Annotated in this window: 53 protein-coding genes, 2 tRNA genes and 1 pseudogene (1 of these 56 running past the window's edge); 24 read left to right on the top strand and 32 right to left on the bottom strand. The window is 68.1% G+C overall.

Annotated features, from left to right (window positions below; genetic code table 11):
* Positions 1-389 precede the first annotated feature (389 nt).
* Positions 390-1079 (top strand): lytic polysaccharide monooxygenase, encoded by a 690-nt coding sequence (locus ACIQD6_RS15190; protein WP_401882253.1) that lies wholly within the window; start codon positions 390-392, stop codon positions 1077-1079.
* Positions 1080-1194: 115 nt separating this feature from the next.
* Here ACIQD6_RS15190 and ACIQD6_RS15195 read toward each other — a convergent pair whose 3' ends face one another.
* From ACIQD6_RS15195 to ACIQD6_RS15210, 4 genes are all read right to left on the bottom strand, one after another.
* Entirely contained in the window at positions 1195-1989 is a 795-nt protein-coding gene (locus ACIQD6_RS15195) for an SDR family NAD(P)-dependent oxidoreductase (RefSeq protein ID WP_401882256.1), read from the bottom strand.
* Positions 1990-2222: 233 nt separating this feature from the next.
* Complete coding sequence (locus ACIQD6_RS15200) at positions 2223-3047, bottom strand: aldo/keto reductase (protein WP_401882259.1); 825 nt, start codon at positions 3045-3047, stop codon at positions 2223-2225.
* Between the two features lie 138 nt (positions 3048-3185).
* Entirely contained in the window at positions 3186-3602 is a 417-nt protein-coding gene (locus ACIQD6_RS15205) for a heme-binding protein (protein WP_401882262.1), read from the bottom strand.
* A gap of 53 nt (positions 3603-3655) precedes the next feature.
* The gene (locus ACIQD6_RS15210) at positions 3656-4876 is read right to left on the bottom strand and encodes an MFS transporter (protein WP_401882264.1); all 1221 of its coding nucleotides are present in this window, start codon (positions 4874-4876) and stop codon (positions 3656-3658) included.
* Between the two features lie 168 nt (positions 4877-5044).
* On the opposite strand from ACIQD6_RS15210, the gene ACIQD6_RS15215 reads away from it, so the two are divergent.
* The 8 genes from ACIQD6_RS15215 (at position 5045) to ACIQD6_RS15250 (ending at position 13362) form a co-directional block, all read left to right on the top strand.
* Positions 5045-5512 (top strand): MarR family winged helix-turn-helix transcriptional regulator, encoded by a 468-nt coding sequence (locus ACIQD6_RS15215; protein ID WP_401882267.1) that lies wholly within the window; start codon positions 5045-5047, stop codon positions 5510-5512.
* Between the two features lie 663 nt (positions 5513-6175).
* A complete protein-coding gene (locus tag ACIQD6_RS15220; RefSeq protein WP_401882270.1) occupies positions 6176-7372 on the top strand; it encodes a glycoside hydrolase family 105 protein in 1197 nt (398 codons plus the stop codon).
* Positions 7373-7430: 58 nt separating this feature from the next.
* Positions 7431-8219, top strand: a complete 789-nt coding sequence (locus ACIQD6_RS15225) for a heparin lyase I family protein (protein WP_401882272.1) — start codon at positions 7431-7433, stop codon at positions 8217-8219.
* Positions 8220-8688: 469 nt separating this feature from the next.
* Positions 8689-9366, top strand: coding sequence for a DUF3159 domain-containing protein (locus tag ACIQD6_RS15230; RefSeq protein WP_401882275.1), 678 nt, complete (start codon positions 8689-8691; stop codon positions 9364-9366).
* Positions 9367-9522: 156 nt separating this feature from the next.
* A complete protein-coding gene (locus tag ACIQD6_RS15235; RefSeq protein ID WP_401882277.1) occupies positions 9523-10146 on the top strand; it encodes a TetR/AcrR family transcriptional regulator in 624 nt (207 codons plus the stop codon).
* Positions 10034-10918, top strand: a complete 885-nt coding sequence (locus tag ACIQD6_RS15240; RefSeq protein ID WP_401882280.1) for a TetR/AcrR family transcriptional regulator — start codon at positions 10034-10036, stop codon at positions 10916-10918. Before ACIQD6_RS15235 ends, ACIQD6_RS15240 begins: the two co-directional genes overlap by 113 nt.
* A gap of 612 nt (positions 10919-11530) precedes the next feature.
* Complete coding sequence (locus ACIQD6_RS15245) at positions 11531-12586, top strand: S9 family peptidase (protein WP_401882283.1); 1056 nt, start codon at positions 11531-11533, stop codon at positions 12584-12586.
* Between the two features lie 122 nt (positions 12587-12708).
* Positions 12709-13362, top strand: coding sequence for a GPP34 family phosphoprotein (locus tag ACIQD6_RS15250; RefSeq protein ID WP_401882286.1), 654 nt, complete (start codon positions 12709-12711; stop codon positions 13360-13362).
* A 57-nt stretch (positions 13363-13419) separates the two neighbouring features.
* Here the strand turns inward: ACIQD6_RS15250 and ACIQD6_RS15255 are convergent, their stop codons facing one another.
* The 6 genes from ACIQD6_RS15255 to ACIQD6_RS15280 form a co-directional block, all read right to left on the bottom strand.
* The gene (locus ACIQD6_RS15255) at positions 13420-13755 is read right to left on the bottom strand and encodes a hypothetical protein (RefSeq protein ID WP_401882288.1); all 336 of its coding nucleotides are present in this window, start codon (positions 13753-13755) and stop codon (positions 13420-13422) included.
* Positions 13752-14183, bottom strand: a complete 432-nt coding sequence (locus ACIQD6_RS15260) for a hypothetical protein (RefSeq protein ID WP_401882291.1) — start codon at positions 14181-14183, stop codon at positions 13752-13754. Before ACIQD6_RS15260 ends, ACIQD6_RS15255 begins: the two co-directional genes overlap by 4 nt.
* A 177-nt stretch (positions 14184-14360) precedes the next feature.
* Positions 14361-14546 (bottom strand): hypothetical protein, encoded by a 186-nt coding sequence (locus ACIQD6_RS15265; RefSeq protein ID WP_401882293.1) that lies wholly within the window; start codon positions 14544-14546, stop codon positions 14361-14363.
* Positions 14543-15004 carry a hypothetical protein gene (locus ACIQD6_RS15270; protein ID WP_401882295.1) on the bottom strand — a complete coding sequence of 154 codons (462 nt, stop codon included), beginning with the start codon at positions 15002-15004 and terminating at the stop codon, positions 14543-14545. Before ACIQD6_RS15270 ends, ACIQD6_RS15265 begins: the two co-directional genes overlap by 4 nt.
* 134 nt (positions 15005-15138) lie before the next feature.
* Positions 15139-15663, bottom strand: coding sequence for an MBL fold metallo-hydrolase (locus ACIQD6_RS15275; RefSeq protein ID WP_401882886.1), 525 nt, complete (start codon positions 15661-15663; stop codon positions 15139-15141).
* 105 nt (positions 15664-15768) lie between these two features.
* On the bottom strand, positions 15769-16998 hold the full coding sequence (locus tag ACIQD6_RS15280) for a WD40 repeat domain-containing protein (protein WP_401882298.1): 1230 nt from the start codon (positions 16996-16998) through the stop codon (positions 15769-15771).
* A gap of 479 nt (positions 16999-17477) precedes the next feature.
* Here ACIQD6_RS15280 and ACIQD6_RS15285 point away from each other — a divergent pair, with 479 nt between their 5' ends.
* The 4 genes from ACIQD6_RS15285 (at position 17478) to ACIQD6_RS15300 (ending at position 20292) form a co-directional block, all read left to right on the top strand.
* Positions 17478-17903: a nuclear transport factor 2 family protein gene (locus ACIQD6_RS15285; RefSeq protein WP_401882300.1), complete on the top strand. Its 426-nt coding sequence runs from the start codon at positions 17478-17480 to the stop codon at positions 17901-17903.
* A 407-nt stretch (positions 17904-18310) separates the two neighbouring features.
* Complete coding sequence (locus tag ACIQD6_RS15290; RefSeq protein WP_401882918.1) at positions 18311-19180, top strand: hypothetical protein; 870 nt, start codon at positions 18311-18313, stop codon at positions 19178-19180.
* A 29-nt stretch (positions 19181-19209) separates the two neighbouring features.
* A complete protein-coding gene (locus ACIQD6_RS15295) occupies positions 19210-19647 on the top strand; it encodes a DUF4259 domain-containing protein (protein WP_401882303.1) in 438 nt (145 codons plus the stop codon).
* 192 nt (positions 19648-19839) lie between these two features.
* Positions 19840-20292 (top strand): hypothetical protein, encoded by a 453-nt coding sequence (locus tag ACIQD6_RS15300; protein WP_401882305.1) that lies wholly within the window; start codon positions 19840-19842, stop codon positions 20290-20292.
* A gap of 807 nt (positions 20293-21099) precedes the next feature.
* Here ACIQD6_RS15300 and ACIQD6_RS15305 read toward each other — a convergent pair.
* The 4 genes and pseudogenes from ACIQD6_RS15305 to ACIQD6_RS15320 all read right to left on the bottom strand — a co-directional run bounded on the left by ACIQD6_RS15305 (position 21100) and on the right by ACIQD6_RS15320 (position 23130).
* Complete coding sequence (locus tag ACIQD6_RS15305) at positions 21100-21819, bottom strand: hypothetical protein (RefSeq protein WP_401882921.1); 720 nt, start codon at positions 21817-21819, stop codon at positions 21100-21102.
* A gap of 109 nt (positions 21820-21928) precedes the next feature.
* A pseudogene (locus ACIQD6_RS15310) lies at positions 21929-22324 on the bottom strand (site-specific integrase); the annotation flags it as partial.
* A gap of 322 nt (positions 22325-22646) precedes the next feature.
* Positions 22647-22952, bottom strand: a complete 306-nt coding sequence (locus ACIQD6_RS15315) for a hypothetical protein (protein WP_401882307.1) — start codon at positions 22950-22952, stop codon at positions 22647-22649.
* Between the two features lie 105 nt (positions 22953-23057).
* Positions 23058-23130: transfer RNA gene (locus ACIQD6_RS15320), tRNA-Ala, on the bottom strand.
* A gap of 186 nt (positions 23131-23316) precedes the next feature.
* Here ACIQD6_RS15320 and ACIQD6_RS15325 point away from each other — a divergent pair.
* Positions 23317-23865, top strand: a complete 549-nt coding sequence (locus ACIQD6_RS15325; protein ID WP_401882310.1) for a helix-turn-helix domain-containing protein — start codon at positions 23317-23319, stop codon at positions 23863-23865.
* 159 nt (positions 23866-24024) lie between these two features.
* Positions 24025-25509: a protein kinase gene (locus ACIQD6_RS15330; protein ID WP_401882312.1), complete on the top strand. Its 1485-nt coding sequence runs from the start codon at positions 24025-24027 to the stop codon at positions 25507-25509.
* Between the two features lie 16 nt (positions 25510-25525).
* Here ACIQD6_RS15330 and ACIQD6_RS15335 read toward each other — a convergent pair whose 3' ends face one another.
* The 11 genes from ACIQD6_RS15335 to dnaA all read right to left on the bottom strand — a co-directional run bounded on the left by ACIQD6_RS15335 (position 25526) and on the right by dnaA (position 40718).
* Positions 25526-26974 (bottom strand): hypothetical protein, encoded by a 1449-nt coding sequence (locus ACIQD6_RS15335; protein ID WP_401882315.1) that lies wholly within the window; start codon positions 26972-26974, stop codon positions 25526-25528.
* Positions 26975-27274: 300 nt separating this feature from the next.
* Entirely contained in the window at positions 27275-27409 is a 135-nt protein-coding gene (locus tag ACIQD6_RS15340; protein ID WP_003958712.1) for a DLW-39 family protein, read from the bottom strand.
* Between the two features lie 265 nt (positions 27410-27674).
* A tRNA-Ile gene (locus ACIQD6_RS15345) sits at positions 27675-27748 on the bottom strand.
* A gap of 58 nt (positions 27749-27806) precedes the next feature.
* Entirely contained in the window at positions 27807-28478 is a 672-nt protein-coding gene (locus ACIQD6_RS15350; protein WP_401882318.1) for a DUF3566 domain-containing protein, read from the bottom strand.
* An 87-nt stretch (positions 28479-28565) separates the two neighbouring features.
* Positions 28566-31238 (bottom strand): DNA gyrase subunit A, encoded by a 2673-nt coding sequence (gyrA, locus tag ACIQD6_RS15355; RefSeq protein WP_401882320.1) that lies wholly within the window; start codon positions 31236-31238, stop codon positions 28566-28568.
* A 51-nt stretch (positions 31239-31289) separates the two neighbouring features.
* Complete coding sequence (gene gyrB / locus ACIQD6_RS15360; protein WP_401882322.1) at positions 31290-33368, bottom strand: DNA topoisomerase (ATP-hydrolyzing) subunit B; 2079 nt, start codon at positions 33366-33368, stop codon at positions 31290-31292.
* A 566-nt stretch (positions 33369-33934) separates the two neighbouring features.
* On the bottom strand, positions 33935-34591 hold the full coding sequence (locus ACIQD6_RS15365) for a DUF721 domain-containing protein (RefSeq protein ID WP_401882325.1): 657 nt from the start codon (positions 34589-34591) through the stop codon (positions 33935-33937).
* Positions 34588-35799: a DNA replication/repair protein RecF gene (gene recF, locus ACIQD6_RS15370; protein ID WP_401882328.1), complete on the bottom strand. Its 1212-nt coding sequence runs from the start codon at positions 35797-35799 to the stop codon at positions 34588-34590. The genes ACIQD6_RS15365 and recF overlap by 4 nt, the downstream gene beginning before the upstream one ends.
* 73 nt (positions 35800-35872) lie before the next feature.
* On the bottom strand, positions 35873-36760 hold the full coding sequence (gene gnd, locus ACIQD6_RS15375) for a phosphogluconate dehydrogenase (NAD(+)-dependent, decarboxylating) (RefSeq protein ID WP_401882331.1): 888 nt from the start codon (positions 36758-36760) through the stop codon (positions 35873-35875).
* A gap of 78 nt (positions 36761-36838) precedes the next feature.
* Positions 36839-37969 carry a DNA polymerase III subunit beta gene (dnaN, locus tag ACIQD6_RS15380; protein WP_401882334.1) on the bottom strand — a complete coding sequence of 377 codons (1131 nt, stop codon included), beginning with the start codon at positions 37967-37969 and terminating at the stop codon, positions 36839-36841.
* A 964-nt stretch (positions 37970-38933) separates the two neighbouring features.
* Positions 38934-40718 (bottom strand): chromosomal replication initiator protein DnaA, encoded by a 1785-nt coding sequence (gene dnaA / locus ACIQD6_RS15385; RefSeq protein WP_401882336.1) that lies wholly within the window; start codon positions 40716-40718, stop codon positions 38934-38936.
* A 361-nt stretch (positions 40719-41079) separates the two neighbouring features.
* Here dnaA and rpmH point away from each other — a divergent pair, with 361 nt between their 5' ends.
* The 9 genes from rpmH to ACIQD6_RS15430 all read left to right on the top strand — a co-directional run bounded on the left by rpmH (position 41080) and on the right by ACIQD6_RS15430 (position 47965).
* Positions 41080-41217, top strand: coding sequence for a 50S ribosomal protein L34 (gene rpmH / locus ACIQD6_RS15390; RefSeq protein ID WP_030354375.1), 138 nt, complete (start codon positions 41080-41082; stop codon positions 41215-41217).
* A 26-nt stretch (positions 41218-41243) separates the two neighbouring features.
* Positions 41244-41615 carry a ribonuclease P protein component gene (gene rnpA, locus ACIQD6_RS15395; protein WP_401882339.1) on the top strand — a complete coding sequence of 124 codons (372 nt, stop codon included), beginning with the start codon at positions 41244-41246 and terminating at the stop codon, positions 41613-41615.
* Positions 41612-41971: a membrane protein insertion efficiency factor YidD gene (gene yidD, locus ACIQD6_RS15400; protein WP_401882342.1), complete on the top strand. Its 360-nt coding sequence runs from the start codon at positions 41612-41614 to the stop codon at positions 41969-41971. Before rnpA ends, yidD begins: the two co-directional genes overlap by 4 nt.
* 3 nt (positions 41972-41974) lie before the next feature.
* Positions 41975-43255, top strand: a complete 1281-nt coding sequence (gene yidC, locus ACIQD6_RS15405; protein ID WP_401882344.1) for a membrane protein insertase YidC — start codon at positions 41975-41977, stop codon at positions 43253-43255.
* Positions 43256-43269: 14 nt separating this feature from the next.
* Positions 43270-43791, top strand: coding sequence for a protein jag (locus ACIQD6_RS15410; protein ID WP_401882347.1), 522 nt, complete (start codon positions 43270-43272; stop codon positions 43789-43791).
* 106 nt (positions 43792-43897) lie between these two features.
* Positions 43898-44605 carry a 16S rRNA (guanine(527)-N(7))-methyltransferase RsmG gene (gene rsmG, locus ACIQD6_RS15415; RefSeq protein WP_401882350.1) on the top strand — a complete coding sequence of 236 codons (708 nt, stop codon included), beginning with the start codon at positions 43898-43900 and terminating at the stop codon, positions 44603-44605.
* A 265-nt stretch (positions 44606-44870) separates the two neighbouring features.
* Complete coding sequence (locus ACIQD6_RS15420; protein WP_401882888.1) at positions 44871-45947, top strand: ParA family protein; 1077 nt, start codon at positions 44871-44873, stop codon at positions 45945-45947.
* Entirely contained in the window at positions 45944-47044 is a 1101-nt protein-coding gene (locus tag ACIQD6_RS15425; protein ID WP_401882352.1) for a ParB/RepB/Spo0J family partition protein, read from the top strand. The genes ACIQD6_RS15420 and ACIQD6_RS15425 overlap by 4 nt, the downstream gene beginning before the upstream one ends.
* Positions 47045-47347: 303 nt before the next feature.
* Positions 47348-47965 carry a GNAT family N-acetyltransferase gene (locus ACIQD6_RS15430; RefSeq protein WP_401882355.1) on the top strand — a complete coding sequence of 206 codons (618 nt, stop codon included), beginning with the start codon at positions 47348-47350 and terminating at the stop codon, positions 47963-47965.
* Positions 47966-48073: 108 nt separating this feature from the next.
* Here ACIQD6_RS15430 and trxA read toward each other — a convergent pair whose 3' ends face one another.
* From trxA to ACIQD6_RS15465, 7 genes are all read right to left on the bottom strand, one after another.
* Positions 48074-48406 carry a thioredoxin gene (gene trxA, locus ACIQD6_RS15435; RefSeq protein ID WP_401882357.1) on the bottom strand — a complete coding sequence of 111 codons (333 nt, stop codon included), beginning with the start codon at positions 48404-48406 and terminating at the stop codon, positions 48074-48076.
* A 43-nt stretch (positions 48407-48449) separates the two neighbouring features.
* Positions 48450-49424 (bottom strand): thioredoxin-disulfide reductase, encoded by a 975-nt coding sequence (gene trxB, locus ACIQD6_RS15440; RefSeq protein WP_401882360.1) that lies wholly within the window; start codon positions 49422-49424, stop codon positions 48450-48452.
* A 119-nt stretch (positions 49425-49543) separates the two neighbouring features.
* Positions 49544-50497, bottom strand: a complete 954-nt coding sequence (locus ACIQD6_RS15445) for a hypothetical protein (protein ID WP_401882362.1) — start codon at positions 50495-50497, stop codon at positions 49544-49546.
* Positions 50494-51198, bottom strand: coding sequence for an RNA polymerase sigma factor SigM (sigM, locus tag ACIQD6_RS15450; protein ID WP_401882365.1), 705 nt, complete (start codon positions 51196-51198; stop codon positions 50494-50496). The genes ACIQD6_RS15445 and sigM overlap by 4 nt, the downstream gene beginning before the upstream one ends.
* A gap of 25 nt (positions 51199-51223) precedes the next feature.
* Positions 51224-52936 (bottom strand): protein kinase family protein, encoded by a 1713-nt coding sequence (locus tag ACIQD6_RS15455; protein ID WP_401882367.1) that lies wholly within the window; start codon positions 52934-52936, stop codon positions 51224-51226.
* 119 nt (positions 52937-53055) lie between these two features.
* Positions 53056-55191 (bottom strand): murein biosynthesis integral membrane protein MurJ, encoded by a 2136-nt coding sequence (gene murJ, locus ACIQD6_RS15460; RefSeq protein ID WP_401882370.1) that lies wholly within the window; start codon positions 55189-55191, stop codon positions 53056-53058.
* Between the two features lie 45 nt (positions 55192-55236).
* A protein-coding gene (locus ACIQD6_RS15465) for a DUF6049 family protein (RefSeq protein WP_401882373.1) crosses the window boundary here: on the bottom strand, positions 55237-57272 show its 3' portion. It continues 355 nt past the right edge of the window; the window shows 2036 of its 2391 coding nt (coding positions 356-2391); its start codon lies off the right edge, out of view; it ends in the stop codon at positions 55237-55239.

The following is a 57272-nucleotide window of genomic DNA, read 5'->3' on the forward strand; positions in this document are numbered from 1 at the left end:
ACACACCCCCCGTCCCCCCCCCCCCCCCCCCCCTTACTGGGCCCCGCCCCCCCCCCCCCGGGGGGGGGGTGGGCGGGGGGGGGGGGGGCGGCGGCCCCCCCCCCCCCCCCCCCCCCCCCCTTCTCTGTGACACGGACTGCCGCCGCCCCGCGAAGCGCTTACGGAAACGCGAGACGTTCTTCGTAAGACGCACCGAACGGCAGTCCCTCAAGCGGCCCAGTTCGCCGGAACCGGCTCGTAACGGCGGGGCGGCCCATTACTCCAGGAGCCGCCCCGCGCTTCCCCCGCACCTTCGATGGCGCGTTTCAGACCTAGGCGGCCATGCAGCCCAATCATAATCTGGGAGCGCTCCCATACCGGACCCCACTACCGGAAGAAGGAGATCCCCCATGAATCCGTCCCGCACGTCCCGGAACGATCGTGCGCATCACAGACCGCCGTCACGGCTCCTGTGGGCCTTCGGTCTGCTCTCCGCCTTACTGATCTGTCTGATCCCGTCGGTCGGCACCGCCTCCGCCCACGGATCCGTCGTCGACCCCTCGTCCCGCAACTACGGCTGCTGGCTGCGCTGGGGCAGCGACTTCCAGAACCCCGCCATGGCACAGCTGGACCCGATGTGCTGGCAGGCCTGGCAGGACAACCCCAACGCCATGTGGAACTGGAACGGGCTCTACCGCGACGGCTCCGCGGGCAACTTCCAGGCGGTCATTCCGAACGGGCAGCTGTGCAGCGGAGGCCGGACCGAGAGCGGCCGCTACAACTCGATGGACACTCCCGGCGCGTGGAAGACCACGAACGTCGCCAAGAACTTCACGGTGAAGCTGTACGACCAGGCCGTCCACGGCGCGGACTACTTCCTCGTGTATGTCACCCGGCAGGGCTTCGACCCCACCAAGCAGGCGTTGACCTGGAACGATCTGCAACTGGTCAAACGGACCGACCGGTACGCGCCGAGCCAGAACTACGAAATCCCCGTCACCACCAGCGGCTACAGCGGCCGGCACGTCGTCTACACGATCTGGCAGGCCTCGCACATGGACCAGACGTACTTCCTGTGCAGTGACGTGAACTTCACCTGAGCCGCCGAGGCTCCCGAGTCGTCACCGCACACCGGGCCGCAGGCGCAGACGCGCCTGCGGCCCGGTCACGGTGCGTCAGACCGGCGGACCCGCGCCCGCCCGGCCGACGGTGGCATCAGGGCAGGATCGAGTCGATGTAGCCGCCGTCGACCCGCAGCGCGCCGCCGGTGGTCGCGGAGGCGTAGGGCGAGCTGAGGTAGACCACCATGTTCGCGATCTCTTCGGGCTCGATGAGGCGTTGGATCAGGGACTGGGGGCGGTGCTCGACCATGAACTGGTGCTGAGCCTCGTCCCAGGGCAGTTCGTCGCCGACGAGCTGGCGGACGAAGTCCTCCACCCCACCGGTGTGCGTGGGTCCGGCGATCACGGAGTTGACGGTGACCCCCGTACCGGCGGCCTCCTTGGCGAAACCGCGGCTGACCGCGAGCAGCGAGGTCTTCGTCATGCCGTAGTGGATCATCTCGGCAGGGACGACGACGGCGGAGTCGCTCGCGAGCGAGAGCACGCGGCCCCAGCCCCGCTCCTTCATACCGGGCAGGTAGGCGCGGATCAGTCGCACGGCGGAGAGCACGTTGACCTCGAAGTAGCGGCGCCACTCGGCGTCGTCGATCTCCAGCGGCGGGGTCGCGCCGAAGATGCCGAGGTTGTTGACGAGGATGTCCACCTGCGGAACGGCGTCCAGAACGGCTCGTGTGCCGCCCTCGTCCGCCAGGTCGCCGGGTGCGGCGACGATGTCGTCGCTGTCCGTCTCGGTGCGCAGCTTCCGCACGGCCTGTTCGACCGTCTCGGCGCGCCTGCCGTTGACGGCGACGCGCGCGCCGGCGCGGGCGAGACCGGCGGCGATGGCGTAACCGATGCCCTGGGTGGAACCGGTGACGAGCGCGGTCCGGCCGGAAAGGTCGATTTTCACGGTGCTATGCCCTCTCTGGAACGGTGAGCGCCCGGGCATGTGGCTGCCGCCGGAGCGCTCGACGGCGGCAGGTGCGTACGCAGCCGAGGCTCCCCCTGGCCCGCCGGTGGGCGGACGCGGTGACGGGGATTCCTCGGTGCGGCATTGCCTGCCGGGGGTAAAGGGGGATCGTGATCCGCGGACTGCCTGGTGAGTGCGTCCGCGTGATCAGCATGGCAGTTGATGTCGGTGAATCAGTTGAGGCTGTCGGGGTCCGGTCCCGTGCGCGTGCCGGTGTCGAGGCCGGCGATCGCGGCGATGGCGTCGTCGCTCAGCTCGAAGCCGAAGACGTCGAGGTTCTGTCGGATGCGCTCCGGGGTGACCGACTTGGGGATGACCACATTGCCGGTCTGGAGGTGCCAGCGCAGCACCACCTGGGCGGGGCTGACGCCGTGCTTGTCGGCGATGTCCACGATGACCTGGTCTCCGAGCACGGCGCCCTGGGCCAGCGGGCTCCATGCCTCGGTGGCGATGCCGTGCTCCGCGTGGAAGGCGCGCAGCTCGTTCTGCTGGAGGGCGGGGTGCAGCTCGACCTGGTTGACCACCGGGGTGATGCCGGTGTGCTCCAGCAGGCGCTGGAGGTGGGGCACCTGGAAGTTGGACACGCCGATGGCGCGGGTCCGGCCGTCGGCGAGCAGCTTTTCGAAGGCGCGCCAGGTGTCGAGGTACCGGTCACGGGCCGGAGTGGGCCAGTGGATCAGGTAGAGGTCGACGTGGTCCAGGCCGAGCTTCTCCAGGGAGGTGTCGAAGGCCGCGAGGGTCGCGTCGTAGCCCTGGTCGTCGTTCCACAGCTTGGTGGTGACGAACAGTTCCTCGCGGGGGATGCCGGAGTCGGCCAGCGCGCGGCCGACTCCGCGTTCGTTGCCGTAGATGGCGGCGGTGTCGATGCTGCGGTAGCCGGCCTCCAGGGCGCTGCTGACCGCGGCGGTGGTCTCGTCGTCGGGGACCTGGAAGACACCGAAGCCCAGCTGCGGCATGGTGACACCGTTGTTGAGCGTCACATTCGGAATCGACGTCATGATGGATGCCCTTTCTGGAATGTTCTTTCTCGCGCCGGGTGCGCGAGGCCCCTCAAGAGGGGCGGGAGAGCGGAGAGGAAGGTGAGGGGGTTCGCGGTGAGCGCGGCTCTCTCGCCTTCCTGAGTGGCCGAGCGTGGTTCAGAGCGCCTGGAGAGCGACCGTGGCGAAGCCGTGGTCCTGCTCGGGGGTGCCGCCGCCGAGCCCGAGCGCGCCGACCAGCCGTCCGTCCCGGTGGACCGGTACGCCGCCCGCGATGAACAGCAGGGGCCGGTCCAGAGCGGTGGGAAGGGAGTGGAAGGGGCCGTCGGGCTTGACCAGATCCACCAGGTCGGCTGTCGGGGCGTTGAGCTGGAGAGATGTGTACGCCTTACGGGTGCTGGTCTCGCCCGAGATCAGCACGGCGCTGTCGTCCCGGCGGAAGGCCAGCAGGTGGCCGCCCGCGTCCAGGACCGTGACGCTGACGGGCACGCCGGCCACCTCCGCGGCGCGGCGGGCGGCGAGGACGAGCACGTCCGCGTCCTCGGTGGTCAGTGGGGCGACTGAGGTGGTGCTCATGTAGGTCTTTCCTTGCGTAGGGGGCGCTCCGCCGCAGCGGCGCGCGCCGGGGGTCAGTGGTGGACGACTTCGGCGTCCGGCGTGTCGGCCCGCCCGGTGGCAGGCTGCCGCGACCGGGCGGCGACGGGCCCGGAGCGGTGCTCCAGGCGCTGCGATACGAACGCGAGGACGAGAGCGGCGGCGGCGAGCACGGCTCCGACGGCGTTGGGGGCGGTGTAGCCGTATCCGGCGGAGATCACGATGCCGCCGAGCCAGGCGGCGAGGGCGTTGCCCAGGTTGAAGGCGCCGATGTTGGCGGCCGACGCCAGAGTGGGGGCGTCGTGCGCGTAGTCCAGGACCCGCTTCTGGAGCGGGGGAACGGTGGCGAAGCCCAGCGCGCCGATGAGGAAGACGGCCACGGCCGCCGCGGCCTTGTTCGGCGCACCGACGGTGAACAGCGCCAGGACGACCGCGAGACCGCCCAGGGCCGTGAAGAGCATCGGCATGAGCCGGCGGTCGGCGAACCGTCCTCCGATGAGGTTCCCGGCCACCATGCCCAGCCCGAAGAGCACCATCAGCCAGGTGACGGAGGAGTCCGCGTAGCCGCTGACCTCGGTCATCATCGGCGCGATGTAGGTGATCGCGGCGAAGACACCGCCGAAGCCGAGCACGGTCATCGCCATGGCCAGCAGCACCTGGGGGTTGGTGAGCGCCGCCATCTCGTGCCGCAGCTGTACGCCCTCGGGCTTGGGGAGGTCCGGGACCAGCTTGGCGACACCGGCCAGGCCGACGACACCGAGGACCGCGACGATCAGGAAGGTGACGCGCCAGCCCGCGCTCTGGCCGACGAACGTGCCCAGCGGGACGCCGACCACGTTCGCCACGGTCAGCCCGGTGAACATCAGGGAGATGGCCCCGGCCTTCTTCTCCGGTGCCACCAGCTCGGCGGCGACCACGGAGCCGATACCGAAGAAGGCGCCATGGGCCAGCGAGGCCACGACCCGGCCGATGAGCATGACGGCGAAGACGGGAGCCACGGCGGAGATGACGTTCCCCACGATGAACAGGCCCATGAGCAGCATGAGCATGTTCTTGCGGGAGATCCTGGTACCGAGGACCGTCATGATCGGCGCCCCGATCATGACACCGAGCGCATAACCGGTGACGAGCAGGCCGGCCGTCGGCACGGAGACTCCGAGGTCTCCGGCGACCTGAGGCAGCAGCCCCATGATCACGAATTCGGTGGTACCGATCCCGAAGGCCCCGATGGCCAGGGCCAGCAGTGCGAGCGGCATGACGTATGTCCTTACAATGCAGACGAGGAAGTAATGCGCAAGCGCCTTACGAGCATGAACAATAATTGCACACGCGGCATATGGCAAACGCGGTATAGTGGCGTATGCGACTAAGGGGTGCCGTTGCGCGGTGCGCCCCAGTCGACCGCCCGGACCGAGGAAGCCGACATGACCGCTACAGACCCCGCGATGACCGCTCTCGCCCACAGCTGGTCTGCGCTCTCGCTGCTGCACGGGCGCATCGAGGGCAGCATCGAACGCGCGCTCCAGTCCGCACACGACCTGAGCGCACGCGAGTACTCCCTGCTCGATGTCCTCAGCCGGCAGCACGAGGGCGAGGGCGGCCACCTGCAGATGCGCCAGGTCGCCGAATCCGTCGTCCTCAGCCAGAGCGCGACCACCCGCCTGGTCACCCGGCTGGAGAACCGCGGCCTGCTCTCCCGCTACCTGTGCCCCACCGACCGGCGCGGCATCTACACCGACGTCACCGACAAGGGCAGGAGCCTGCTGGAGGAAGCCCGCCCCACCAACAACACGGCCCTGCGCGAGGCGCTCGACGCGGCAGCCGCCGCACCCGAACTCGCCCCCCTCGTCCACGCGGTCGAGCAGTTGCAGAGCCGTCCGGCCCCTATGTGACCTTCTGACCCAACCCCCGGATTCGGCATCAGCTCTGCCGAGTCCGGCTCGATCCGGCCCCCGTGTTGACGTGTCAACACGGGGGCCGGCATGCGTTGCTCAAGCAGCACGCACCGATCCCGGTGAGACCCGACGGGCGCACGGGACGGAAGTACAGCCCCTCCGGTCCTCCCTGGCGCTCCGCTCGATCGACGAGGCCGCATGCGGCGTCGTCGCCGTGGCCCCACGCCGAGGAGGCCGCATGCGGCGTCGTCGCCGTGGCCCCACGCCGAGATCGCCGTAGCCCCCACGCCGAGATCACGGCGACGGCCCCGCCGCCTTACGGCCCCACCCCCCGGCCGCCTTACGGCCCCACCCCCGGGCGCCGTCAATCCCCTTGCGCCGAGGGGAGATTGGCCGGAAACGGATCCGCCCGTATCGGTCCGGACCATTGACCACGCTTGGCCTGACCGGGACTCTGTTCCACACCCCTCAACCCGGTGCATGAACCTGGTGCATACATGTGAACGGTCGGCGTCCGCGTGGAGTCTCTCCGTACTCCACGCACCCCCACCTTCCAGGGAAGCGAGAACACCCCATGAGCGAGGAACCCTTCGGTACCCAACGTGCGGAACGAAGCATTCAGGAAGCATCGGAGGACCGAGTCCTGAAAGCAGGAGAATCATGAGCCGTCTCCGTGCCGCCCTGACGGCGGGAGCGCTCGCCACCGCGAGTCTGCTGACGGTCTCCGCCGCGACCCCGCCAACGGCCCCGCGGCACTCCTCGGTCACCCGCCCGGCCGCAGCCACGGACTGGTCCGTGGCCATGGTCGACTCGACCACGGCCCGCTTCACACCGAGCACCATCGGGGGCTGGTCGTATCCCGTGGGCCTGTATCTCTACGGCCAGTACCTCACCTACCTGCGCACACACGAGCCGCGGTACCTCTCGTACATCAAGAGCTACGTCGACCGCTTCGTGCACGACGACGGAACCATCGACCAGAACTTCGACAGCCTCGACAGCATGCAGGCCGGCCGGCTGCTGGTGATCCTGCACCACGAGACCGGCGAGGACCGCTACCGCAAGGCGGCCAAGAAGATCCGTGACCGGCTGAACAGCTACCCGCGGACCGCCGACGGCGGTTTCTGGCACGCCGACACCAGCAGCCGCGCCCACCAGCTCTGGTCGGACGGCGTCTACATGGTGAACCCGTTTCTCGTCGAGTACGGCAAGGAGTTCGGCGACTCGGCCTACGCGAACGACGAGGCGGCCAGGCAGCTCTACGTCTACGGGCGCCACCTCCAGGTGCCGAACGGGCTGCTGCGGCACGCCTACGACGAGTCGAAGACCGTGAGCTGGGCCGATCCGCGGACGGGACTCGCCCCCGAGCACTGGTGCCGGGCAGTCGGCTGGTACTCGATGGCGATCGTCAACGTGCTCGACGCCCTCCCCACGGGGCACGCACGCCGTCCCCAACTCGTCGGCATCCTCCGGGATCTGGCCGCCGGGCTGGAGCGGTACCAGGATCCGGGCACCGGGCGGTGGTTCCAGGTGATCGACAAGGGGAGCCGGAGCGACAGCTGGACCGAGACCTCCTGCTCCAGCATGTTCACCTACGCCCTCTCGCGCGGCGCCCAGCAGGGGTACGTCGACGCGCACTACCGGTCCGTCGCGCGGCGCGGCTACGAGGGCGTCCTCGCCAAGGTGTCGCTCGGCTCCGACGGCCGCACCAACCTCACCGACATCTCCATCGGCACCAACGTCGGCGACTACGACTTCTACATCGCACGGCCCAGGGAGACCAATGACTTCCACGGCCTCGGCGCTTTTCTGATCATGAACGAGCAGCTCAGGACGGAGCGGCCCGGCAGCGGATGACACCCGTCCGCTTCCCCAGCCGCGCGGCACCCCCCACGCAGAACGAGGTGAGTCAGTCATGAGCACATCCCGCAGGACCCTGCTCGGCGCCGCACTCGGCGGCGCCGCGGCGGCCACCGTCGGAACCCTGCCCGGCGTCGCGCACGCCGCCTCCTGGCAGCAGAGGTGGGCGCCGTCGGCGAGCGGCAACGGCCTCGGCGCCTTCGAGACCATCGAGGACGACCGCGCCGACTCGCACACGTCGGGTCAGCCGCACATCTTCGCCATCGGCAACAACTGGCGCTTCAACATGCACACGGTCGACCGGGACACGTCCACCGACCGCCAGCGCCAGGAGGTCACCGGTCTGCGCAACGGCAGCGGCGGCAACTACCTCACATGGACCTCGGGCCAGACCTGGCGGATCACGTACTCGATGTACATCCCCAGCTCCCTGAAGGCGACCACCACCTTCACCCACATCATGCAGATGAAGCAGCCGGGCACCGGCAGCTCGCCCATCGTCGTGCAGTCCCTGCGCCGGGTGAACGGGGCACAGACCATCGAGCTCAAGCTGTTCGAGAGCGACACTCTCGTGGGCCGCACCAGCCTCGACCCGCTGCACGACAAATGGACCGACGTCGACTTCCAGATCAAGGTCGGCGACGGCTCGGCCGGCTCGGTGCGCTGGATCCTCAAGAGCGGCTCGACCACCGTCATCGACGCGTCGAAGACCGGTGTCGACACCTTCCTCGCCGACCGGGTGCGCCCGAAGTGGGGCATCTACCGCTCTCTGGGCGACACTTCGGGGTCCCTGCAGGACTGCTATCTCCTCCTCACCAATCTGCGCGGCTACCAACTCGTCTGACCGGACAGTCCCGTGCGGCAGCACAAGCGATGGGGGGACTCCTGGAGCACCAACCTTCGTCCGGGTCCGGATCGGCACGTAGCCGACTCCGGCGGCGGACGGCGGTGGCGGACAGTGGTGGCGGCGTTGGAGCGGCCCTGGGCGCGGCGCTGACGAGTACGGTCGCGGCCCACGAGCGGTCCGCGAGGGGCATCCGACCACACCGCGGCTGGTCGGAGCCGAACCGTCGGCCCGGGACAGGTCGCCGGCGATCACGCGATCACCGAACCGCCGCACGGACCGTGATCGCCGATCCCGCCGCACGGACCGCGCCGCCGTACCTGACGACGGGCGACTCGCTGAGCAGCAACCCCGCCGATAAGTGACCCAGGTCATAGCGCGCGGGGTGGCCTCGTTCGTCACTTACTGCCAGACTGTCGTTCAGTGCCAAAGTGACTCGCCCCAGACGAACCCGGAAGAGCTGATCATCATGCAGACCACCAGTCCCCAGGAGGCGGCGACCGACATGCAGACGACAGACCGGCGGAAGCAGAAGTCGGCACTCGAGCAGGCGGGCGGCACCAAGGGGCTCATCTTCTCGGCGCTGCCCCCCGTGGTGTTCGTCGTCGGCAACAACGTCGGCGGACTCAAGGCGGGCGTCCTCGCCGCCCTGCTCGTCGCCTTGGGTATCGGGGTGCAGCGGCTGATGAGCAGGGAGTCGATCCAGCCCGCGCTCGGCGGCGTGTTCGGCGTGGCGATCGCCGCCGGCATCACCTGGTACACGGGATCCGCGAAGGACTTCTTCCTCATCGGCATCTGGCTGAGCCTGGTCGGCGCCGTCGCCTTCGTCCTCTCCGTGCTGCTGCGGTGGCCCCTGGCCGGCCTGATCTGGAACTCGGCGACCGGCAAGGGCACCGCCTGGCGGGCGGACAAGCGCTCGCGGATCTACTACGACATCGCCACCCTGGCGCTGGCCGCCATCTTCGGCGCCCGGTTCGTCGTCCAGCAGTACCTCTACCAGGCCGACGAGGTCGGCTCGCTGGGCTTCGCCAAGATCGCCATGGGCTACCCGCTCCTCGCCGTCGGCTTCCTGGCCGTCGCCTGGGCCGCCCGGGCCTCCGACAAGCGGCTGAAGGCCGTGGGCCTGCTGCCCGCCCAGCGCGCCTGACCGACGCCCTCCCCGCTCCTCGCCCGTGCCGGACCGGCCCTCCACGGCCCGTCCGGCACACGCCTCAGCACGGCGGGGTGACCACGGCCGTCCCCTTCTTTCGCGGATGTATGACGAGGTGAACCCGTGCAGGTGAACAATCGCGTCGGATCTGGGATGAGCGAGCAACGACGCCGCCGAATCCGGCTGGAGATCTCTCGAGAGGCCTCGCGTCTCTTCTGGGAGCAGGGCGTAGCTGCGACCAGCGGCGACCAGATCGCCGAGGCCGTGGGCCTGTCGACGCGCACCATCTGGCGCCACTTCCGCAGCAAGGAGAGCTGCGCCGAACCGATCGTCTCGCACGGCGTCGAATGGGAGATGGCCGCCCTGCGACGCTGGAAACCCGAACTCTCCCTTGAGCACCATCTCGCCGATGAGATGAGCAGGTACGCCCGCGACACCGACGGAGCGAAGCACGCCGACGACGCGCTCGCGGTGAAGATGATCGCGCTCACCAGCAGGGAGCCCGCACTCCGCACGGCCTGGCTGATGGCCTGCGACCAGGTGGAACGCGAACTGGCCGGGATCATCGCAGGCCGACTGAACCTGCCGGCCCACGACATCAGGGTGCAGGTGCACGCGGCGGCCGCCTCGGGCGCCCTACGGGTCGTCAACGAGGAGACCGGCGATGCCCTGCTCAACAGTGCCGACCCGCGCCAATTCGCCTACACGCACCAGCTCCTGGCCCGGGCGGTCCGCAACGCCACGGGAGGCGCCGTGGGAGACGCGGCCACGACCTGAGATCCGTACGCGCCTCAGATCCGTACGCGAGGACACCACCGGGGCGCAGCTGGATGTCTCACGGGAAGCATCCCGGCTCTTCTGGGCGCAAGGGGTCGACGCGACCAGCGGCGACCAGATCGCCGAGGCCGTGGGCCTGTCGACGCGCACCATCTGGCGCCACTTCCGCAGCAAGGAGAGCTGCGCCGAGCCCATCGTGACGCAGGGCGTGGAGTGGGAGATGTCCACGCTGCACAGCTGGCCTCCGCAACTCTCGCTGGAGGTGCACTTCGCCGCGGAAAGCAACAGGTTCGGCCGTGAGGCCAGTGACGTGGAGCGGATGGACACCGCGCTCGCGGTCAAGATGATCCGGCTGGCGGACACCGAGCCGGCCATCCGTACGGCCTGGCTGATGGCCTGCGACCAGGTGGAGCGCGAGATGGCCGAGATCATCGCGCAACGACTCCGGCTTCCGGCCGAGGACCTCGACGTACGCCTGCACGCCGCTGCGGCCTCGGCCGCCCTGCGGGTCCTCAACGAAAACATCGGGGCCGCCATCCTGGGGGGGCGCCGACCCCCGGGACTTCGCCGACGTCCCTGCCCGGATCGCGCAAGCGGTACGCAGGGCCACCGGCGGAGCCGTGGGGGATCCTGTCACCACCTGAGCGACGACAACAGGCCGCGGACGGGACGACGGGTCCGGGGGGACACCTGCCCTGACGGCAGGAGCCCTGACGACGGCGCTACGCCCTGTCCGGGGACAGGGCGTAGGAGACCTGCTCGTCGGACATGACCGGGCTCCGGACGTCAGGGGGCGGGTACGAGGCCGGCTCGCAGGATGTCGAGACAAGCCTCGGTCGCGGCCTCCCGCCGGTCCGCAGCGGTGCTGAACCGCTTCTGGACGTCCGCGCCCGGGTGACATCCGCACACCCGCCGACGGATCAGGGCCGAGGACACCACCGACGGGGTCCAGGCGGGTGGGGTACGTGACGGCCGGTTCGTTCTGGGGCGGCCGTACGGGCACGGGATCGGGGCGGCGCCGTGCCCGTACAGCCGTCCAGCACCCGGGGCCGCGGGGACAGACCTTCGGGTGGGCTTTCGGGATGGGGCTTTCGGGATGGGCCGGCTCAGGCGGCGACCGGTTCCCCACGGCCCCTCCCGTGGCCCTGCGGACGGCACGTGCCACGCGTTCCGAGGCGTCGGTGAACTGTGCGGGGTCGGCTCCGTCACCAGCCGCTCCACACCGATGGCCGGCGCGACGGCGAAGGCACCGGCCTGATGGCCGGACGTTTCATGAGTGCGCGCTTGCAGCTTTTGTCATTTAGTGACACTGTCATTAAGTGACAGGAAGGTTGTTGCCCTCGCCTCCCTGCGACACCGGGCGCCGACCCCAGGAAGGATCGACATGGCACTGCGGGAGACCATCTCCGTCAAGGAGTTCTTCGGGCCGCCGCCTCGCGCGAAGACCACCCTCTCGCCGGACGGCAAGAAGATCGCGTACCTGGCGCTGTGGAAGAACCGTATGAACGTCTGGATCGAGAGCGTCGACGCGCCGGATGACGCGCGGTGCGTGACCACCGAGGACCGCGGAGTCGTGAGCTACCACTGGACCCGTGACCCGAGGTGGCTGCTCTACTGCCGAGACCAGGGCGGCGACGAGAACGTGCATCTCTACCGTGTCGACCTGGAGAACCCGGACGCCGCCGCGGTGGACCTCACGCCCTGTCCCGGGGTGCGGACCATGGGACTGGACCTGCCCGCCGGGCGGCCCGGCAAGGTGATCACCCAGCTGAACCTGCGCGACCGGGCCCAGTTCGACCTGGTCGAACTGGACATCGCCACCGGCGACCTCGTGACCCTCGCCCAGAACCCCGGGGGCAATGGGGGCAATGGGGGCAATGTCGGGGAGTTCGCCGGCACGATGCACGACGACCTCATCGACGGCGTTCGATGGGCGGTCGACCAGGGATACGCCGACCCGGACCGCGTGGCCATCATGGGTGGCTCCTACGGCGGCTACGCGTCACTGGTCGGTGTCACCTTCACCCCGGACGTCTTCGCCGCCGCCGTCGACATCGTCGGCATCTCGGACCTGGCCAACTTCATGCGGAGCCAGTCCGACTTCGTCAAACCGATGCTCGCCTACAACTGGTTCACCTACGTCGGTGACCCGGCCGACCCCGAGCAGGAGGCCGACATGCTGGCCCGCTCCCCGATCAGCCGCGTCGACCGGATCCGCACACCGCTGATGGTGGTGCACGGCGCCAACGACGCCCGCGTCGCCCTCGCCGAGTCCGAGCAGCTCGTCGAAGCCCTCCGCGCACGAGGCGTCCCCGTCGAGTACACCGTCATGGAGGACGAAGGCCACGCCATCGAGAACCCGGAAAACGTGATCGCCCTCTACGCCGCAGCGGAACGTTTCCTGGCAGAACACCTGGGCTTCGAGGCCCACAAGGCATGAGGCCACTCGGCTCCGTGCCGTATGCCACCTGAGACCGAGCCGTCAACCGGTGGTGCTCCAGGGCGGACTTGCGCCCGGCACACGACCGTCCCGCCGACCCTCATCCTTTCCTGGGAGACACCATGATCCAGACGCTTCCGCAGCGGCTTTACCTGCTCTGCTACACCGTGGACAAGGGCAAGTTCCAGCTCGACAACCTGCAGGGCCGCGGCCAGCTGCTGCGCGCCGGCGCCCTGACCGAGCTGGCGCGCGACGGGCTGCTCGGCGCCACGGGAGGGAAGGTGGTCCGAAAGCCCGGGAAGGCGCCGGACGACTCCTTCACCGCCGCGGTGTGGGGCGACCTGCCCGACAGCAAGCCGAAGGGCTGGCTCCAGTTCGTGCACAACAAGGCCCACACCGCGGAGACACCGGTCCGCGACCAGCTCTCCACCGCGGGAGAGGTCGCCGTCTCCCGCGGCAAGGTGATGGGACTCATCCCGACCGACCGTGTCACCGTCGCCCACCCGGAGAAGGTGCGCGCCCTCCAGGAACGGGTACGCGACACCGTGCTGAGCGGAGCCGTCCCGGCGTCGATCCCGCTGGAGGAGCTGGCCATGGCCGTGTTCGCAGCCGAGCTCGAGGTGACCTGCGTGTGGAGCCGCGAAGACCTCCGCACCCACAAGCAGGCGCTCAAGGCGCTCGCCACGCGGTTCGACGAGATCGTCCCCGGCTTGCGCATGGCGCTGCGCGACTCGTACCTGTCGAGCCGGGCGGTCGGCGGCGGCTGGAGCGCCTGAGCGCGCGGCAGTGTGCCGTGGGCGGGGTCGTGGTACGAGCGGACGCGTCCGCGGTGTTCACCGAGCGGGTGCCGGGGGTGCCGGCCGGCTTCGCGTGAGCCCAGGGATCCTCCAGGGAGAAAAGGCGGTCCCTTGCCCGTAGACCGTTGCGGTGTCTCCTTCGCGCAGGACGACGGTCAGGCCGGTTCCCTGGATGTCGCAGGTGCCGGTGAACGAAGAACGGGAGTTCGGGATGCTCCCGCCGTTCGCCGAGGTCGATCTTCGCCACGTGGTGTCCGCGGCGACGGCGGTGGCGGGAGCGAGCAGTGCGCCTCCCCCGGAGACCGGTGCGGCTCCGGCAGCGACGCCGGTGAGCTGCTTGAGTACGGCGCGCCGCGAGAATTCGATGGTCATGAGGTTCCTTCGGGAATGTGTCGTGCCCGCCGGTACAGGAACACGGCGGCACAGATCAGGAGGACGGCAAGACCAGCCGGCACGTAGACGAACACGTTGATCGACATGGAAACGTGCTCCACCGTCGAGCCGTCGGAATAGATGCAGGCGTTGCGAAGGGGCCAGTAGTCCTGCTGCAGGCTTGCCAACTGAGCGCCGGACGCGTTCCTGTCCTCGCACAGCTCCGGGAACGGTCCCCCCAGGGTGACGGTGAACCAGCCGTAGCAGTACACGGCCGTGGCCGAGAAACCGAAGATCAGGGCGAGAATCGCACAGATCTTGGACAGCGAACGGGGTGGGTTCCTCAACATGAGAACGATCGCCAGGATGCACGTCGGCACAGCCACCACACTCATGAGCAGGAGCAGGCCCATCAAAGGCGTCGGCATTGCGTTCCCTCCCCCTGGTCCGGTTTCGCGGACACACAGAGCCGCATGGTTCTTCCTGTCTCCCGCGCCAAGCGTTTCCGCAGGGCTGGGCAAGCTAAAGAATGCGCATAACCTGGCGAAGTTCACTTCCGTGAGAATCTGGACAACGGGTACAGCCCGCCGACCGAGACACCCGCTTCAGCGGGTCACTTCCTGGCCGATGAGACGCTGCAGAACTTCGGCGAATCCCCGGTAGAACTCGTCCATCACGGAGTCGGACTCATTCCAGGGGTCCTTGAGGAACGGACAGTTCCTCTGGATCAACAGCGCACGCGTACGTGACAGCAGAGTGTCGTCGATCTGGTCCTCGAGAAACGCCTTCACCGGGACGCGACTTCCGTCTCCTTCGACTGGGGAAGCGGGCCCGGCCCATGGCCCGGTCGATCGTGATCTCGATGACGACGCGCTCGGGATTCGGGGTTCGGTGTCGGCGTACGCCCGTACTCGAGCATTCCCATCGCCCGGCCGCGGTCGCCGTCCCGGAAGAGATGAGTGGTGAGGGTCAGGGTCTGCGGGGTCAGCAACGCCGCTCCCAGGCCCTGCACCGCGCGGGCGGTGACCAGCGTCTCCACGCCGGTGGAGAGTCCGGCGCCCAGGGAGCCGCAGTGAACACGGCCAGCCCGGCGACGAAGACCCGCTTGGGGCCGTAGCGGTCGTCGAGCCGGCTGGTGAATGTCCACCACGATCATGAACAGTCCCAGCGACAGGGCGGCCAGCGCCGCCCACGGGCCGGCGGTATGTGATCCGGGCCCGCTCGCTGTCGTGTTCGTTGTGTCGCTCATGGTTGCTGCTCAGCCAGTCCTTCGGGTCGTTTCCGGGGGTGGGTCGTTTTCGGTGTGAGGTGTCACAAAGTACGCGTGCGGTGTGGGTCCAGGGGCGGGTCCTCGCGCCCGCCCCCGGGCCCTTGGCCGACCGGTCAGTAGCGGACGGCCCCGTAGTCGATGGGCTCTGCGGGGTAGGTCGCGGCGCGGCGGCCGAGGCCGCGCATCCGTTCCCGCATCTCATCGGCGGGGAGGTGGTGCAGATCGCCGTGGCCGGGCAGGACCCACTCGAAGGTCAGCTCCTCGGCCCCGCGGGCCACGGACGCGGCGAGCGTCTCGATCGAGTCGTAGACGACGCTGTGGGCCACTTCGAGGGTCTGCTGGCCGTTCGACCAGAAGAACGCGTCGCCGGTGAAGCAGAACTTCTCGTCCGCGATGAAGAGCGTGGAGCCCGGCGCGTGCCCGGGGAAGGGGTGGGCGATGGCGCCCGGCCCGATCTCGACGGGTTCCGTGCCCCGGATGATGTGGTCCGCATCGGGCAGGGAGTGCAGGTCCCCCTCGTGGATCCACAGCCGGGCCTTGAAGGCGTCGGCGTATTTACGGGCGTGCGCGACATGGTCGAGGTGGGTGATCAGAACGTCGGTGATCTTCCCGGCCTTCTGCTCGTAGCGGCGGGCCAGCGCGGGCCGCCCTCACTTGATCAATTGTCGATGAGTTCGGGAGTCACTGTCGCGGCCATGCGACGGTGGGGTCACCCATCTGCGGATGTGCGGAGCTGGGGCAGGTCAGTCGAGGGTGCCTTCGGCTTCGGTGGGCTCGTAGGCGGGCTTGCCGGGGTAGGTGACCTTGTAGGGGCCGGTCAGGTGGCTGGTGTCGATGCCGCGGGTGTCGGGGTCCAGGGGCAGGAGGAGTTCGGTGGTGTGGGTCACGCGGCCGTCGGTGTCGGTGGTGGCGGTGCCCAGGTCCAGGCCGCCGGCGGAGGTGAAGCGCAGCCGTGCGCCGCTGACCGGGGCGCCGCCGGTGGTGGTCAGGCGGGCGGTCAGGCCCTCGACTCGGAGGGGGACCAGGGTGCGGGCGGTGCCGGTCTCCAGGCGGGTGGATTGCGGGCGCAGGGGTGCGGCGGCGGTGATGGCCACGGCCTCACCCGGCAGTTCATCGGAGTGCGACTTGCTGTCCGTATCAATGCCGACGGTCACCGCCTTGCGGTGTGCGGTGCACACCACCGTGCCGTCCGGGGAGAGGGCCACCGGGAGCAGGTCCTCTCGTCCGGCGGGAGCCTGGGCGAAGTCGGCCACCCCTTCGCGTGACGCGGTGTCAACCACTCCTCCCCAGTCACCGTCCGAGCCCGGGTCCGTCACGAAGAGCCGTTTGCCGTCCGGGCTCAGCACTTCCTGCCCCCATTCGGGCCAGCCCTCCAGCGTGTGGGCCACCGTGAGCTCGGAGGCATCCAGCAGGTACAGCGCCTTGCCGGGGGCGGTCGCGTAGAGGCGGTTGCCGTCCGGGGAGACGAGCACAGCAGTGAGGCCGCGCAGCTCCGGGCCCGACTTCGACGTGCCGGTGGTGAGGTCGAAGCGGACCACACAATGGCGGCCGACGCCATAGAGGAAACGGCTGTCGGCGGAGAGCGCCAGCCCGTAGACCGCGGAATCGTCACCATTGGCCAGGGTGCGCTCCACAGTGCGGGTGGCCGTGTCGACCTCGGCCACGCCCTCATCGTGCGCGACGTACAGGCGTTTGCCGTCCGGGGCGACGGCGAGCGCGTGGCCACGGAGTTCGGGAACATCGATGGACCCCGTCACCGCGAGCGTGTCCAAGTCGATGATCCGGACCTCGGCCTGGTCGTCCACCAGCGCGTACAGCACCGACGCCCCGGGCGCGGCAACGAGCCCTCCCACCCCCGGCGCTCCCAGCGACACGGTCGCATGGATCTGCCCGGTGGCCGGATCGATGGCCGAGACCCCGTTCCCGTTCGTTCCCTTACCGGTGTGAGCGATGTAGAAGAAGTACGTGCTCATGTAGGCCCTGCCCTTCGTAGTCACGGTGCCGTCGGCAGGCTGCCCACGGCGTCCACACCCCGAACCTGCGAACCTTGATTTCACCTGGTAAAAAACCAGAAAGCGGGTCGAATCCCAGTAGGTCAGGCAACACGCCCACGAGCCCCGGGCGCACCGAGCGGAAGCACCACAGCAAAGTGGTAACCGCGCACCACACACGTCCACGGCGTGCGCCTCCCGTAGTCGTGAACGTCGACCTGACTGGCATCAGGACGACTCCCGAACTCATCGACAAACGACGTCACAACTCGGGTTCTGGCTCAACTTGTGTGGTGGGCCTTGGGGCCTACAGATTGTGCTCCAGAGGTAGACGACAGCCCGTGCACCCGTACCGAGCGCGGCGCGGACTACGCAAGGCGGGCGGGTCAGTCCCGAGGTCCCAGGGGGTGATGTCGGAGAACCGCCAGCCCCTTCGCCTTGGGCGACCTAGGGTCGCGGGCATGTCACAGCAGAGCCACGCAATCGTTGAGAACGCCTGGAAGGCGTTCGCCAGCCACGATGCCGACCGGATCTCCGCGGTCTTCACCGAGGACGCCGAGTGGCTGGCGCCCCCGGGGAACGCCACCGCCGTCGCGCTGGAGAGCCCCAGCCATCTGATCGGCAGGAAGGCGATCGTGCACTTCCTCGCCGAGGACTTCCCTCGCATGTTCGTGCAGGACGTCACCGTCACCTTTCACGGCTTCTACGCCGAGGGTGAGCGGGTGGTCGTGGAGGAGACCATGACCGCGACTCTGGCCGACGGCAGCCACTACGCCAACGACTACTGCTTCGTCTTCGAGCTCCGGGACGGACTGATCCACCGGGTTCGCGAGTACATGGACACTGCACGTGGGCACCGCATGATCTTCGGCGAGGTTCCGCAGTAGTCATCGTCGGCCTGGCCGCAGTGCGGTTGGCTTTATCGAGCAGTAGTGCTTCTGGCTCGGTTTGTGTGGTCCGAGCGCTGTGAGTGACGACTGAACTCCTTGTGGTACCTCGGGAAGTTGCCTCAAAACGAGCAGTGGCGCGAGTGACTGGGCTGACAGTCCGGTGCTGTGAATGAGATCTTGCTCCGGCTGGATGCGTTGTTGTTCCCGTCGATCGCAGACGTCGCGGTGCTGTCGGTAGACGTGAACATCGCGATAGTGCGTGTTGATGTGCGGTGTACGGCCGCGGGTGCCTCGTGTCCGGGTTGTGGAGCGTGGTCTTCCCGGGTTCACGGTTCCTACCTGCGGTTTCCTGCTGATGTTCCGAGTGCGGGACGAAGTGTCGCACTCCAGCTGCTGGAATCGAGGTGGTCTGCCGGGACCGTGCACCGTTCTTCGCCGGGGGAGCCAGCGCCGGTGCTCCGCAGGCCGTGCAGGTCGCGGACCGGTGGCACCTCTGGCACAACCTCAGCGAGGCCGCCGAGCGGAGCATCGCCCAGCACCGGCAATGTCTGCGAGTCCTGGTGCCCGAGACGCCTGAACCGACCGAGGCGGAAACCGACCCGACTGAGGAGTCGTCCGGCTCACCGTGGCCGACCGGCCACCGGTTCGCCGACCGCACCCGAACCGTCCACGCCACCATCCATGCCCTGGTCGAGGCAGGTCATAGCCGTCGCGCGATCCAGCGGCAGCTCGGCATGACGAGCCGAACCGTCAAACGGTACGCGGACGCCGCCCGGCCGGAAGACCTCTTCACCGGTCAGTGGCAGACCCGGGCCTCCGTCCTCGACGAGTACAAGCCCTACCTCGACGACTGCTGGAACGAGGGTCGCACCAACGCCTGGAAACTGTGGGAAGAGATCGTCCCGCTCGGCTATCAGTGCAGCTACCAGCGCGTTCGCGCCTACCTCCGCCAGAAGCGCACCTCGCCACGGCCCGTGACAGCCCGTCCGCCCTCGCCCCGGGCCGTCGCCGGGTGGGTCCTCCGCCGCCCGGAAACCCTCTCCGAGACCGAACACCTCCACCTGAAGAACGTACTGGCCAACTGCCCCGAAATCGACGCCCTCACCAGGCACGTCCGGTCCTTCGCGACCATTGGAGCTCGGGCGTCGTGGAAGGGCATGTCAACCGCATCAAGATGCTCAAGCGCCAGATGTTCGGCCGCGCAGGCTTCGCGCTTCTACGGAAACGTGTCCTGCTTGCCTCATGACAGCCAATGTCAGTGGCCGATGCGATGATCACCGCACTTTGACGCGAGGAGATCACAATGGGCACTTGGGATATCGGCCCGTTCGAGAATGACATGGCCGCGGACTTCGCCTACACCCTGGACGAGACACCCAAGGACAAGCGCGAGAGTCTCGTGCGGGCGACCCTGACCCGCACCATCCAGACTCGGAACTACCTCGAAAGCCCGGAAGGGGCAGAGGCCGTCGCTGCCGTCGCTCTGATCGCGGCACAGTGCCCGGGCGGTGAGCCGATCAGCACAAGCTACGGGCCCGACGAAGTCCTGCCGATCTTTGCCGACGATCTTCAGCCGCTTGCTGTCGAGGCGCTGGACCGGGTGGTTGCCGAGACGTCCGAGCTCGCCGAGCTCTGGGACGAGACACCGGATGGTCCGAGGTGGCGGCAGATCATTGGCGGCCTTCGCGCCGTCCTCGCACCCGAGCCCAAACTGCAGGAAGACTCGCTGTTCGATCTCTGACCCATTTACCCAGCGTCACCGATCACACAACCTGAGCCAGAACCACAACTCGTGTACAAAGCCAGAGGGGTACTGGCCGAGACCTCCTGTCACCGCCCTGATCGACGTCGCTTCGCCGGTTCGAGATGTCCGCGGACCTGTGCCTACGGTGCGCGCGATGAGCAGCGATTTCGAACAAGACTGGAGGCTCAGGTGAGCACGATTCCGGCAGGATCGGTGAGCGCGGGAGAGCTGCGGCGGCGGGTTCGTGCTGTCGAAGCGCTCCAGGCGAAGGTACGGGAGATGGCGGCGGCGAACGTCCTGACCACGCGCGAGGCCGCGGTGAAGGCGGCACGTGCGAAGGACGAAGCTGATATTGCGGCGCGGGAGGCCGCTGCGGTCGTCCTGCGGCTGTTCGACAACGACGCAGGCCTGGTCGCGGATCTGCTGGGTGTGCCGGCGGAGGAACTGGAACGTGAAGCGAAGCCTGTTACCGCCGCGCGCGCCAAGGAGGTGACCGAGTCCCTGCGCGCCCGAGCCGAACGCCCGCCACGCTCCCGTCGGGCCCCTCGGCCCCGGGCAGGGGCGTCGCCCCCGTCCCATCCGGCCTTCGACGCGCCGACCCCGGTCTCGCCACCGGACGACGGCCGTGCCGATGCCGCCTGAGAACGACTTCGGGCCCGGACTCTTCCCGCTCGCAGCGGTGAACGGATCCGGGCCCGCTCCCGTTGACGAACAACTTGCTCTCGTTGGTGAACCGACTCCCGTACGCATACCGGCGGTTGAGTGGGCTGATTGGTTGGCCAACGAGTCCGTTCGGGCCCGCTACTGGGCCAAGGTCTACCGCACCTCGTCAACCGAGGACTGCTGGTTCTTCCTCGGCGGGATCTCCAGCACCGGCCACGCCGGCTTCAGGGCCGCCTCGCGGCCGGGCAGGACGCGACGCGGCACTGTGCCGGGTCACCGGTACGGGTTCCAGCTGGCGCACGGCGTTATCCCTCGCCTCGGTTGGGGGACGGACAGCCCGACGGTCTGCCACACCTGCGACAACCACTCCTGCCAGCAGCCCGCTCACCTCCGACTGGGCACAGCGGCCGAGAACCGCGCCGAATGGCTGGCCCGCCGCCGCGATCCCGGCAGCCCCCTGGCCGACCTTCGCGGCCCAGCCGGCCGCTCCCGCGCCATCGGTGCCGCAACACGTGCCGGTCGCTCAGCGGGTGAGAACGAAGTTGGGATCAGCGTCACACCGAACTGGCTGCGGGGGATCGGCTCTGGGCCCGCGCCGGACCAAAGTATGTAGTGGAGCCCCCAATCATGGCTCCGATCATCCGGGCCACCACGGCGGCCCATGCGGCGTCCATATCCGTCCCCGGCCTCTGAGCCGACAGGCAGCCTTCCGCCTGCCCACCCGTGAGCACGACGGGTTGAACGGTATCGAATCCACCGCAGAGGCCATCCGCGTCTTGCAGAGCGCTACGAACCCACGCTATTCACCAGGTCGAGATACGGACTCTGCCCACATACGTCTCGGGCCTTCTCGCAGGCGCTCTCGAAAGCCAGTTGCACAGCCGCCTTATTGGTCCCTCGGGCGTACGCCTCCGTAGTGGCTGCCGGGCCCGGCCGGAACTCGGTGCGCATCTGTGCGGCCTTGTGGCTGTAGAGGTCGGTCTCGAACTCCCAGGCCCATCGGCTGGCCAAGGGCTGGGGCTCGTAGGACAGGCTGCCGTCCGGGCTGAAGGAGGCCACCTGGTGGTGGACGAACTGCCGGTCCGGCATCCGGGTCCAGACCTGTCCGCCGCCGGTCCACCGTTCGCGCACCTCCGGGCCGGCGGCTCTGATTCGGTTGGTGAGTTCTTCGGTCCAGCCCCGGGCTCGCAGTTCCGCGATCTTCCCTGCACGGTCGCCGTCCCATTGATCTGCGACGTCCTGGGCATGCCGGCGGTCGGCGAACGGTATCTCGCGGCCCGCCAGGGTGAGGACGAATACGGGGCCAACCGTCCCGCGAAGCTCCTCACCTTCGTCCATGTCCGTCCACGGGTCGGAGGCGACCGCGCTCCGCTGGTGCGGGACGGCGGTAGCGAGACCGGAGTGGAGCAGGAAGCCCGGCAGCGGTGCGGTCGGATCCATGGCCCATTCGACAGCGGCCATGACCTCGTCGTCCAGGGCGTCCAGGAGGTGACCGTACCGGTCCACGGTGGTGGTGATGGACTCGTGCCCCAGCCTGGCCTGGATGGCGGGCAGCGGCCTTCGCGGCGATCAGCCACGACGCGTGCGAGTGCCGGAGGTCGTGGATCCTGGGCCGCTTGATCAGGCCGTACTTCTCCGCCGCGAGTTCGATGGCGGGCTGCCATCGCAGGCGACGAAAGTTTCCTGCGTCCCATCGTCCGCCTTCGGGACTGGTGTAAAGAAGATCGTTCTGCTTGAGCCCCTTGGCCCGGCGCTGAAGCCTCTCCCACAGGCTCCACCTGATGACGACCGTCCGGCGGGACTTCTTGGACTTCGGGGCGCCCATGTACGGCTTCCCGTCCTCGCCCCGCTTCCACGCGCGCTGGACGCGGATCGCAGGGCGCCCGTTGCGACGTCGCATGTCACGGGGCTGGAGTGCAATGGCTTCGCCCCAGCGGAACCCGGTCTCCGTGATCAGTTCCGTCAGTTCTTGAGCCTCGGGGTCCACGCCGAGACACTCGTGGATCCACACCCACTCGTCCCGTTCGAGGAAGACTGCTTCTTCCTCGTCCTCCTCGCCATCCAGCCGGGGCAAGCGTGTCCTTGCGCACGGGTTGGATGCCCGGAGGGATGGCTCGGCATCGACGGCAGCCTGCAAGATAGCGGCCAGAAGCCCGTGCTGGTTGGCGATCGTCTTGGGCTTGTACGTGGTCCTCGCCTTCCGGCCAGGGGGTCCAGCGGCGCGGCACGGCCATTCTGAAGATCGTTGACCCAGTCCTGAACCATGTCCCGGATGATGCTGCCCTCGCCGTCCTCGACCGAGTACGGCTTGAACCAGGGCGACATGTTGTCGATCACAGCTTTTTGTACTTCGATCGAGTATCGCCCTGAATGCCGGTAAGCCGGTCGATGTGGGCCAGGGCGAAGGGCTCGAACATCGTGTCCGGCCTGCGCAGGTCGGACACGAACCCTCGCCCCCGCGCCCACCCGGGCGGCCACTGCTGACCGTGGCCGTTCACCAGGTCACGGAAGCGCTCGGCGGCCGTCTCGTCCTCGAAGACCTCGGACTCCTGCTTGCCACCACGGGCTCCGCCGGCCCTCCACATGACGGTGAAGCTCGCCGTTCCGTCGCGCTTGTCCCGTTTCCTGATGTACACCATGGGACGCACCGTAAATCAGACCGGTGCTGACACGGTGCTGACGTTTATGAACACAGAGAGGTCCCCTGACCTACGTTTCCGCAGGTCAGGGGACCTCTCAAGTCGTGGAGCCTAGGGGAGTCGAACCCCTGACATCTGCCATGCAAAGACAGCGCTCTACCAACTGAGCTAAGGCCCCGGGACGGGATGGGTACGGTCGAGCAGCGGAAAGCGGCTCGTCCATCACCGCGACCAGAGTACCGGGTGTACCCCGTGATCCCGCAAAACGATTGGGGCTCCCCGTGCGCGACCACTCTCCGTAAGATGCCCCACGAGGTTCGCAGCAGCGAAGCTGCCGCATTGGGGAAGCGATGGGGAGACGCGAATGGATGCAGTACAACAGGAATCGACCGCAAGAGCCAGAGAGCTTCAGCGGAGCTGGTACGGCGAGCCGCTGGGGGCGCTCTTCCGTCGTCTCATCGATGATCTGGGCCTGAACCAGGCCCGGCTCGCCGCGGTGCTGGGGCTCTCCGCACCGATGCTCTCTCAGCTGATGAGCGGTCAGCGTGCCAAGATCGGCAATCCCGCGGTGGTCCAGCGGGTCCAGGCCCTGCAGGATCTGGCGGGTCAGGTCGCCGACGGCAGTGTCAGCGCCGGGGAGGCCACGGACCGGATGACGGAGATCAAGAAGTCGCAGGGCGGCTCGGTTCTCACCGGCACCGCCCAGACGACGAACAGTTCGGGAGCGCCGACCGTGCGCAGGGTGGTTCGCGAGATCCAGTCCCTGCTGCGGTCGGTCGCCGGGGCCGGCGACATCATCGACGCGGCGGACACCCTCGCGGCGACCCAGCCCGAACTGGCAGAGTTCCTTAGGGTCTACGGCGCCGGGCGCACCGCGGAAGCGGTCGCGCATTACGAGGCCCACCAGAGCTAGTTCCTGTTTCCCGGATCATCGCGGACCCGCAGGGATCCGGGGCATCGGGATCTGCACGGGGGTTCTGGACGGGGGATCCGGAACAGCGGGGGCGCGGAAAGGCTGGGTACGGGGGCGGGCAGGCCTCCGTACGGGACGACTGGGAGCGAGCGCGGCGCAATGGGTGAGGTCTTCGCGGGGCGGTACGAGCTGATCGACCCGATCGGCCGCGGTGGTGCCGGCGCCGTCTGGCGCGCCTGGGACCACCGGCGCCGACGCTATGTGGCGGCGAAGGTCCTCCAACAGAGCGACGCGCACGCCTTGTTGCGGTTCGTCAGGGAACAGGCCCTGCGGATCGATCACCCGCATGTCCTCGCCCCGGCCAGCTGGGCCGCGGACGACGACAAGGTGCTGTTCACCATGGATCTGGTGAGCGGCGGATCGCTGGCGCATCTCATAGGCGACTACGGTCCACTGCCTCCCCGTTTCGTCTGCACCCTGCTCGACCAGCTGCTGTCCGGTCTGTCCGCGGTGCACGCGGAGGGGGTCGTGCACCGCGACATCAAACCGGCCAACATCCTGCTGGAGGCCACCGGAACGGCGCGTCCCCACCTCCGCCTGTCCGACTTCGGCATCTCGATGCGCAAGGGCGAGCCGCGTCTCACGGAGACCAACTACGTGGTGGGAACACCCGGTTACTTCGCGCCCGAGCAGATGATGGGCCACGAGCCCGACTTCCCCGCCGATCTCTTCGCGGTCGGTCTCGTCTCCCTCTATCTGCTCCAGGGCCAGAAGCCGGACGCCAAGGCCCTCGTCGAACACTTCGTCGCGCACGGCACCCCAGGAGCGCCTCAGGGCATCCCTGAGCCGCTGTGGCAGGTCCTGGCGGGCCTGTTGCAGCCCGACCCGCACGCTCGGTTCCGTACGGCCACAGGAGCCCGCAAGGCGCTCACGTCGGCCGTGGAGCTGCTTCCCGAGCCGGATATCGACGACGAGCCGGTCGAGGTCTTCGACCAGATCGGCCCGCTGCCTTCCGCGTTCGGCCCGTCCGGCCCCGCGACTCCCGCCGGCCCCGTGACTCCCCCAGGTTCCGCGACTCCCACCGACCCGGCCGGCCCCACCGGCCCCGTCGTGGATCCACAGCCGGTCCGCCACCCCTCCGCCCCGTACACCGACCCGCGCCTGGCACAGCGGACCGGTGGCGAGGCATCCGTGCAGGAACCCTCCGGCGCCTCCATGTCGGAGACCGGCAGCTTCCACCTCCCCCCACCTCCGAGCACGCAACCGGCCCCTCAGCAGCTGCCGGCCGCCGCCCTTCCGCACCCGCCGCGACCGGCACCCCCCGTCCAGACGTCCCCTGTCCAGACGTCCTCTGTCCAGACGTCCTCTGTCCAGACGTCCCCTGTCCAGACGTCCCCTGTCCAGACACCTCCCGTCCAGACGCCCACGCCCCTGTCGCAGGCCCAGACATCGGCCGTCCTCCACGAACAGGCCCTCACCCGTCCGTACACCGCACAGAGCCCGCAGCACGTTCCGGCCGCGCGGACACCGGCCCACCACGCCCCGCGCACACGTCCGGGACCGCCCCCGAAGGTGACGGTCCCGGTTCTGCTGCTCGCACTGGCCTGTTTCGCGGTGGGCTTCTGGGCGCTGACCCAGATCTGAGACCCGCCCGGCGCGACTACCGGGCGGGGGGCGGCCCGTACCCCTGCGCCTGCTGATTCTGCTGCGGCGGCCGCCCCGAAAAGCCTCCGGGGCCAGGGCCAGGGCCAGGACCGAACTCAGAACCAGGCGCAGGCCCAAGCCCCTGCCCCGCCCCCTGAGTGACCCCGCGCCGCCGCGCCAGCAGCGTCCACACCCCGAGCCCCACCACCAGCACCGTGCCCGCGCCGATCCCGCCCGCCGCGACCACCACCATCGTGTCGTTCTTCGGCCCGTCCGCGGCCACGTCCCGGTCGTCGTCCGTCACGGCGAAATCGCCGGCGGGCCCGTCGTACCCCGGACCGCTCGTCGCCTGCCCCTTGACGTCCACCCGCAGCGTCAGCCCGTACGGCTTCTCGCCGAACTTCTCGCCCACCTCGGGATTGAGAGCGACCTTCAGGTAGTACCAGCCCGCGAACCGCATGTCCTTGTCACCCGTGCGGGAGCCGAAACGGTTCTCGTACGCCACCGGTGGCAGCGGATCGAGCGCCGTCGTCTTCTGCTTCCCGTCGTACGCGGCCGAGTTGGCGCTGTCGACGAACCCCCGCGCCGGGTTGTACAGGGATACGGCGAGCGCCCCGCTCACAAAGCCCTCTCCCCCCGAACTGCCCAGGTCCGCGCTCGCGAAGAGCTGCCGCCCCCAGTCCACCGGCACCTTGTAGAAGAGCGACTCCCCCGGCTCGATCTTCGCCGTCCACTCGCCGTCGGTCACCGCCGCCGCGTCGTAGAAACTCGTGCCGCCCTCGCGCGCCCGCGGCTGGCCGCCGACCGGCGCGGGGGAGGCGCTGGGCCACTCCGACGGCGCCTCCGAGGGGCCGGATCCGGCCTTTTCGAGCCCCGGCTCGGAGACATGACGGATCTCCAGGTCCCAGGATTCGGAGTCGGCGGTTTCCTCGTCGGTCCGCTCGACGACGAGGAAGTACGGTCCCGCTTCCTGGCAGGAGTACGCGCCCTCCTCGATGGTCCGGTACGCATAGGCCGCGAGCGGCTGCGAGAACTTCCCGACCGTGCCGAACCGCGCGTCGTTGGAGCTGCAGTCACTGCCCTCGCGGTCCTGCAGGGAGACCGAGATCCGGTCCCCGTAGTCGGTCCCGGTGCCCAACTCGGGTACTGCCACCGCCGAAAGATAGGCGTTCGTCTTCGCGTCGAGATCCAGCCGGTAGATCCGTGTGCCGCCGGGCCGGATCGCGTCGCGGTAGGTGGCGCCGGCATCGAGCGGCCGCGCGTCGCTCGTGGTCGCCGCTCCGGTGACCGGCCGCGCCTCGGGATCGAAGACGTACGGGTTGGGCTCACCGGCCGCCCACGCCTGCCCAGGCAGCGCCGCCACCGCGCAGATCGCCGCCACGCACGCCGTCACCCGTCGCCTGCCACGTCGTACGTTGACGCGCCGTACGTTGACGTGCGGCGCTTTCACGCGCTGCCACTTCACGCGCTTCCCCTTGCCGTCTCGGCCGTCTCGGCCCTCGTGCGCCGCGGCGGTCGCGGTGCCGGTCCATCCTGCCCCGGCGGCACCGTCGCTGTCTGCGCCGTCCTCCGGATCCCCGCCACCCCGCCATGCCCCCTGCCCGTCGCGAACTCAGACATGGCCTGAATTACCCGCCGTCCATCGCTTTTGCTCCAGCAAGCCACCGCTTTGCGTAAGCGAATTCAAACGCTCCGCGACATCCCCGGACAGCACGAAGCCCCGGCCGCTCGGCGGCCGGGGCTCGCATTTCAGGGCTACTGGGACTCACACACCCGAACCTGCGGGCACGGAGTCGGTCGCCTCCGTCCACAGATCCTGCTCGGCGCGATCCGCCTGGATCTGGCGGTACACGAGGAGCCCGCCGATGGCGGCCAGTGCGACCAAGAGAAGCTTCTTCACCGCGCGACCTCGTCTTTCCTTGACGTAGGGGACTTCTGGGGCCCGACTATACACACCGACCGATACCGATCGGTGACCTCCCCGCGGCCCAACTGCCGTCGCGATCAAGGGAGAAAGAGCAGCTGATAGGAAGAGCCACTTAGATGACACTTAGGCGATCCGCTTGGACGATCCCTGAAACGCCGTCCTACCTATGCGCGTATGCGCGCGACCCCTCATGCAATCGGCCCGTACGGATGCACTCCGTACGGGCCGATCATCGCGGTGGGGCTAACAGGATTTGAACCTGTGGCCTCATCCTTATCAGGGATGCGCTCTAACCAACTGAGCTATAGCCCCGCGCTGCCCCTGAAGATTAGCGCACTTCAGGGCCAGTCCCAAAATCGATACCGCGCTCTCACTCGTCCTCGGCGAGCGTGAGCTCGACACCGCCCACGAAGCCCGCCGACAGGTTGTAGATGAAGGCTCCGAGCGTCGCCAGAGCCGTCGCCAGGACCACATCGATCACGGCGATGACCGACGTGAAGACGAGCACCCTCGGCAGCGACAGGAACGACTGGAGATCGAAGCCGTTGCTCTCGTTCGAGCCCGTGGCCTCACTGATCGTCCCGCCGACCGTCGAGAAGACACCCATCGCGTCCATGACCATCCACAGCACCGCGGACGCGACGATGGTGCACACGCCCAGCGCGATGGAGAGCAGGAAGCTGACCTTCATCACCGACCACGGATCGGCCTTCGCCACCCGCAGTCGCGCCTTGCGGGTACGCGGAGTCGTCCGCGCGCCCGTGCGCGGCAGACGTACCGCGGCGCCCGCCGGAGCCGGCTGGGCCGAGGCCTCGGCCGGCCCTGCTGTCCCCGGAGCCTTGGCCCCAGGAGCGGTGGTGGATCCGGCCGTTGTCACAGAAGCTCCCTTTTGACCCTGCTGTCCGCCCCGCGTTCCGCCACCCTGAGGCGTGGGATACGCCTGCGGCGGGTGGTACGGCTGCGCGGCCGGCTGTGGCTGTGCCTGCGGCTGTTCAGCGCCGTACTTCTTGTAGGGGGGCTGCTGCCCCCGGGTATCGGTCACCGTTACCCCCTGGGAGTCCGTGGCAGGGCCACGGGCACCGTTCGCTCCGGAAGCGGCCGATCCGGCGCCCGTGGCTCCACTCACGATCTACTCCTCGTGCTCCCCTGCCGAGGGCTGAGTGCCCTCGGCAACCTCGGCCGTACCGGCCTCGTCGATCGCCGGGTCATCGGTCCCGTCGACCTCTTCCGCCTCACGGCCCGCCTCGGCGTTACGAGCGATACCGACCACGGCATCGCGCTTGCCCAGGTTGATCAGTTGGACGCCCATGGTGTCACGCCCGGTCTCCCTGACTTCGTTGACTCGCGTGCGAATCACACCACCGCCGAGGGTGATGGCCAGAATCTCATCCGTCTCCTCGACCACCAACGCGCCGACGAGGGAACCGCGGTCCTCCACGATCTTCGCCGCCTTGATACCGAGGCCTCCACGACCCTGGACGCGATAATCATCGACCGCGGTTCGCTTCGCGTATCCACCATCTGTGGCGGTGAAGACGAACGTACCGGGCCGGACGACATTCATCGAGAGCAGTTCGTCTCCCTCTCGGAAACTCATGCCCTTGACACCCGAGGTGGCCCGCCCCATCGGACGCAGCGCGTCGTCCGTCGCGGTGAACCGGATCGACTGCGCCTTCCTGCTGATGAGCAGCAGGTCGTCCTCGGACGACACCAGCTCGGCGCCGATCAGCTCGTCGTCGGCGCCCGCGTCCGTCTCCCGGAGGTTGATCGCGATGACACCGCCCGAACGCGGCGAGTCGTAGTCCTTGAGCGGGGTCTTCTTCACCAGACCGGCCTTGGTCGCCAGGACCAGGTACGGCACGGCGTCGTAATCCCGGATCGCCAGGATCTCGGCGATCTGCTCATCCGGCTGGAAGGCGAGCAGGTTGGCCACGTGCTGACCACGCGCCTCGCGGCCCACGTCCGGCAGCTCGTACGCCTTCGCCCGGTAGACCCGGCCCTTGTTCGTGAAGAACAGCAGCCAGTGGTGCGTCGTCGAGACGAAGAAGTGGTCGACGATGTCGTCTTCCTTGAGCTTCGTGCCCCGTACGCCCTTGCCGCCGCGCTTCTGCGAGCGGTAGTCGTCCGTCTTCGTACGCTTCACATAGCCGCCACGGGTGATCGTGACGACGATGTCCTCCTCGGCGATCAAGTCCTCCATGGACATGTCACCGTCGAAGGGGACCAGCTTCGAACGCCGGTCGTCCCCGAACTTGTCGACGAGAACGGCCAGTTCCTCGCTGACGATCTGACGCTGCTTCTCGGGCGAGGCCAGGATCGCGTTGTACTCGTTGATCTTCTGCTGGAGATCGTCGTGCTCCGCGACGATCTTCTGCCGCTCCAGGGCCGCCAGCCGGCGCAGCTGCATCTCCAGGATCGCGTTCGCCTGGATCTCGTCGATCGAGAGCAGCCCCATCAGGCCCTCGCGCGCGGTCTCGACCGTGTCGCTGCGCCGGATCAGCGCGATGACCTCGTCGATCGCGTCGAGCGCCTTGAGCAGACCGCGCAGGATGTGCGCCCGCTCCTCGGCCTTGCGCAGCCGGAACTTCGTGCGCCGGACGATGACCTCGATCTGGTGCGTCACCCAGTGCCGGATGAACGCGTCCAGCGACAGCGTGCGCGGCACGCCGTCGACCAGCGCCAGCATGTTCGCGCCGAAGTTGGACTGGAGGTCGGTGTGCTTGTACAGGTTGTTCAGTACGACCTTGGCGACCGCGTCCCGCTTCAGGACGACCACCAGCCGCTGGCCCGTACGGGAGGACGTCTCGTCGCGGACATCCGCGATGCCGCCGACCCTTCCGTCCTTGACCAGATCCGCGATCTTCTGAGCGAGGTTGTCCGGGTTGGTCTGGTACGGAAGCTCCGTGACCACCAGGCACTGGCGGTTCTGGATCTCCTCGACCTCGACCACCGCGCGCATCGTGATCGAGCCACGGCCCGTGCGGTACGCCTCCTCGATGCCCTTACGGCCCACGACCAGCGCGCCGCTCGGGAAGTCGGGACCCTTGATCCGCTCGATCAGCGCGTCGAGCAGCTCGTCGTGGCTGGCCTCCGGGTGGTCCAGCGCCCACTGGGCACCGGCCGCCACCTCGCGCAGGTTGTGCGGGGGGATGTTGGTGGCCATACCGACGGCGATACCCGCCGAGCCGTTGATCAGAAGATTCGGGAAGCGCGCCGGCAGGACCGTCGGCTCCTGGTTACGGCCGTCGTAGTTGTCCGCGAAGTCGACGGTCTCCTCGTCGATGTCCCGGAGCATCTCCATCGACAGCGGCATCATCTTGCACTCGGTGTACCGCATGGCCGCGGCCGGGTCGTTGCCCGGAGAACCGAAGTTGCCGTTGGAGTCCACCAGCGGCATCCGCATCGACCACGGCTGCGCGAGGCGGACCAGGGCGTCGTAGATCGAGGAGTCGCCGTGCGGGTGGTACGTACCCATGACGTCACCGACGACGCGGGCGCACTTGTAGAAGCCCTTCTCGGGCCGGTATCCGCCGTCGTACATCGCGTACAGCACGCGCCGGTGGACGGGCTTGAGCCCGTCCCGTACGTCCGGCAGCGCACGCGACACGATGACGGACATCGCGTAGTCGAGGTACGAGCGCTGCATCTCCGTCTCGAGCCCGACCGGCTCGACACGCATCGCCAGGCCCTCCACGCCCTCGACGGTCTCCTCCACGACGGGCGAGCCAGGAGTGCCGGGGACGCCGGAGTTCTCGGGGATGCTGGGGTTGTCGGGTGTGTCAGGGGTGTTCTCGTCGGCCATTGCTGGTCAGTGTTCCTTTCGGCCTTTTCGAATCCGTCAGCTGAGACCGACTCAGATGTCGAGGAAGCGGACGTCCTTGGCATTGCGCTGGATGAAGGACCGCCGTGCCTCGACGTCCTCGCCCATCAGCACCGAGAACAGGTCGTCGGCCTGGGCGGCGTCGTCCAGGGTGACCTGGCCGAGCACCCGGTGGTCGACGTCCATCGTGGTGACCCGCAGCTCCTCGGCGTTCATCTCGCCCAGACCCTTGAAGCGCTGGATCGAGTCCTCACGGATGCGCTTGCCGTTCTGCTTGCCCAGCTCGACCAGGGCGTCGCGCTCCGCGTCGGAGTACGCGTACTCGAAGTCGTCGCGGCCCCACTTGATCTTGTAGAGCGGCGGGCGGGACAGGTAGACGTGTCCGGCCTCGACCAGCGGGCGCATGAAGCGGAACAGGAACGTCAGCAGCAGGGTGTTGATGTGCTGGCCGTCGACGTCGGCGTCCGCCATCAGAATGATCTTGTGATAGCGGAGCTTCTCGATGTCGAAGTCCTCGTGCACGCCGGTGCCGAACGCCGAGATCAGCGCCTGCACCTCGGTGTTCTGGAGGATCTTGTCGATCCGCGCCTTCTCGACGTTCAGGATCTTGCCCCGGATCGGCAGGATGGCCTGGTACATCGGGTTACGTCCCGACTTCGCGGAACCGCCGGCGGAGTCACCCTCGACGATGAAGATCTCGCACTTCGAGGGGTCGTTCGACTGGCAGTCGCTCAGCTTGCCCGGCAGGGACGCGCTCTCCAGCAGCCCCTTGCGGCGGGTGAGGTCGCGCGCCTTACGGGCCGCGACCCGGGCCGTGGCGGCCTGGATCGCCTTGCGGATGATGTCCGCGGCCTCGTTCGGATTGCGGTCGAACCAGTCCGTCAGGTGCTCGTGGACGATCTTCTGTACGAAGGTCTTCGCCTCGGTGTTGCCCAGCTTCGTCTTCGTCTGGCCCTCGAACTGCGGCTCGCCCAGCTTCACCGAGATGATCGCGGTCAGACCCTCGCGGATGTCCTCGCCGGCGAGGTTGTCGTCCTTCTCCCGCAGGAACTTCTTCTCGCGCGCGTAGCGGTTGACCAGCCCGGTCATCGCCGCGCGGAAACCCTCCTCGTGCGTACCGCCCTCATGCGTGTGGATCGTGTTCGCGAACGAGTACACGCCCTCGCTGTACTGCGAGTTCCACTGCATCGCGATCTCGACCGAGAGCATCCGCTCCTTGTCCTCGGCCTCGATGTCGATGACCGTGGGGTGGATCAGCTCGCCCTTGCGGGAGTTGAGGTACTTCACGAAGTCGACGATGCCGCCCTCGTAGAAGTACGTCACCGTACGGGCCGGCGCCTCGGCCAGGCTCTCGGTGGTGTCCGTACCCGCGACATCGGCGCCGACGACGGCCTTCGCCGACTCGCGCTCGTCGGTCAGCGTCAGGGTCAGGCCCTTGTTGAGGAAGGCCATCTCCTGGAAACGCCGGGACAGCGTCTCGAAGGAGTACTCGGTCGTCTCGAAGATGTCGGAGTCGGCCCAGAACGTCACGGTCGTGCCGGAGTCGTCCGTCTCCTCGTTGCGGAGGAGCGGCGCTGTCGGCACGCCGAGCTTGTAGTCCTGCGTCCAGCGGTAGCCGTCACACTTGACCTCGACCGCGACCTTCGACGACAGCGCGTTGACGACGGATACGCCCACGCCGTGCAGACCGCCGGAGACGGCGTACCCGCCGCCGCCGAACTTGCCGCCCGCGTGCAGCACGGTCATCACGACCTCGACGGCCGGCTTGTTCTCGGAGGGAACGATGCCCACCGGGATACCGCGGCCGTTGTCGACCACACGGACCCCGCCGTCGGCGAGGATCGTGACGTCGATGGTGTCCGCGTGCCCGGCCAGAGCCTCGTCGACCGAGTTGTCGACGACCTCGTACACCAAGTGATGCAGGCCGCGCTCACCTGTGGAGCCGATGTACATGCCGGGCCGCTTGCGGACCGCGTCCAGGCCCTCGAGCACAGTGATGGCACTGGCGTCGTACGAGGCGGTCACCTCGCCGTGCTCACCAGTGGCGATGGACGGAGTCTTCTCATTGGGGTTGCCGGAATCGGCCACGAAGCGCCCTTTCTGGCACAGCACAGGCCGTTCTCCGAGCAAGCGGGACCGGCTGCGTCGTTCGGCTATGTGTCAGCATCTGTTGACGGTTCCCGCAAGCACAGCGGGATTTGCCACCAGTCTACCGGTAGCGCCGACCCGAATGGGGGTTTGCCGGTACCTGAGTCCGCATGTGCCGCCCTGAATGAGCGCCTGCCGACTCCCCATATTCGGGAAGGGGCTCCAAGAGGCTCACACCGGCATTGAGCGCTTCGGGCTGTCAACCTGCCGCTACGGTGAGGGACGCTTCACTCTTCCCCGGTATCGCCGCAGGTCACAGCGCTGTCGATGAGGCTCGGGACAAGGGGTCGGGGAGCGGCTCGGTCAGGGCCGAGGGGGAGGTTGCGATGCCTCGGTCGCGGGGCCCGGATCCAGGGGCGAGGCCGCGGTCCGGGGCACGAGTCGGGAATCGGTCTTCGTCGAGGCTGCCGGCCAGGACGGCGGCCTCAACGAAGGCCAGGACGGCGGCCTCGAACCCGTTTGCCGAGGGGGCGCCGAGCCGTGCACCGGAGGGGCGCGTCCACAGGGGCGTCAAGGGGAGCATCGCCCCCTCATCCGTACGTGTCGCCGGGCCCCTTGCTGCCGGGCGCCCGCAGCCGGCCGAACCGCTGCGGTGGCCCACCGGGCCCCAGCACCTTGATCATCCGTACGGTGCCGTGCCCGAGGTCCTCGTTCAGCCGGGCCACCAGCCGGGGGGCCAGCAGCCGCAGCTGTGTCGCCCACGCCGTCGAATCGCACTGCACCGTCAGAACACGCTCGTCGTTCCCGTCGTCGTACCGCTGCGGCACACAGTGCTTCGCCACGTCCTCGCCGACGATCTGCGGCCACCGGCCCATCACTCCGCCCACGGCGGCCGGCGTCTCCCAGCCCCGCTCCGTGATCAGCCGGTTGATCGCAGCCCCCAGCGGCAACGGATCGCGTCCGTCCACCCCGGATCCCGAGCGCAGGCCGCCACCGCGCCTGGCCTGCTTCTTCTGCTGGGCGGCCGCGCCACGCGCCCGCGCCTGCTCCTTCGCCGCGCGCAACGCGACCCGTGCCAGGTCCACACCCGACGACTCGGGGGGCTTCGGCGCCTCGGGACCCTCGGACGCGCCGGAGGCCCGGGACACCCCGGGAAGTTCGGCGGGCGGCTGCGCGGCCGACGCGCGTACGCCGGACCGGTCGGACCGCGCCGACTGTCCTGTCTCCGGCCCTCCCCGGCCGCTCATACGCGCTCCACAGCGCCGTCGGCCACCAGGAACCGCGCCCCCGCCAGCACAGTCGGTACATCGTCGTCCACCGCCGCCGTCACCAGCACCTGCTCGCCCGGAGCCACCAGCTCCGCGAGCCGCTGCCGCCGCCGCGTGTCCAGCTCGGCGAAGACGTCGTCCAGTACGAGCACCGGCTCATTGCCCTCGGCGCGGAGCAGGTCGTACGAGGCGAGCCGCAGCGCCAGCGCGTAGGACCAGGACTCGCCGTGGCTGGCGTACCCCTTCGCGGGCAGCCGGCCCAGATTGAGCACCAGGTCGTCGCGGTGCGGACCGACCAGCGTGACGCCCCGCTCGATCTCCTGCTTGCGTACACCGGCGAGGGCCGCCAGCAGCCGCTCGTACAGCTCGTCGCGAGGACGAGCGGCCACGGCGGCCGGCGCCGAGTCGGGGCCGGGGCCGGGACCAGCGGAAGTCCCGGCTGCGGAAAGGTCGACTACGGAGTCGGGGGAGGCGGAGTCGAGGGCGGCGGAACGGTACTCCAGTGCCACCGGACCGCCACCGGGCGCCAGTTGCTCGTACGCCTTGTCCGTCAGCGGCTGCAAGGTCGCGATCAGATCGATCCGCTGCGCCAGCAGCTCCGACCCCGCGCGCGCCAGATGCTGATCCCAGACATCCAACGTCGACAGGTCCATGCCGCGCCCGCCGTGCCGCCGTGCCATCGCCGCCGACTTCAGCAGGGTGTTGCGCTGCCTGAGCACCCGGTCGTAGTCCGACCGCACCCCCGCCATACGGGGCGACCGCGCCGTGATCAGCTCGTCGAGAAAGCGCCGGCGCTCGCCCGGATCGCCCTTCACCAGCGCCAGGTCCTCCGGCGCGAACAGCACGGTTCGTACGATGCCCAGCACGTCACGCGGTTTGACCTGCGAGGACCGGTTGATCCGCGCCCGGTTCGCCCGGCCCGGGTTGAGTTCGAGCTCGACCAGCTGGGAGCGCTCGCCCTGAGTGACCGCCGCCCGGATCACCGCGCGCTCCGCGCCCATCCGCACCAGCGGCGCGTCCGACGACACCCGGTGACTGCCGAGGGTTGCCAGATAACCGACCGCCTCGACCAGATTGGTCTTCCCCTGCCCGTTCGCCCCCACGAACGCGGTGACGCCCGGTTCGAGCGGGACCTCGATCCGGGCGTAGGACCGGAAGTCGGCCAGCGACAGATGCGTGACATGCATGGGTGACGCCGGCCTTCCCCGGTTGAACGTTCCGCCTCCCGCGCGCGTGCGGGAGCCTTCCTACTGCTGGGGCCTACTTCATGGGCTTGTTCGACTCGACCGCGTGGCCGCCGAACTGATTGCGCAGCGCGGAGACCATCTTCATCTGCGGCGAGTCGTCCTGCCGGGACGCGAAGCGCGCGAACAGGGACGCGGTGATCGCGGGCAGCGGCACCGCGTGGTTGACGGCCGCCTCGACCGTCCAGCGGCCCTCGCCGGAGTCCTCCGCGTAGCCCCGCAGCTGCTCCAGGTGCTCGTCACCGTCCAGCGCGTTGACCGCCAGGTCCAGCAGCCAGGAGCGGATGACCGTGCCCTCCTGCCAGGAGCGGAAGACCTCGCGGACGTCGGTGACCGAGTCGACCTTCTCCAGCAGCTCCCAGCCCTCGGCATAGGCCTGCATCATGGCGTACTCGATGCCGTTGTGGACCATCTTGGCGAAGTGGCCCGCGCCGACCTTGCCCGCGTGTACGGAGCCGAACTCGCCCTCGGGCTTGAGCGCGTCGAAGATCGGCTGTGCCTTCTCGACATGCTCCGGCGTGCCGCCGTACATCAGCGCATAGCCGTTCTCGAGGCCCCAGACACCGCCGGAGACGCCGCAGTCGACAAAGCCGATGCCCTTGATGCCCAGCTCCACCGCGTGCTTCTCGTCGTCCGTCCAGCGGGAGTTCCCGCCGTCCACCACCACATCGCCCGGGGAGAGCAGCTCCGCCAGCTCGTCGATGGTGGCCTGCGTCGCGGCACCGGCCGGAACCATCACCCAGACCACGCGCGGGCCCTTGAGCTTGCCCACCAGCTCCTGAAGGCTGTGCACATCGGCGAGGTCGGGATTGCGGTCGTAACCGATGACGGTGTGGCCCGCGCGGCGGATGCGCTCGCGCATGTTGCCGCCCATCTTGCCGAGACCGATGAGACCGAGCTCCATCAGGCGTTTCCTTAAGCGTTGTGGCGATTCGTACCCAGGCCCGAGCCTACGCCCGGACCTGGACACTCACCTGTGGGGTCAGCCGCTCAGGCGTACCGGCATGATCAGGTACTTGTACGCCTCGTCCGCCTCCGCGTCGACGGCCGGCCGGCCGCTGAGCAGCGCCGGCTTCGTGGACGTCGTGAAGGAGAGCTGAGCGACCGGCGAGTCGATCGCGCTCAGGCCGTCCAGCAGGAAGGTCGGGTTGAAGGCGATCGAGATGTCGTCGCCGTCGAGCTGCGCGTCGACCCGCTCCACAGCCTGTGCGTCGTCGCTGGAGCCCGCCTCCAGGATCAGCACGCCCTGCTCGAAGCTGAGCCGCACCGGGGTGTTCCGCTCGGCGACCAGGGCCACACGCTTGACGGCCTCGACGAACGGGGCGGTCTCGATGACCGCTACCGAGTTGAACTCGGTGGGGAACAGCGTGCGGTACTTCGGCAGATCGCCTTCGAGCAGCCGCGTGGTGGTGCGCCGTCCCGCGCCCTCGAAACCGATCAGCCCCTCGCCGGCACCCGCGCCGGAGAGCGCCAGGGTGACCGTGTCCCCACTGGTGAGCGCCTTGGCGGTGTCCAGCAGCGTCTTGGCCGGGACCAGAGCGACCGCGGAGATGTCAGGGGCTTCCGGCTTCCAGAGGAACTCACGGACCGCGAAGCGGTAACGGTCGGTCGAGGCCAGGGTGACCGTGTCGCCCTCGATCTCGATCCGTACGCCGGTGAGCACCGGCAGCGTGTCGTCGCGGCCTGCGGCGATGGCGACCTGGGAGGCGGCCGAGGCGAAGACCTCACCGGGGACCGTGCCCGTCGCCGTCGGCATCTGCGGCAGCGCGGGGTACTCGTCCACGGGAAGGGTGTGGAGCGTGAACCGCGAGGAACCGCAGACCACGGTCGCCCGTACACCGTCTGTGGAAATCTCGACAGGGCGGTTGGGCAGAGCCCGGCAGATGTCGGCGAGGAGCCGGCCGGAGACGAGGACGGTGCCGTCCTCCTCCACCTCCGCGTCCACCGAGACGCGCGCCGACACCTCGTAGTCGAAGCTGGAGAAACTGAGTGCGCCGTCCTCCGCCTTCAGCAGAAGGCCCGCAAGCACGGGCGCGGGCGGACGGGCCGGGAGGCTACGGGCCACCCAGGCCACCGCCTCCGCGAGTACATCGCGCTCCACCCGGATCTTCACCGGAACCGCCTCCTGCTGTTGCTGGCTCGCCCTGCTGGCCTTCGTCGTCGGCTGTGATGCCGGGGACCAGTCTGACGCACGGCACCGACAGTCGGTGCGGCTGCGGGTCAAGTCGCTGTCACAGGTGCTGAAGGCTCCGGGGCCGAGTTGTGCACAGGGCCTTCTTCGAAGCGGATTCCTCGTTAACTCTGAGTGGGAGTAGTAGTAGGGCCTGTGGAAACCGTGGATAACGCCATCCATGCAGGTCAGACCCGTTTTTTTGTCCACCGACCCTGTGGGCGGCAGCCGTGGACAACCGGGTCGTTCTGTGGACGGGCGAAAGTTCTGCACACCCGATGCACAGGACACAGGTACTTCTCCCCAGCGCTGTCCCCAGCTTTACCCACGTTCCCCACAGCCCAACCGACCTCCTTGGTGTGACGCCTTTCACTCGACTCAGCGACGCCGGGCGTTTCGTTGCCGAACAGTGGACAGGGCTGTGGAGAAGCTGTGGGCAAGGGAGGCCTGCCTGTGGGCCGCCGGTGGACAACGAAGCGGGCTGCCTGTGGAAGACTTTTTCGTCCACAGGCTGTGGAGCGGCGTCAGCCACAATTCCACAGGGACCTGACCTGGTTGGATGATCTTCCGGAGGGGTCGGCTGTGGACACGATCTGGACAACTTCCCCATCCCCAGGCTGTGGACGGAAGTTTTCTCCCCGATCTGTGGAGAAGCCCTCCGCATGGCGCCGTATTCGAACAGCGGGGGCGGGAAGCGACACGCCGACGCGATCGCGCGGGGGCCCGTGGACCACCCGTAGACCACCCGCGGACCACCCTCAGAGCGCCGAACCGGACGTGCGGACCGTCGGTTCGAGGCCTCCGGCAGGATCGTCCGGAGGGTCGCGGGACGGCAAAGGGCGCCCCGGGACCGTGAGTCGGACGGTGGTCCCGGAGCGCCCTCGGCAGAGGCCGTGCGCAGGCTGTGTCAGCCGTTCTTGATGCGGTTGGTCAGCTCGGTGACCTGGTTGTAGATGGAGCGCCGCTCGGCCATCAGCGCGCGGATCTTCCGGTCCGCGTGCATCACGGTCGTATGGTCGCGGCCGCCGAACTGCGCACCGATCTTGGGCAGGGAGAGATCGGTCAGCTCGCGGCACAGGTACATCGCGATCTGCCGCGCAGTCACCAGCACCCGGCTCCGCGAAGAGCCGCAGAGGTCCTCCACCGTCAGACCGAAGTAGTCGGCGGTCGCCGCCATGATGGCGCTCGCGGTGATCTCGGGGGCGGCGTCCTCACCGCCCGGGATCAGATCCTTGAGCACGATCTCGGTGAGACCGAGATCCACCGGCTGCCGGTTCAGGCTCGCGAACGCGGTGACCCGGATCAGCGCGCCCTCCAGCTCGCGGATGTTGCGGGAGATCCGCGAGGCGATGAACTCCAGCACCTCGGGCGGGGCGTTCAGCTGCTCCTGTACCGCCTTCTTACGGAGGATCGCGATACGGGTCTCCAGCTCCGGCGGCTGGACATCGGTGGTCAGTCCCCACTCGAAGCGGTTGCGCAGCCGGTCCTCCAGGGTGATCAGCTGCTTGGGCGGCCGGTCCGAGGACAGCACGATCTGCTTGTTGGCGTTGTGGAGCGTATTGAAGGTGTGGAAGAACTCCTCCTGGGTCGACTCCTTGCTCGCCAGGAACTGGATGTCGTCGACCAGGAGGATGTCGACATCGCGGTAACGCTTGCGGAAGGTGTCGCCCTTGCCGTCCCGGATCGAGTTGATGAACTCGTTCGTGAACTCCTCCGAGCTCACGTACCGCACCCGCGTACCCGGGTAGAGGCTGCGCGCGTAGTGCCCGATGGCATGGAGCAGGTGCGTCTTGCCGAGCCCGGACTCCCCGTAGATGAAGAGCGGGTTGTACGCCTTGGCCGGCGCCTCGGCGACGGCGACCGCTGCCGCGTGCGCGAACCGGTTGGACGCGCCGATGACAAAGGTGTCGAAGAGGTACTTGGGGTTGAGCCGGGCATGCGGCTCGCCGGGGCCCGGCGCGGGGGCGGGCTGGGCACCCAGCGGCCCCGGGGCCCCGCCGCGCGTCCCGGTGCGGCCGACGCTGTGCGCCCCGCCGTGCCGGGGTGGCTGGGGGGCCTGGAGATCATGCCGGTCATGCCGGTCGGGATGCTGATCGTACGGGGAGTGCTCGGGGCCCTGGGGCTGCCGGTAGTCGTGCTGAGGCTGTTGCGGGCGGGCGGTGGCGTACGGGTCGCGCTCCTGGTAACCGCCGAGCCGGTGCTGCTGCCAGGACAGGTCCTCCTGGGTGCGCGGCCAGGCGCCGGGGTCGGGGCGCTGCTGCTGGTAGTCCGGGTAGGCGGGCCGTACCGACGGCATGCCGTCGTCCGACGGCCGGCGGCCGTAGCCGTCGTATGTATCGCTCTGCCGCGGTTCGTCGTGCTGCGGGCCCTGGTAGCGGTGCTGCTGGGGCAGCGGCGGGGCCGGCGGCGTGGGTTCGCCGGCGGAGTCGTCGACGGTGATGGCGATCCGGATGGGCCGGCCGCATTCATGGCTCAGGGTCTCGCTGATGAGTGGGGCGAGGCGGCCTTCGAGAACCCGCTTGCCCCACTCGTTCGGGACGGCCAGCAGTGCGGTGTCGGCGACCAGGGCGAGCGGCTGGCAGCGTTCGATCCACTGCTTGTCCTTGGGCTCTACGCCCTGCTGGCCCTCCCTGAGGAGCTGCTCCAGCACTCGTGGCCACACTGCGGCAAGATCGGCAGGTACATCAGCCACAAGGCACGCTCTCTCGCAGGTCCCACGAATGTGTGGTTCTCGGGACGGGGTGGGAAGACCGGCAGGAAATGAGCCGGAGTCCGGCCACGGTAGTCAGGCGGCCCACGCGGTTCAAGTTGTTGTCCACAGCCTGTGCACAATGGAGTCCGGCACAGAGCTGGTTTGACCGGATGGCGTAGCCGCGCGTACCGTGACCAGGTCGAGTTGTCGATGGCTGCTGCCGCCTGCCTCCGATGGGCAAAGATCACGATCTGTGGTTGTGAAGCGGTGCGCTCGGGCGTGATCGCGAGCTTCTCGTGGGCGCACGGTGACAGCCAGGCGATGTCCCGCCATCACACACATCATTTTCTGGAGCCCCCGAGTGAGCAAGCGCACCTTCCAGCCGAACAACCGTCGTCGCGCCAAGACCCACGGGTTCAGGCTGCGCATGCGTACCCGTGCCGGCCGCGCGATTCTCGCGACCCGCCGTGGCAAGGGTCGCGCCCGTCTGTCCGCCTGATCGCCTGAACGCCAACAGGTCATGACGTGCTGCCTACCGAGAATCGGCTGAGGCGGCGCGAAGATTTCGCGACCGCGGTACGCCGAGGACGCCGGGCCGGACGCCCGCTTCTCGTCGTCCATCTACGCAGCGGTGCAACGGACCCGCACGCGCCTGGGGAGAGCGCTTCCCCGACGCGTGCGGGTTTCGTCGTAAGCAAAGCCGTGGGTGGAGCTGTCGTACGCAACCTGGTGAAGCGCCGACTTCGCCACCTGATACGCGAACGACTGTCCTCGCTGCCCCCCGGTAGCCTGGTTGTCGTACGGGCGCTGCCCGGAGCGGGCGACGCCGACCATGCACAGCTGGCCCGAGACCTGGACGCCGCTCTTCGGCGGCTGCTGGGAGGGGGCGTGCGATGAAATATCCGCTGCTTGCCCTGATCAAGTTGTACCAGTGGACGATCAGCCCGCTTCTCGGGCCTGTCTGCCGGTACTACCCGTCGTGTTCGCACTACGGATATACGGCCATCGACCGGCATGGCGCGGTGAAAGGCACGGCGCTGACCGCTTGGCGCATTCTGCGCTGCAATCCGTGGTCGCCGGGCGGCGTGGACCATGTCCCGCCGCGCAGACGTCCTCGCTGGCATGAACTGCTGCGCAATGCGTGGCGCGGCAGAAAGGGCGGGCACTCCGCTGCCGGCGTGCCTTCCGGGGGACCGGCCCCCGACACCCCCAGCTCGGCCGCAGAGACCTCGCCCAATGCTCAAGGAGCCTGATTAGTGGACACGATTGCCAGTTTCTTCAGTTTTATCACCACACCTGTTTCATGGGTCATCGTCCAGTTCCACTCGCTGTACGGGATGATTTTCGGCCCCGACACGGGCTGGGCCTGGGGACTGTCCATCGTGTCCCTGGTGGTGCTGATCCGGATCTGCCTGATCCCGCTTTTCGTGAAGCAGATCAAGTCGACCCGGAACATGCAGGTGCTCCAGCCCAAGATGAAGGCGATCCAGGAGCGCTACAAGAACGACAAGCAGCGACAGTCCGAAGAGATGATGAAGCTGTACAAGGAGACGGGCACCAACCCGCTCTCCTCGTGTCTTCCCATCCTGGCGCAGTCGCCGTTCTTCTTCGCCCTGTACCACGTGCTCTCCAGCATCGCCAGCGGCAACACCATCGGCGTCATCAACCAGGGGCTGCTCGACAGCGCGCGGCAGGCGCACATCTTCGGTGCCCCGCTGGCCGCGAAGTTCCTGGACAGCAGTGACAAGGTGGCGTCCCTGAACGCCACGCTGACCGACGTGCGCATCGTCACCGCGATCATGATCGTCATGATGTCGGCGTCGCAGTTCTACACGCAGCGCCAGCTGATGACCAAGAACGTCGACCTGACGGTCAAGACGCCGTACATGCAGCAGCAGAAGATGCTGATGTACATCTTCCCGCTGATCTTCGCCGTCACGGGTGTCAACTTCCCCGTGGGTGTGCTCGTCTACTGGCTGACCACCAACGTGTGGACCATGGGCCAGCAGATGTACGTGATCAGCCAGAACCCCACGCCGGGCAGCAAGGCGCAGGACCAGTACCTCCAGCGTCTGCTGAAGAGCATCACCTCGCACACCGAGGTGCGGTCCCGTCGCAAGCGCGGCATCGTCCAGGCGATCGTGGCCAAGGGGCCCGACCGTAATGACAACGAGCGCAAGTTCATCACGGGCCTGGCGAAGGTGGGCCTGGCCGCGCAGGCCGACGGCACGGTGCTCAAGAGCGACACCGCGGCCGCCGAGGCCGAGTCCGGCAACGCGGCGAAGCGGCAGCAGCCGAAGCGCCAGACCAAGGCGAAGCGGCAGGCCGCCGCTACCCACCCGGGAGCGGACAAGCCGGCGCAGGCCCAGGACTCCGAGGCCGCCGGTGAGGTGGCGAAGACCTCGTTGCAGAAGAAGGACGAGTCGGAGGACACCCCGTCCAACCCGTCGGGCAAGCCCGCCGCCGGTTCCGCACGCCAAGCCAAGTCGGGGCAGCGTAAGGGCCAGCAGCGGCCCAAGCACCCGTCCAAGAAGTAAGAAGGAGTCCATCCGTGACGGAAGGCACCATCTCCGCCGCCGAGTCCGCCGTTGAGGGGAGCGACACCCTGACCCGCCTGGAGCAGGAAGGGGAGATCGCGGCCGACTACCTCGAGGGCCTGCTCGATATCGCTGATCTCGACGGTGATATCGACATGGACGTCGAGGCCGACCGGGCCGCGGTCTCGATCATCAGTGACTCGAGCGGCCGGGATCTGCAGAAGCTTGTGGGACATGACGGTGAGGTGCTGGAGGCGCTTCAGGAGCTGACACGGCTCGCTGTGCACCGGGAGACCGGGGACCGTAGTCGGCTGATGCTGGACATCGGGGGCTTCCGCGCCAAGAAGCGCACCGAGCTGGCCGAGTTGGGTGCCAAGGCCGCGGACGAGGTGAAGTCCACCGGTGAGCCGGTGAAGCTGAACCCCATGACACCCTTCGAGCGCAAGGTCGTGCATGACGCGGTCGCGGCCGCCGGTCTGCGCAGTGAGTCCGAGGGCGAAGAGCCGCAGCGCTTCGTCGTGGTGCTCCCTGCCTGAGTGGTCCTTTGCTTTTCGGCCCCGTCTGTTACGCAGGCGGGGCCGAACTTTGTCAGCCTGATAGTTCAGCCACCAGTCGGTGGATCGGTATGGAAGGACGGTTCCCGTGACGGAGGCAGCAGAGCTTCCCCCCGCACCGGAAGAGGCACACACTGTTTTCGGTGAGTTCTTTCCGGAAGCTGTCCGCTACGGGGAGCTGTTGGCGGACGCTGGGGTCAAGCGTGGACTGATCGGCCCACGTGAGGTGCCGCGGCTGTGGGAGCGGCACCTGCTGAACTGCGCGGTACTCTCCGAGGTCGTGCCCGAGGGCGTCATGGTCTGCGATGTGGGCTCGGGTGCGGGGCTTCCCGGAATCCCGCTGGCGCTGGTACGGCCGGACCTGAAGATCACGCTGCTGGAGCCCCTGCTGCGACGCACGAACTTTCTCCAGGAAGTGGTCGAGCTGCTGGGCCTGGACCATGTGACGGTCGTGCGTGGCCGGGCCGAGGAGGTCCTCGGCACCTTGCAACCGGTACATGTGGTGACAGCCCGCGCGGTGGCTCCGCTGGATCGCCTGGCCGGCTGGGGGGTGCCGCTGTTGCGCCCGTACGGCGAGATGCTGGCACTCAAGGGCGACACCGCCGAGGAGGAGATCCAGGGCGCCCGTGCGGCGCTCGGCAAGCTCGGTGTGGTGGACACCTCGGTGCTGCATGTCGGGGAAGGCATCGTCGACCCGTTGGCCACTGTGGTGCGGGTGGAGGTCGGGGAGAGCCCCGGCGGTGTGAGGTTCGCTACGAAGAAGGCCAAGGCCGCCCGTGTGAGGCGTCGCCGTTGAGCCGTACAGTTCACACTGCCTATCAGTGATGCTCCATACAAGCTGCCATACCCATGCATTGCGGAGTGTCGTGACGGTCTAGCTCTGCGGCGAGTGCATCGTGTTTCACGTGAAACGTCGCTCACTGCTGCAGGGAATCATCAGCCGTGGCCGCGCGGCTTCCACGCCGCGCGGCCGGAAGCCCCTCGAAAGAGGGACGGGGTTGTCCACAGAGGTGGATTCCTCCACAGAACCACGGGCCTCGCTGGTTCACGACCCCGAAAGCATGGCAGGCTCTGTTCATTGCGAGTCTGAAGTCGAGGAGAGTGAATCCTTGCGGTCCGACGCCAACATCGCGGGACCGATGACCGATCCGGTCCCCGGTCCCCGCACCGAATCGGCGGGGGAGGATGTTTCACGTGAAACACCGCCCCCGATGGACGACACCCCCATTGGTCGAGCTGCCCAGTTGGCGGTGGAGGCACTGGGCCGCGCCGGCGAGGGCCTGCCCCGCCCAGAGCAGACGCGTGTCATGGTCGTCGCCAATCAGAAGGGCGGCGTGGGGAAGACAACGACAACGGTCAACCTCGCCGCTTCGCTCGCGCTCCATGGCGCGCGCGTTCTGGTGATCGATCTCGATCCACAGGGCAACGCCTCCACGGCGCTCGGGATCGACCATCACGCCGAAGTCCCCTCGATCTATGACGTCCTGGTGGAGAGCAAGCCACTCTCGGAAGTGGTCCAGCCTGTCCCGGACGTCGAAGGCCTCTTCTGTGCCCCGGCCACCATCGATCTCGCCGGTGCGGAGATCGAGTTGGTGTCGCTGGTGGCACGGGAGAGCCGACTGCAGCGGGCGATCGAGGCGTATGAGCAGCCGTTGGACTACATCCTCATCGACTGCCCGCCCTCGCTCGGCCTGCTGACCGTCAACGCGATGGTCGCCGGTGCCGAGGTGCTGATCCCCATTCAGTGCGAGTACTACGCGCTGGAAGGTCTGGGGCAGCTGCTGCGGAACGTCGATCTGGTGCGTGGACATCTCAATCCCGCGCTGCATGTGTCGACGATCCTGCTCACCATGTACGACGGCAGGACGCGACTTGCCTCGCAGGTGGCGGACGAAGTGCGCAGCCACTTCGGCAAGGAGGTGCTGCGGACGAGCATCCCTCGGTCCGTACGTATCTCGGAGGCGCCGAGCTATGGCCAGACGGTGCTGACGTACGACCCGGGGTCCAGCGGGTCTCTGTCGTATCTCGAAGCCGCCCGTGAGATCGCTCTAAGGGGGGTTGGGGTGCACTACGACGCCCAGCAGGTCCATATGGGCAGCCAGAACAGCCAGCAGAGTTTGTCGGAGGGGATCCAGTGAGCGACCGACGTAGAGGATTGGGGCGTGGGCTCGGTGCGCTGATCCCTACCGCTCCGCAGGAGAAGCAGGTGCCCTCCGCCGGAGTGGCCTCGGCTCCTCCGGGAGCGGCTTCGACGGTGATCACGGAGCGGGGCGTGGCCGCCGCGAAGGTGACATCGCTGCCGCAGGCCGCTGTGCCGCCGGACACGGAGACGGTGGTTCCGGACCAGGAGGCGGCGCCCGCGCCGACGGCCGGGGCGCACTTCGCTGAAGTACCGATCGGATTCATCACACCGAACCCCCGGCAGCCCCGTGAGGTGTTCGACGACGACGCACTCGCCGAGCTGGTCACATCCATCAAGGAGGTAGGGCTCCTCCAGCCGGTTGTCGTACGGCAGGTAGGGCCGGAGCGCTATGAGCTCATCATGGGTGAGCGGCGCTGGCGGGCGTGCCGGGAAGCCGGGCTGGAACGCATTCCAGCGATCGTCCGCGCCACGGACGACGAGAAGCTGCTGCTTGACGCGCTGCTGGAGAACCTGCACCGTGCCCAGCTGAACCCGCTGGAAGAGGCTGCGGCCTACGACCAGTTGCTGAAGGATTTCAACTGCACGCATGACCAGTTGGCCGACCGGATCGGGCGCTCGCGTCCGCAGGTCTCCAACACGCTCCGTCTGCTGCGGCTTTCACCCCCTGTGCAACGCAGGGTTGCCGCCGGTGTGCTGTCGGCCGGTCATGCGAGGGCTCTTCTCTCGGTGGAGGACTCAGAGGAACAGGACCGGCTGGCGCATCGGATCGTGGCCGAAGGGCTCTCGGTTCGAGCGGTCGAGGAGATCGTGACCCTGATGGGGTCGCGTCCTCAGAGCACTCCGAAGTCGAAGGGGCCGCGAGCCGGCGCCCGGCTGTCACCGGCGCTGACCGATCTGGCATCGCGTCTTTCGGACCGCTTCGAAACCCGGGTGAAGGTCGACCTGGGACAGAAGAAGGGAAAGATCGTCGTCGAGTTCGCCTCGGTAGACGATCTGGACCGGATTCTTGGCACGCTCGCACCGGGCGAGGGACGTGTCCTGGAGAAGAGCCTTTCCGAGGAAGAGGGCGCTGGGGAGGACGACGAGAGCTGACGCTCTCATGCAGCCACCGGGCGGGCCGTGTTCCATGCTGACTGGAAAACGGTCCGCCCTTTGCTGTCCCTCGGTGTGCCGGAAACCTCTGGGTGGATACGATGCGTTCTGGTAGGGCGCATCCACGTTGATCCACCTCAGAAGGAGAGCGGAGGCCATGCGACCGGTGAGCCGCAACCAATTGGTGTCAGCTGGACTGGGTCTCGGTGTGCTCGGCGGCTTCGTCGGCAGCCTGCTTCGGGAACGGAGTGCGCTGACAGCCGCCCGAGACGCGGCAGGCGAGGGAAGTGAGGAACTGCCTCCATGGGGCGTCGGCTGGTACCGCTCACGCTGGACAACCTTCCGGACCTCCCCAAGCGCTGCCGTGCGTGTGTCTACTGGGAGCTTGACCCGGTCAGCGGGGAAGCCGCAGTAAGGACGGGCAGGGCCGAGGCGGAGAAAGAGGCATGGATCTCGGCCGTTCTGCTGGAGTGGGGGTCCTGCGGCCGGGTCGTCTATATCGACGATGTGCCGGTCGGCTTCGTTCTGTACGCGCCGCCGGCGTACGTGCCGCGGTCCACGGCCTTCCCGACGAGCCCGGTCTCTCCGGACGCGGTCCAGCTCATGACCGCGTGGATCAGGCCCGGTTACCAAGGGCAGGGACTCGGCCGGGTGATAGTGCAGACCGTGGCCAAAGATCTGCTGCGGCGTGAATTCAAGGCCATTGAGGCCTTCGGTAACGCCCGCTGGGAGGAACCGGCCTGTGTGCTGCCCGCCGATCATCTGCTGGCGGTGGGCTTCAAGACCGTGCGCCCACATCCGAGGTATCCACGGTTGAGACTGGAGCTGCGGACCACGCTTTCCTGGAAGGAAGATGTGGAACTGGCGCTGGACCGGTTGCTGGGCGCGGTGAAGAAGGAACCGGCGCTGAGGCCGCTCTGAGTCGGACGAAGGAAGACGAGACATAAAACGGGCCCGATCCCCCGGCTGGAGGAACGGGCCCGTTTCACGTGAAACATCGAAGGCCGCTCGTGCTGACCGTCGACTGTCCTACTCGCTGATGAAGCCTTCCAGCTCCTTCACGAGCGCGGACTTGGGCTTGGCACCGACGATGGTCTTGGCGACCTCACCGTTCTGGTAGACGTTCAGCGTCGGGATGGACATGACGCCGTACTTCGCTGCGGTGGCCGGGTTCTCGTCGATGTTGAGCTTGACGATCTGGATCTTGTCGCCGTGCTCGGCCGCGATGGCCTCGAGCGACGGAGCGATCTGGCGGCACGGTCCGCACCAGGCAGCCCAGAAGTCCACCAGTACGGGCTTGTCGCTCTTCAGGACGTCCTCTTCGAAGGAGTCGTCGGTCACATGCTTCAGGTCGCCGGCCACGGCGGCCTCCTTAAAATCGTGGGTGTGTGTCGAGGATGGACGATCAGACGGTGGCGGTCTTCTCCGGCTCGGCGGTCGACTCGCTGTCGCCCAGCGCGGCGAGATGGCGCTCGGCGTCGAGAGCGGCAGAGCACCCGGTGCCCGCAGCGGTGATCGCCTGACGGTAGGTGTGGTCGACGACATCGCCGGCGCCGAAGACCCCGGACAGGTTGGTCCGCGTCGACGGGGCAGCGACGGTGAGGTATCCCTCGTCGTCCAGATCGAGCTGACCCTTGAAGAGCTCGGTCCGCGGGTCGTGGCCCACCGCGATGAACAGGCCGGTCACGGAGAGCGGTGAGGTCTCGCCGGTCTTGGTGTTGCGCAGAGTCAGACCGGAGAGCTTCTGATCGCCGTGGATCTCCGCGACCTCGCTGTCCCAGGCGAACTTGATCTTGGGGTCGGCAAAGGCACGGTCCTGCATGGCCTTGGAGGCACGCAGCGTGTCCCTGCGGTGGACGATCGTGACGGACTTGGCGAAGCGCGAAAGGAAGGTGGCTTCCTCCATCGCAGTGTCGCCGCCACCGACGACGGCGATGTCCTGGTCCTTGAAGAAGAAGCCGTCACAGGTGGCACACCAGGAGACACCGCGCCCGGACAGGGTGTCCTCATTGGGCAGACCGAGCTTGCGGTGCTGGGAACCGGTTGTGACGATCACTGCCTTGGCGCGGTGCACCGTGCCGGCCGTGTCGGTGACGGTCTTGATGTCGCCGGTGAGGTCGGCTGCGATGACATCGTCCGGGACGAGCTCGGCGCCAAAACGCTCCGCCTGTGCCCGCATGCTGTCCATCAGGTCCGGGCCCATGATGCCGTCGCGGAACCCCGGGAAGTTCTCCACCTCGGTGGTGTTCATCAGCGCACCACCGGCGGTGACGGCGCCCTCGAAGACCAGCGGCTTCAGCGATGCGCGCGCGGTGTACAGCGCAGCCGTATAGCCGGCGGGCCCGGAGCCGATGATGATCACATTACGGACGTCGCTCACGGGTTTCTTCCTCGTCTCTGCAGACTGCCTACTGGGGCCGGATCAACGACTTTCACCCCATCCAACGGATCCTACGGGTCTTGCATTCCCGAGGTGTCCCGGCGGCACGCAGGGTGTCGTCAGCGGCGGGGGTAGGAGTGCGTCAGCAGGAGTTTCCCCTTGGACGAGGGGGCGCTGTCAACACAGGTCGCATCGATCACATACGCCTCGACCCGGGTGCTGTCGGCAGGGTGGGGCAGGACGACGAGGTAGGCACGGCTGCCCCGGTACATGCCTTGCTCGGCCGCGAGCGCGGCCTCGGTGCGGCCGGTGCCCTGCTGAACGCAGGAAGGCACCTCGGGTTCGGGCTCCAGCAGTGGTGCATTCGACATGCTGCGGTCGCTGCTCGAGCCATCCTCCCGTTGAGTCTTGGACTCTCCGGCTGGACGATCGGATGCCAGCAGCGCGTCTACGCGTCCTTGGAGGCGTGCCTTGGAGAACTCCTCCCCGGCGCCCGCAGTGGAATTCACCCCCGAGGCGGCCTGCTTGTTGGTACTGCTCTCGTTCGAGGCCTGGAACGACTGGAGCACCAGAAGACTGACCCCCACTGCGGCGGTTCCGAAGACGGCACCCAGTACCGCGATACGGCGCCGACGGCGCGTGTATCCGGCCCTGCCGGGGCCGGTAGCGGCCCTCGGACGGCCGGCGGGGCGGTCGGCTCGTACAGATTCTGCCGTGGCGGTCGGCGCTGACGTCTGAGGAACAGGCGTTGTTTCACGTGAAACATGCCCGGTCTTCCCGAGCGCCGTGTCGACGGGTGCGGTTTCGCCGGACGCGGCCGAGTCCAGGAGCGCCTCAGCAGCCAGCGCGGCATCGATACGTCCCGCGATCTCGGCCGGCATCCGTGGGGGCCCGGGCAGGGTGCCGAGCAGTCCCCTGATCTCTGCGAGGGAGTCGTGGACATCTGCGCACAGTGAGCAGCCGTCGAGATGGCGCCGTATATCGGCCGTGCGGGACGGCGAGAGCAGCCCCTCCGCCAGTTCGGAGATCTCCGAGACATCCGGGTGCTGAGCCGTGTCGGTCGTCGATGTCACGTGCGCCCACCTCCGCCCTTCACTGCAGCAGGATCGCTTGGTCCTGAATCCCTTGGCCCTGATGCCGGTGGGACGGATGCCCCCGGCGTCCGGTTCCTTCCCCTGCCGGGACCGCTGTTATCCCCGGCGTCCCCCCGTAGGTGAGTGAGCATGGGGAGAAGTCTGGCCCGACCGCGTGCGCAGCGGCTCTTCACCGTTCCGACAGGCACGTCCAGAACTGCCGCCGCCTCGGCCACGGGATAGCCCTGCATGTCGACGAGTACCAGGGCAGCCCGCTGGTCGGCGGGGAGCTTGGCCAGAGCCGCCAGGAGTTGCCGGTTGAGATCCTGGCGCTCGGCAGGAGCCTCGGCCGACTCATGGGGCTCAAGGAGCTGTTCCAGCCGCTCGGTGTCGTCCATGGGAGAGGTTTTGCGGGAGGCGGCCTTACGAGCCCGGTCCAGGCAGGCATTGACCGTGATGCGGTGCAGCCACGTGGTCACGGCGGACTGACCACGGAAGGTGTGGGCCGCTCGGAAGGCGGAGACCAGCGCGTCCTGAACCGCGTCGGCCGCTTCTTCGCGGTCGCCCAGCGTACGAAGGGCAACGGCCCAGAGCCGGTCGCGGTGGCGCCGTACCAGCTCACCGAATGCATGAGGGTGGCCATCAACATGAGCGCTCAGGAGGTCCTGGTCGCTTGTTTCGCCGAGTGCGGCGTCGTCCAACGGTGAGCCCCCTCCCCTGGTCCGGTCAGCCGGTGATCTCGATCTCCGAGATTCCGCCTCGGAAATCGCTGGACGATCCGTCTGTCGGCAGTTCGGTGATGTGGATCAATACGTACCGGGTCCGCACGGGCTTGTCGAGGGTGTCGCTGAGAGTGCTGCCCACCGTCTCCAGCTTGGTGAGGCGCTGGGAGAAGTCGGAGAGGGCGGTCGGGTTCGACGCACTCTCCCCGGCAGCCAGTGCTTGGGCCTTCTGACCGCCTCGGTACATGTCCACGTTCACGCCGGACACATCCCGCACGCTGCCGAGGTCAACGATTATGCCGCTGCCCTCTTTGCGATTCGGGAGATTCCCGAAGTTGGCGAAGCCCCGGTACTGCGGTGTGATCCAGGCGGTACCCGGATTGCCGTCGATGGCGTTGGGTACCTGCTCCTGCTGTATCCCGGACCCGCTGGGCATGAATTCGGTCGCACTGGAGATGTTGATGGGCTTGCCGGGCTTGACGGCCTTGTCGTCGTTTCCGGGAGTCGTTTGCGTGGGAGAGGGTTCTTCCGCCTCGTTGCGGTTGAGGAGCTGGTCGGCGACCTGCCAGCTGCCGAGCCCCAGGGCTGCGATGAGGAGTGCTGCGACGGTCCACTTCAGCGCCTTGCCGGTGCGGCTCTGGAGCGGGGGCGGCGGCACTACCACCGGGGCGGTGGCAGCGACCCCGGGAGCGGACTGCGGACGCCCGTAGGTGCCCTGCTGGTAGGTGGTGCGCTGGTACTCGGGCGGGGCGGCGAAAGTGGGTTCCGGCGGCCGGATGCGCGGCATGTCCGCGACCGCGGCCGCCAACTCGTCCGGGGTGGTGCAAGGCGGTTCCTGGCGGGAGGCGGTGGCGCCGTCATTGACCAAGGCCCGCATGGCGAGTTCTGAGAGACCGCGGTGTATCCCGGCGCGCACTTGGTCGGGGGCGATCAGTCCGATGTCCTTGGGCAGGCCGGAGAGGCCGTAGGCATCGGTCTCGTAGGGCCAGCGCTGTGTCAGCGCGGCATAGAGAAGTGCGCCGATCGCCTCGGTGTCCGTGCGCTGCGGCCGCTCGGCGCTGATCCCACGCAGAGCGGCGTTCACGGCGAGGCCGCGAATCCGGTACTGACCGCTGGACGTCCGCAGGACGGCTCCGGGCGTCAGCCGCAGATGGGCGAGACCTTCACGATGGGCCGCGGCCATGGCCTGGGAGATCTGACTGACCAGCTGATAGGCGTCGTGGGCTTCCATCGGCCCCGAGGCGAGGAGAGCGGTGAGTTCGACGGCGTCCGGCAGCCACTCGTGGACGACATAGACGAGGTCGTTCTCCTCGACGGCGTCCAGTACCTGAACGAAGCGCGGATCACCGAGCAGAGCGGCGGACCGGGCCGCGGCCAGCACAGAGCGGGCCCGGGGATGGCCGGCGGGAAGCAGATGTACGCCGACCGCACGGCGCAGTTTCTCGTCGACCGCACGCCAGCTGCTGAAACCGTCCAGACGGGTGACGCACTCCTCCAGGCGGTAACGTCTGGCGAGCTTGTGGCCGCTGTGCAGTTCCGGCGCCTCGACGGACGATTCGGAGCTCTGCCGCTCACTGCCCGTGTCCGGTGCGGATCGCTCCGCCGTGTCCTGGGCTTTCGCCAACCCGTCGGTCGTGGCCTTGTCCGCCTTGGCGGTCAGCGGTTCATCACCGCTGTTGTCGGCCACGTCGACGGCAGCCGTGCTACGTTCCGCCACCGTCGCTCCTGCCTCCCCATCCGTTGCGCACTATCCAACAACCAAGCCAATTGTGCCCACAGTCGGACGCTATGCACGACACACGGCAGCCGACGATGGTTGTGCTCGGCCCCGTCGTCCTAGCGTCCGAGACGTCCGCGCACCATGCCGACCATGGCGTTCAGCTCTTCGATCCGCATCTTCTTCGCCGAGACGAAGAAGACACCCAACAGGACGATGCCACCACCGATCAGTGCCGCCACCGCGCCGAGAGCGCCACTCCCGAGACGGTCCAGGACGGCGTAGGCGACCGCGCCGGCCGCGAGGGCCCCAGGGACGGACGCCAGACAGAGCCGGGCGTACGTACGCAGGACGCGGCCGCCATCCAGATCGCCACCCAGCCGGTTCTTCAGCCTGCGCCAGGCGACACCGACGCCGACCGCGTAGGCCAGCCCGTACGAGGCGGCCATGCCGACTACGGCCCAGCGCGAGGGCAGGACCACGTAGCAGACGGTGGAAGCGGCGGCATTGACCGCGGCGACGATGACCGTGTTGTAGAAGGGCGTCCGAGTGTCCTCGTAGGCGTAGAAACCGCGCAGCACGACGTACTGGATGGAGTACGGAATCAGTCCGAGAGCGAACGCCATCAGGATGAAGCCCATGGACCGCGCCGATTCCAGCCCACTCGACGAGAACATCAGGATGGACAGCGGGACGCCGAGCGCCAGGAAGGTGAAGGCGATCGGGACGATCGCGACCGCGGAATTGCGCAGTCCCTGGGAGATGTCGTCGCGCACCGCGCCGGGGTCGCCGTCGGCGGCGGACCGGGAGATCCGGGGCAGCAGCGCGGCCATGACCGAGACGGTGATGATGGCCTGCGGCATGCCCCAGATCAGCTGGGCGTTGCTGTAGGCGAGGATGCCGGTACCGTCCTTGCCGGACGCTTCGCCGGCGGCGGTGGCCAGCTGGGTGACGACCAGCACACCGGCCTGGTTGGCGAGGACGAAGAGGACGGTCCACTTGGCCAGCTTGACCGTCTTGCCGAGGCCGTGGCCCTTCCAGTCGAACCGCGGGCGGAACCGGAATCCGGTCTCCCGGAGGTACGGGACCATCGCGAGAGCCTGGACCACCAGGCCGAGCAGCGTGCCGATGCCCAGGAGCCGTACGCCGTCCGGGGGGATCGTCTGCACGGTCATGCTCGAGTCGGCGGCGGTTCCGTAGACCCAGATGAAGAGACCGAACGTGGTGATCATGACGATGTTGTTGAGGACCGGAGTCCACATCATCGCGCCGAACTTCCCGCGTGCGTTGAGGATCTGGCCCATCACCACGTGCACGCCCATGAAGAAGATCGTGGGCAGGCAGTAGCGGGCGAAGGTGACAGCGACGTTGTTGGCGGACGGATCTCCGGCGATCGTGTCCGACATCAGACGCACCAGCAGTGGCGCCCCGAACACGGCGAGGGCCACGATCGCACCGAGAGCCACCATGACGAGGGTCAGCAGCCGGTTGGCATAGGCCACGCCGCCGTCGTCATCGTTCTTCATCGCCCGCACGAGTTGCGGTACGAACACGGAGTTGAGGCCGCCTCCGACGGTGAGGATGTAGATCATCGTCGGCAGGGTGTAGGCCACGGTGAAGGAGTCACCGAGCAGCGCCGCGCCCAGGGCCGCGGTGATCACCAGGCTCCGTACGAAGCCGGTGAGCCGGGAGACCAGCGTGCCCGCGGCCATCACCGCGCTCGACTTGAGCAGTCCCGCGGCCTTGCCGGGCTTCTTGGCGGGGGGCGGGGGAGCCGCCTCGGGCTCCGGCGCGGTCAGTACGTGCCCCGACCCCTGCTGGTCGCGGTAGAGGTGTGCGAACGCGTCCGGTGGCGGAGTCTCGTCACCGGCCCGTGAGACCAGGTCGTCGATGCCCGTGAACTGGGTGGTTCTGGGGTCGTCCCCGTACGGGAGACGGCGCGACGGTCCGGCAGGCTCGGGAGGCGGGGTCTGGGCCCAGATGCGGGGATCGGGGGCGGGCTGCTCCGCGGAAGGCCGCTGGTACAGCTCCATGGTCTCCTGATAGGTGCCCGGAGGCGGCGGCGGGTGCGAGGCGCGGTCGTACAGCGCCTCGGTCACCGGGTCCTGCGTGGAGAGATCCTGTGCCCAGTAGGGATCCTGGGTGTAGGCGTCCTGGACATAGGGATCCGGGGCAGGCGGCGGAGAAGGCGGAACCTGGCCTGCCGGATCGCCGCCAGCGCCCTGCCCACGGTCACCGTCGTACGGCGCGTTCATGGTTACCCCACCTCATCGTCCCCGGCCGACCGGCCACGACATCGCTCAACGGTCCACTTTCTCACCCGTGCCCGACGCGTCCGCGCTTTCCGGTCCGGTGTCCGGTGTCAGGTCACTCGGCTGCTCAGGATCTGTGGCCTTCGGGGCCTGCCGACCGCCCGAGTCCTTCGTGTCGCGCGTGTTCTCCTCGCCGTCGGCGTTCTCGCCGTTGTCGGTGTCGTCGGCTGCGTCGGCACCGTCGTCGTCCGTAGGATCGGCGGCTTCCTTGCGGGCCACCGCCCGCTTGCGCTGGCTGTACATCTTGATCCCGGCCAGCACCAGCAGCAGTACGCCGCCTGCGATGACGAGCATCACGGTGGGCGTGATCTCGGAGACCTTGACCTGGAAGGTCATGGGGCCGCCGTAGGGCTTGCCGTCAACCGTGTAGAGCTGCGCGGTCACCTGCACCGGACCGTTGGCGTTGCCGGCGCCGGTGAACTTCACCGACTGGCTGTGCCCGCCGTCGATCTTGATCGGCTGCTCGGTAACCGCCTGGTTACCGTCGAGCTTGAGGCGGGTCGGGTTGTCGGACTTGAGGCGGAGCACCAGATTCTGGACACCCTGCACCAGCTTGTTCTGGACCGTCACCGGGATCGTCGCGCTGCGTCCGGACAAGGTGAGGACCGACTTCGGGATGAGCTGCACCTCACTGGTGAGGCTCAGCAGGTAGGTCTCCACCGTGGTGCGGTACTGCTGGGCATCGGTGGGTTCGCCCCGCCAGGAGGTGGACATCGCCCGGTTGATCGCGTTGCTGAAGGGAGCGGCCACGCGATCCGGTGAGCTCAGGATGGCCTTGAAGTTGTCGAGCCGTTCCTGCGTCTTCTTGATCTCCAGGAACGTCCCGGTCGACAGCTCCTGACCACGCAGGTTCTTCGGGTACTGGGCAGAGCTGGGCACCTTGGTGGTGGCGTTGGAATCAGGCTTGGCGGCGGCCGCCTCGACCAGATCGGCCGACTGCGTCCAGCGTTCGGGGTCCAGGCCACGCAGCGCGCTTGCCATCGACTGCGCCTGGGAGGCCGTCGGCATCCGCTGGGGGGCCACGACGACGTTGCGCTGGTTACCGGGCTCCTGCAAGGTCAGCGCCAGCGACTGGGCGAGGAACTTCTGGACCGCGAGAGTGGAGCTGCCTGCCTTCGTCATATCGCCCTGGAAGGCTGTGGAGAGCCTGGTGTCGGCGACGACCGCCGTTGTCCCGCCGCCGATCGGGCGGGCGGCGCTGGGGGTGTACGGCAGATTGTCCTGGAGGCTGTCGCCGCGAGTGATGACCTTGTGGGCACCCGCCGAGGTCGCGACATCGATGATCGAGGGGTCGATCGCGCCGTCCACGGGCCAGGCGAAGTCGACGGACGGCTTCACATGGAGGACGGTCTCCACCGTCTTCCCGGCCACATCGGTGGCGGGCTGCAGATGGCTGAGCGCCCCGGAGACGTTCTTGCCGCGATGGGCCAGCGATGCCAGGTCCGGATCACCGAACGGCAGGGCGACGACCTTGCGGTCCTTGACCGCCTTTTCCAGGGAGTTGAGCCACTGGGTGGCAATGGCCTGGTTCCTGCCCGGGACAACGGTGTCCCCGCTTCTGACGCGGTAGTTCCGGGTCATGGCATCCGCGGTGGCGATCAGATCCGGGTCGATGACCCAGGTGACGGGAAGCTGGCTGCCGAGGGTGACCATCTGTTCCAGCCGGCCACCGGGAGCCATCTCCTCGGCGAGGCCGTCGTCCTCGAAGACAGGGGTCTGCTGATCGTCGGAGCCGGTCTCCGCGGAGAGATGCGCCGATGACATCAGCGGCCAGAGCGCGGTGAGCTGTGTCTTCTTCTCTGTCGCCTCGGGCTGCCAGGGAAGGAACGTGCGCTGGATGCCCAGCACGTGCTGGTACGGAGCGGCGGAGGTCTGACCGGTCAGCGACACGCCGAGCTGGTACACACCGTCCTCGCCGAGCCCGAGCTTGTTGACCGGGACGGACAGGGCGAAGTCCTGGGAGATGCCGGAGGCGAGCTTCGGAAAGGTGACCTTGTACTTGCCGCCGAGCGGGGCCACATCAC

Source organism: Streptomyces sp. NPDC088400 (assembly GCF_044753355.1).
Lineage (GTDB): Bacteria > Actinomycetota > Actinomycetes > Streptomycetales > Streptomycetaceae > Streptomyces.

Bases quoted from the DNA above. Each gene is read 5' to 3' on its own strand.
- ACIQD6_RS15325 (WP_401882310.1), top strand. From the start codon at position 23,317: ATGGATGCAGTACAACAGGAATCGACCGCAAGAGCCAGAGAGCTTCAG.
- gnd (WP_401882331.1), bottom strand. From the start codon at position 36,760: ATGGAGCTCGGTCTCATCGGTCTCGGCAAGATGGGCGGCAACATGCGC.
- ACIQD6_RS15330 (WP_401882312.1), top strand. From the start codon at position 24,025: ATGGGTGAGGTCTTCGCGGGGCGGTACGAGCTGATCGACCCGATCGGC.
- ACIQD6_RS15220 (WP_401882270.1), top strand. From the start codon at position 6,176: ATGAGCCGTCTCCGTGCCGCCCTGACGGCGGGAGCGCTCGCCACCGCG.
- ACIQD6_RS15240 (WP_401882280.1), top strand. From the start codon at position 10,034: ATGCCCTGCTCAACAGTGCCGACCCGCGCCAATTCGCCTACACGCACC.
- ACIQD6_RS15260 (WP_401882291.1), bottom strand. From the start codon at position 14,183: ATGCCGACGCCTTTGATGGGCCTGCTCCTGCTCATGAGTGTGGTGGCT.
- ACIQD6_RS15235 (WP_401882277.1), top strand. From the start codon at position 9,523: ATGAGCGAGCAACGACGCCGCCGAATCCGGCTGGAGATCTCTCGAGAG.
- recF (WP_401882328.1), bottom strand. From the start codon at position 35,799: ATGCATGTCACGCATCTGTCGCTGGCCGACTTCCGGTCCTACGCCCGG.
- ACIQD6_RS15190 (WP_401882253.1), top strand. From the start codon at position 390: ATGAATCCGTCCCGCACGTCCCGGAACGATCGTGCGCATCACAGACCG.
- ACIQD6_RS15365 (WP_401882325.1), bottom strand. From the start codon at position 34,591: ATGAGCGGCCGGGGAGGGCCGGAGACAGGACAGTCGGCGCGGTCCGAC.
- ACIQD6_RS15315 (WP_401882307.1), bottom strand. From the start codon at position 22,952: ATGGTGTACATCAGGAAACGGGACAAGCGCGACGGAACGGCGAGCTTC.
- ACIQD6_RS15270 (WP_401882295.1), bottom strand. From the start codon at position 15,004: ATGAGCGACACAACGAACACGACAGCGAGCGGGCCCGGATCACATACC.
- gyrA (WP_401882320.1), bottom strand. From the start codon at position 31,238: ATGGCCGACGAGAACACCCCTGACACACCCGACAACCCCAGCATCCCC.
- ACIQD6_RS15230 (WP_401882275.1), top strand. From the start codon at position 8,689: ATGCAGACCACCAGTCCCCAGGAGGCGGCGACCGACATGCAGACGACA.
- yidD (WP_401882342.1), top strand. From the start codon at position 41,612: ATGAAATATCCGCTGCTTGCCCTGATCAAGTTGTACCAGTGGACGATC.
- murJ (WP_401882370.1), bottom strand. From the start codon at position 55,191: ATGAACGCGCCGTACGACGGTGACCGTGGGCAGGGCGCTGGCGGCGAT.
- ACIQD6_RS15295 (WP_401882303.1), top strand. From the start codon at position 19,210: ATGGGCACTTGGGATATCGGCCCGTTCGAGAATGACATGGCCGCGGAC.
- ACIQD6_RS15210 (WP_401882264.1), bottom strand. From the start codon at position 4,876: ATGCCGCTCGCACTGCTGGCCCTGGCCATCGGGGCCTTCGGGATCGGT.
- ACIQD6_RS15280 (WP_401882298.1), bottom strand. From the start codon at position 16,998: ATGAGCACGTACTTCTTCTACATCGCTCACACCGGTAAGGGAACGAAC.
- ACIQD6_RS15200 (WP_401882259.1), bottom strand. From the start codon at position 3,047: ATGACGTCGATTCCGAATGTGACGCTCAACAACGGTGTCACCATGCCG.
- ACIQD6_RS15245 (WP_401882283.1), top strand. From the start codon at position 11,531: ATGGCACTGCGGGAGACCATCTCCGTCAAGGAGTTCTTCGGGCCGCCG.
- ACIQD6_RS15430 (WP_401882355.1), top strand. From the start codon at position 47,348: ATGGGGCGTCGGCTGGTACCGCTCACGCTGGACAACCTTCCGGACCTC.
- ACIQD6_RS15215 (WP_401882267.1), top strand. From the start codon at position 5,045: ATGACCGCTACAGACCCCGCGATGACCGCTCTCGCCCACAGCTGGTCT.
- ACIQD6_RS15255 (WP_401882288.1), bottom strand. From the start codon at position 13,755: ATGACCATCGAATTCTCGCGGCGCGCCGTACTCAAGCAGCTCACCGGC.
- ACIQD6_RS15420 (WP_401882888.1), top strand. From the start codon at position 44,871: ATGGCAGGCTCTGTTCATTGCGAGTCTGAAGTCGAGGAGAGTGAATCC.
- ACIQD6_RS15250 (WP_401882286.1), top strand. From the start codon at position 12,709: ATGATCCAGACGCTTCCGCAGCGGCTTTACCTGCTCTGCTACACCGTG.
- ACIQD6_RS15205 (WP_401882262.1), bottom strand. From the start codon at position 3,602: ATGAGCACCACCTCAGTCGCCCCACTGACCACCGAGGACGCGGACGTG.
- ACIQD6_RS15285 (WP_401882300.1), top strand. From the start codon at position 17,478: ATGTCACAGCAGAGCCACGCAATCGTTGAGAACGCCTGGAAGGCGTTC.
- ACIQD6_RS15225 (WP_401882272.1), top strand. From the start codon at position 7,431: ATGAGCACATCCCGCAGGACCCTGCTCGGCGCCGCACTCGGCGGCGCC.